Genomic DNA, 55560 nt, shown 5'->3' with positions numbered 1-55560 from the left:
ATTTTATTAATAATATTTTGATTTCTTTAACTTTATTATTTTTCAATAAAGTCATATCCATTTCGAAAGCTATATATTATAATTGTTTTTTATCAAAAAAATGAGGATCTATGAGCTATTTTTTCGCCCACCTTGCTAGAATGAAACTCATCCATCGTTGGCCATTAATGCGTAATGTTCGGACAGAAAATGTTTCAGAACATAGTTTACAAGTCGCGATGGTTGCTCACGCTTTAGCTATTATTAAAAATCGTAAATTTAATGGTAATGTAAATGCTGAACGCATAGCTATGCTAGCAATGTATCATGATGCCAGTGAAGTTATTACGGGTGACCTCCCTACACCAATCAAATATCATAATCAGCAAATTGCTCATGAATATAAAAAAATAGAAAAATTTGCTCAGCAAAAACTACTTGATATGCTACCAGAAGAGCTGCAAGAAGATTTTAAGGCGCTGCTTATTGAAGATTTACAAACAGATGAAGAGCACTTTATTGTTAAGCAGGCGGATTCATTATGTGCTTATCTTAAATGTTTAGAAGAGTTATCTGCGGGTAATAGTGAATTTAAACTAGCTAAAAAACGGCTAGAAAAAATGCTCGATGATAGAAATAGTCCTGAAATGGAATATTTCATCGAGACATTTGTGCCAGGTTTTAAACTCTCGTTAGATGAAATTAGTCATTAAAATGTGGAGTGAGGGTTCTGATTCCTCGTTTATGTTCTAACAAGTGAAGTAGAACAACTTCCTGATCCAGGAAAGGCAATATAAAGTGTTTTTGCATCACCATTAACGCCTATAATGGCCTTTCCATGGTCACGTTCAGGAATAGAACAGAAAAAATCATCTTCAGTACCAATGATATACCACTCTTTGTGGTAATTCTAGCAGACCAATTATCATGTGAGTCAGGTATTCTTAATTCATATAAAAATGAAAAAACATTTTCTATTTTAATTTTATCTCAGGATATTATAAAAAAATATTTTAACGCCTTACCCCAAAAGAAAATTCAATATTTACCTCTACAAAATAAGAATTACGTATAAATTCTTCCGTTTTCTTTAATATCTACTTTCAATAAATAGTAGACGTTAAATCTAACAATATAGTAGTCAAATTTAAAACTGATTAATTATTAATAGCTAATGTTTATTTAAAATATAAGGTAGAGAAATAAAGCTCTAAATAATTAGAGCTTTATTTTTACTATTTAGAAAGGAAACAATATAGGTACGACTAATACACTAATAACCATCACAATAATCGTAAATGGCACACCCATTTTTAAGAAGTCAGAAAACTTATAACCACCAGGGCCTAAAACCAAAGTATTAACCGGTGAAGAAATTGGAGTCATAAAGGCTGCCGATGCAGCAATACCAACCACCATAGCAAAAGGTAATGGCGAAACTTCCATCTGGCGCGCGGCAGCAATCGCAATGGGTGCCATTAGCACCGCAGTTGCCGTATTTGAGATAAATAGTCCTGTGACCGCACAAAGGACAAATAGACACAACAACATCACATGAGGTCCCATATTGCCTGCAACATTCATAAGCAAATCAACGGCAAGCGTAATCCCGCCCGTTTGTTGCAAAGCCAGTGCAAATGGCATCATCCCAACGATTAAAATAATACTTGGCCAGTGAATTGACTTATAAGCGCTTTCCATATCAATGCAGCGAAATTTACCCATTAACAAGCATGCAATAAGTGCTGCAATAAAATTAGGAACTTCATCTGTTACCATCATGGCAACCATCAATGCTAAACAAAATAGTGCATGAGGAGCCTGTGAAGAGGCAGGTGCAACCGCTTCAACTTCAGCGGCTAAATTAAGGACGATAAAATTACGTGGCTTGGTGGATAAAATACGAATAAGTTTCCAATCCCCAATCACTAACAGTACATCCCCGACTCGCAACGCTTCATCAACTAATTTACCATCAAGCGCTTTTCCATCTCGTCTTATACCAACGACATTAAGTCCATAACGCGTACGAAACTTGATATCACGAAGACTTTTACCCAGCAGTTCAGAATCCGGATTCATTGAAACTTCCGCCATCCCAACATCACGAGATTGGTCTGAAAAATAATCGCCACGTAAAATCATCGGCTCAAGCTGTTGATCAAAACAAAATTGGCGCAAATCATCATCACTAACTGAAATATCAATTAATAAAACATCTCGCTCACGCAATTCCGTTCCGCCCGTCGCACTCACCATTACTCGACGAAATTTACGCCAACGTTCAATACCAACAACGTTAGCTTCATAGCGTGAGCGCAAATGTAATTCTTCTAAGGTATGGCCAATCAATGGTGAGCCGGAACGAATCGCTAATCGGCGAGCTCGCCCCGCCAGCCTATAATCACGAATTAAATCACGAAAAGTACGTCGATAACGCTCAGGAAGTTTGTCTGGTTCATCACTGCCTAACCAGCGGCGAGTCAGCCACATATAAGCTATACCCGCTAGTAAAATGATAATCCCAATAGGTGTTATTGAGAAAAATTGAAAACCTTTGATTCCTTCTCTGACAAGCTCACTATTGACGACCATATTTGGCGGAGTCGCCACTAACGTCATCATTCCACTGATTAACCCAGCAAAACCAAGCGGCATCATCAAACGGCTTGGTGATGTTTTCATCCGAGCCGCAACGCTCAAAACAACGGGGATGAAGATAGCAACAACGCCAGTTGAACTCATAAAGGCACCGAGTCCAGCAACAGTCAACATCAGGAAAACTAACATTTTGCTTTCGCTGCTACCCGCAACACGAACAAGCCAATCCCCCATTTGATAGGCAATGCCGGTACGAACTAAGCCATCACCTATCACAAATAAAGCCGCAATAAGCAATACGTTAGGATCAGAAAACCCCGCCGTAGCCTGCGCTAACGTCAACGTATCACTTAGTACAAATGCCACTATTACCAATAATGCCACAACATCCATGCGAATTTTATTAGTGGTAAATAGGACTATTGCAATCAATAACAGGGTTAACACCCACAACAATTCTCCGTTCAAAATATCCCCTTTCGACGAAAAAGCAGTGTTAAATATTTCCCTTAGTTAATCATGTTTTGGGTACAATTTCTTTGATTAGATCACTATTAAACATTTTTTGCTACTAAAAGGGTGAAATCACCATTATTGTCAGGACCTATAACCGAAATTTGCGCCAATGAACTGACAATTATATCGATTTCATTTCTTCGTGGCATATCATCAGGTGCATGGACCGCAACCACTTGGCTACCGGCATCAAGTGCAGAATAGATGCCTGCAGGCGCATCTTCAAACGAAATACACTCATTTGTATTAAGTGAGAGTGCCTTTGCGCCTAGCATAAATGGCTCAGGATCAGGCTTACCTTTTGTAACTTTTTCAAAAGTTACCCAATGCTTAGGTTCAGGTAATCCGGCCGCTTTTTGGCGACCATGTGCAATAGGCACCGTACCCGAAGTCACAATAGCCCAGGGCGCACCTAATTCATTCAAACGCAACAACAGTGCTATCGCACCAGGCAATGCAATAACACCATCAGTATCTTCGCTTTCCATTTTTTCTAGCCAGCGAAAATAAGTCATAATTTCTTCTTCGCTCGCCGTCGGTAAAAAATGACGTAAACTTGTCAATGCAGGCTTCCCATGGATAAAACTAACAATTTCCTCTGGCGTTTTACCAATTTTTTCACCAAATTTACACCAAGCACGCTCAACCACGGCTAATGAATCTGCTAATGTGCCATCAAGGTCAAATAGAAAACCTTTTGCTTTTAATTTCACGTCTACCCCTTTAATTTTTTATCCACGACAAAATTTGAATTGATTCTAGACCTGTGCATTAGTTAACGCTAAATACGGGCACATACGCAACCTAGATATCAAAAATAATTAAGAATTAAGCAAAAAGCTTAGATTTGAATGCGCTGAAGAGTTAAACAACAAGAAGAAAAGTAGAATGGAGTTTACGGTTTTTATATTTTATTAATTCTATTTGCTCTAAGGAGTTTGTGCTGTAGCTAGGCGGCAAGCGCGCTAAGCCCTAGGAGCATACATAAGTATGTGACTAGGGTTAGTGAGTGAAGCCAACGCCGCTACAGCGCGAAATATGAAGAGTAAAAAATCAAGCGTTAATGATTTGGCTAATCTCCACCGCCGAAAGATGATACTGACGCGGACAAGCGTGCCAAATAGCTAGCATTCTGACATACTTATCCCACATTGGTGTTTGCGAGTTAAAGCCATGAGTGCCACTATCAAAATGCGTATAACGCCCTTCAGTGTTCACCATAAAGCGAACGTAACTTAAGTAGCGGGATTCTGTTGGAGCATCAAAACCTAGGAATTGAACACGGCGGCCATCGATATCTTGTTGATTATCCATGTTGCCGAATGAGACCTGTAGTGCATGATACATTTCCATAATATCAATCACTGTCCGGCAGGTGTCTTCACTTAAATGGCCAAAATCTCTATCTAACTCACGCATTTGCAAGCCAAAACCACGCTCGATAATAGTTTGTGAACGGCGATAGCGCTCTGCATTCGCAGGGTCTAGCATGGTCATCATTTTATATTGATTAGATAAAATTAGGCGTTGGGCATTGGTCATTTCCATCATGGCTCTCCTTGGGAAAATTATTGATTCAATCTTCGCATTCAACAATCATGATAGACAGTAAAAACATAACTTTTATTGATCTAAACGGGTTTTTTATATTACTTGTTGTTAAGTCACACTTTTATTAGTCTAAAGCGCGATTATTTGGCCCAATAATCCCAGTTACTCAAAATAATTCAAATCATAACTAACTCTATATCCATAATAGATATACCTAGAGCTAGTTATTTTTTATCGATTTTATCTTACAAAATCAACGTGTTTGTTTTAGATATCTTCAAGAAATGACCGATCCAACTGCTTAAAAGCGCGTTTCAGCAAATCAGCAAGTGCCATATAGTCAGGTTGATGCTCGATGGGACCCATCGCAATACCGGCCTCGACAAATTTCTCACGGATCTCATAGAACCAGCTTAGTAACGTTGCAGGCAAAGGCGTTGCGGCCTTTTTACCTAACCACCATAAACCTTGCATTGGTAAACTACAGGCAAATAATGCGGTTGCAATGGCAGGACCGAGTTGACCGCCGAGGGCTATTTGCCATGCTAAGGTGAAAATAGCCAATGGTGGCATGAAGCGAATACCGAAACGAACCGCTTTATTAATCCGGATCTCAGGAAAAATGGGAGCGAGTTTCTTTTCCATAGGAAAGGTCTTCAGATAACGATTTCCTAATCTGAATTTTTTAAAAAAACCCGGCGGTGTATTTTGTAATGTGCTCATGTATCGCTTCCTATGGACATCTTAAAAATCAAAGAATGTTACTTACTAGCTTACGCCAATCCGAGCGAGAACGCACACTCAGGTGACAGAAAAAAATATTTTGCTTTATTTACCCTAAATCAAACTACTTTAGACAAAATCAGCTATTCTCTTACTTCTACCGCATTCGTATATCTGCATTTGCTATAATTACAGTGATAGAGTGCTTATGATTTTAATCAATCAAACTGCCTGTATTTAAAAAAAACATATAAAATATAAAATAATTTTAGTAGAATTGACTCTATTTAGAATTGCTGTTGGATTTTGTTACTTTATAGCGCCGATAAATTAATAAGCTACAGTTATATATTGGGGTTTTGAACGTTATTTCAACACCAGACGTTAAATATTTCCTTATGGAAAATTTAATCAGAAAAATTAGCGCTTTATCCAAAATAATTTGAAATATAAACAGCACTAGGTCATTCCTACTGTAATTCAAAAAATGATGGGTAATTGCTTGAACCATGATATCAATCATGACGCTTTGAGCAATAAATGCGCTAGGCTCTAGCAGCTAATATTATTTTCTAAGTCTTTGTAAGCGAGTTAGGCTTTTTTAAAGACTTCACAACAACAATTAACGATAGGTATTTCCATGTCAAAGCTGGTACTGGTTCTAAACTGCGGTAGCTCCTCACTGAAATTCGCCATCATCGACCCAACTAATGGTGATGAATTTTTATCAGGTTTAGCTGAGTGTTTTAATCTGCCTGAAGCCCGTATTAAGTGGAAAATGGATGGCGCTAAACATGAAGCATCTCTAGGTGCTGGCGCTGCACATAGCGAAGCGTTGGACTTCATTGTTAACACTATTCTTGCTGAAAAACCTGAGCTATCTGCACAGATCACCTCTATTGGCCACCGCATTGTTCATGGTGGTGAGAAATTCACATCATCTGTGCTGATTAACGACGATGTTATCGCGGGTATTAAAGCCGCTATCCCATTCGCACCGCTGCACAACCCTGCTCACCTTATTGGTATTGAAGAAGCAATCAAATCATTCCCACATCTGATAACTAAAAATGTTGCGGTATTTGATACTGCATTCCATCAGACAATGCCTGAAGAATCTTACCTATATGCTCTGCCATATGAATTATATTCTGAGCATAGCATTCGCCGTTATGGTGCTCACGGTACTAGCCATTTCTATGTTTCTCGTGAAGCTGCGAAAAGACTTAATAAGCCGGTTGATGAACTCAACGTTATCACTTGCCATTTAGGCAACGGTGGTTCTGTTGCTGCAATTGTTAACGGTAAATGTGTTGATACTTCAATGGGTCTAACTCCATTAGAAGGTTTAGTCATGGGAACTCGTAGTGGTGATATCGACCCTGCTATTATTTTCCATCTGCATGATTCATTAGGTATGAGTGTTGATCAAATCAACAAAATGCTGACTAAAGAATCAGGTTTACTTGGTTTAACAGGTGTCACCAGCGACTGCCGTTATGTTGAAGATAACTACGGTACTAAAGCAGATGCAACTCGTGCCATGGACGTTTTCTGCCATCGCTTAGCGAAATACGTTGGTGCTTACAGTGCACTGATGGAAGGCCGTCTTGATGCCATCATTTTCACCGGCGGTATTGGTGAAAACTCTGCACAAGTTCGCGAAATTACGTTGAAAAAATTAGCGATTCTGGGCTTTGAATATGACCACGAACGCAACTTAGCGGCACGCTTCGGTAAAGAAGGCGTGATCACTACTGATAACAGCCGTCCTGCATTGGTTATTCCAACCAACGAAGAATTGGTTATAGCACAAGATGCTGCGCGTCTAACCGCGTAACAAACTTAAGCCGCCAGCAATTAGCTGGCGGTTTTATTTTGCACAGAAAAAAGAGGTTCCCGTGTCCCGTACAATTATGTTAATTCCTACAGGCACCAGCGTTGGTTTAACCAGCGTCAGCTTGGGTGTCGTTCGCTCAATGGAACAAAAAGGCGTTCAACTAAGCGTCTTTAAGCCAATCGCCCAGCCACGTATTTCAGGCAATAAAGATCAAACCACTGAAGTATTACGCTCCCATTCAAGCATCACAACGATTGTCGAACCGCTGACAATGGAATATGTAGAATCGCTGCTGACTTCATCAAAAAAAGATATTTTGATGGAAGAGATTGTTGCGCGCTATCATGACCATACAAAAGATGCTGAAGTCATTCTTATTGAAGGTTTAGTTCCAACTCGTAAGCACTCTTTTGCACAATCATTAAACTATGAAATTGCTAAAACATTGGGCGCGGAAATTGTTTTCGTTACCGCTCCGGGTAATAGCAGCATCACACAAATGCAAGAGCGTCTTGAACTAGTCCGTAACGAGTTTGGCGGTCAACGCAATAAGAACATTATTGGTGTCATGATCAATAAAGTGAATGCACCTGTTGATGAACAAGGTCGCACTCGCCCTGACTTGTCAGAAATTTTTGATGATTCAACCAAAGCAACTATTGCTAACATTGATACTAAATCACTGACCTCATTGAATTTGCCCGTCCTTGCGTCTATTCCATGGAACTTTGATTTAATTGCTACTCGTGCAATTGATATGGCAAAACACTTGAATGCTAAAGTGGTTAATGAAGGTGAAATCAAAACTCGCCGCGTTAAATCAGTTACATTCTGTGCTCGCAGTATTCCACACATGCTTGAGCATTTCCGTCCGGGTTCATTATTAGTCACCTCAGCGGATCGTCCTGATGTATTAGTTTCTGCTTCATTGGCTGCAATGAATGGCGTTGAAATCGGTGCGATACTGCTTACAGGCGGCTATGATATCGATGCACCTATTCGCAAATTATGTGAACAAGCATTTGAAACTGGTCTGCCAGTTTTCATGGTTGATAGTAATACATGGCAAACTTCACTGAATCTGCAAAGTTTCAGTTTAGAAGTCCCAGCAGATGACCATGAACGTATCGAAAAAATTCAAAACTATGTTGCACGCCATATTAGTAGTGATTGGATTGAATCACTGGTTGCTGACTCAGAGCGCCCTAATCGTCTATCACCACCAGCGTTCCGTTATCAATTAACTGAACTTGCACGTAAAGCCGGAAAACGCATTGTACTGCCAGAAGGTGACGAACCTCGTACAGTCAAAGCTGCTTCAATTTGTGCAGAACGTGGTATCGCAACTTGCGTGTTATTAGGTAATCCTGATGATATTCGCCGTGTTGCTGCGGCTCAAGGTATTGAGCTTGGCACTGGTATTGAAATTGTTGACCCAATCAAAGCGCGTGAAGAATATGTCGCTCGTTTAGTCGAATTGCGTAAAAGCAAAGGAATGACAGAAGTTGTTGCACGTGAACAACTTGAAGACAACGTCGTTCTGGGTACATTGATGCTAGAAAAAGGTGAAGTTGATGGCCTCGTTTCTGGTGCAGTTCACACCACAGCTAACACCATTCGCCCACCACTTCAGTTGATTAAAACGGCGCCAGGTAGCTCATTGGTTTCATCTGTGTTCTTTATGCTGCTGCCTGAACAAGTATTTGTTTACGGTGACTGTGCAATCAATCCAGATCCAACAGCTGAACAATTGTCTGAAATCGCTATCCAATCTGCCGACTCAGCAAAAGCCTTTGGTATCGACCCTCGCGTTGCAATGATTTCCTATTCAACAGGTAATTCAGGTGCAGGTAGTGATGTTGAGAAAGTTCGTGAAGCGACTCGCTTAGCACAAGAAAAACGTCCTGATTTAATCATTGATGGTCCATTACAGTACGATGCGGCAGTAATGGCGGATGTGGCTAAGTCTAAAGCGCCAAATTCACCTGTTGCAGGTAAAGCGACTGTCTTTATCTTCCCTGACTTGAATACCGGTAATACTACCTACAAAGCAGTACAACGTTCAGCTGACCTCGTGTCAATTGGACCGATGCTACAAGGTATGCGTAAACCGGTTAATGACTTGTCTCGTGGCGCACTGGTAGACGATATTGTTTACACTGTGGCACTGACAGCAATTCAAGCTGCGCAGAATGAAGGTGCATAATTCATTATCTTAATGAAGCTATGAATTAAGTCACAAATAAAATGCTAGCCAATGAACTTGGTTAGCATTTTTTATTGGACGTCGTTCAACAGTTCTCTGCCCTCATCTAATGAAAACGTCATTGCTATGTACTGATTGGATTTAAAATATTAATGACAGATTGTCTTAACCAATTTAATGCATTATCACCATCACTTCGTTCATGCCAAATCATTTGAAACTCTAACGTAGGCATATCTAATGGTGGCTCAAATACGACGAGACTATTGCTCAATTGTTGAGGTAAGGCTTTTTTAGCCACAGTCAGTATCAAATCGCTATTTTCTAATAATTGAGAAGCAATCTGCCAATAAGGTACTGTAATCGCAATACGTCGTTGTTGATTAAGTAATTTAAGGGCGTAATCAACTTCATTAGCATCATAGGGTTTCATACTCACTGAAATATGAGGGTAAGAGAGCCACTGAGTTAAATCCATTTGCTCATTAGGACATATTGTTTTATCTGCTACACTAACCATAGTATCGCTAAAAATTGATTGCCCACGTAACGTATAATCAAGTGCATTAAACACCCCAAAAGCTAAATCTAAACTCCCTTCATGTAATTTATTTTGCATTTCTTCTCGACTACAATGCCAAATTTTCAAATCGACATCTGGCGCATTTAAACGCAAGTAGTGAGCGAGTTTGGTTGCGATGATCGCAGCGCCATAATCTGACATCGCAATATTAAATCTGCGATGACAATGGGATGGCTTAAAATTTTGTTGTGCAATTAAATCATCAAGTTGTCCTAACGCCTGAGTCAACGGCAAATAAAGTGATTCGGCTTTACTGGTTAATTGATACTGGCCTTGTTGACGAATTAGCAGCGGATCTTGAAATAACTCCCTAAGCTGATTCAACGTGTGACTCACCGCAGGCTGACTTTTATGTAACGCTTCCGCAGCACGACTCACATGACGCTCACTCAATAGAGCTTGCAAAGTCACTAATTGATTTAAATCTAGTCTTCTTAAGTTATTCATGTGGCGAATAGTACCTTATAAAATTGTTCATTTCCCAATAGGCACCCAACTCATTACCCTTATAGTAAATCAAATTTGGTTAACTGTTAACCGTGAGGTAATGATGTCTACACTTTCTATTTCAGGGATTTTATTGATTTCTATGGCGCTTTTTGCCGGTGCCGTCGTACCTATTCAAGCCGCCAGTAATGCTATTCTAGCCCGTCATTTAGGTCATCCATTATGGGCCAGTGCAATTTCACTATTAGTCAGTATCATTGTATTAATTCCACTGCTATTTATTTTTAAAGTTCCTAAACCAAACTTTACGCTTGAGCTATTAAGTCAACCTATCTGGATTTGGTTTGGCGGTATTGCGGGGATGCTTTATCTCACCTCAGCCTTAATATTGGTACCTAAAATTGGTAGTACGACATTTTTTGTGATGGTGATTGCGGGGCAGTTAATGATTTCGGCTTTAATTGAACAATTCGGCTGGTTTGGTATGCCTCAAAACCCCATTCCTGTTGGCAAAATTTTGGGCATTGCCTTTGTCATCGTAGGTGTTTTATTTGTCCAATTTTCACGCAAATAATTATTCACAAAATATAAAATGCATCACTTAACAATGATGCATTTTATAAACTAAGATCTATTATTGAATCTGGCGAAGAGATAGGCTGTAAATATATTTATAATATTCAGATTGGTCAGGATAAACCAACTGAATTTGCAGTGGAAGATCAACTCCAGGGTCAATAGTATGTCCAGTAGTATTGCTTAATATAACATTTCCGTCGACCTCGACCTTTGTTAACCAATTTTTCTGACTTTCATACCAATTTTCAGAAACAACTGCACCTGAAGGTAGCTGAAAACTAAGCTCCCACTTATTGACTCTGGTATTCTGTGATTTTAAAGTCAACATATAGCTATATAAGTAACCACCTTCCCCTGCCCAACTTGCTTGGAACTCCTGTAATACTTCTAATTCTCTTTCCGCTGTTACAGTAACCGTTGAAGTAATATTATTATCACCTTCATTTTCATAACCGGCTGGTGGAGTCAAACTGCATACCAGATTTGTAGTACCCGTTGCTGATGAATTTGCATTCAAAGGTATATCAATAACGACTGAGTCATTCTGATATATATCAACCGGCGAATTAAATTCACCCACAGTCATAATTGCATCATTGCCTGATGTTGCACCAACAATTAAACCATTAATGGTGACACTACTTTGATTTGCTATTTTCAGCGGAACTGATTTTGTTTCTCCGGTTAATAAAACAATTTGTTTATCCAGCGTCAATTTTAATGTAATGACACCTTTAACTTCAGCATTCACATCATAGGTATTACTTCCCTGATTAATAAAACCAATTGGTGTATAAATTCGAACACTCAGAGTTGTTTCACCTGTTTTATTTCCTTTGAGAGATACAGGTATTGTTGTTATTTCGCTTCCTGGAAGATCAATAATTTCAGGATAGGAAACGACGGTAATCAGATCATTATTTTTTACGGTAACTTCTAATGTAACACCAGGAATGGTGACGCTGCTTTTATTTTCTATATTAAGCTCAATATTATTTTCCTGACCTAATATAACATTCAGTGGGCTTTCTGAAGATATTTCTAACGTGACTAATGCAACAGGCGCAGAAACAACAGAGCGAGTTAAATCATTCCATCCCTGAGGAACCAGCGACGGAATAGATGACATTGCAGGCACATTTAATATATCACCATCAAGATTAAGGCCAGCAACCAATGAGGCTGCTTGATTCATATTATTGACTACGCAGGAAACACCATCATGTTGTCCAACATCAAATCCATATGATTCAAGTTCTTCTTGATCAAGTTGAATATCTGGTGATATTAATAAAATATCCCCAATCTCCGAATTGTTATAATCAACATTTGTATAAAGAGCCAATTTATCTGGCGGACATTTATCTATTCCTTTCTGATTCTTTAGTAATTCAACGGATTCATTTTCTAACATATTAAGCCCCATTAATTTGATGTAACAATTCAAACTCTAAATTAATTTAAATAATTTAGTTCTGATGATTAATATTTTTAAAGCCATAACAATAGAATGTTATAACCAACACAAATCATAATAGGGATTAACAGATACTTTACAAGATAACGACTCTAACAATCTTTAAGCATTACATCTATTTTTTATTCGTTAATTTTTTAAAAAAAATAAAAAATGAATAACAAGCAACTATAGAAAAAAAATAAAAATGCCAAGTAACTTCACTACTTGGCATTTAATTTAACTCATCATTAATTTACACTTACTATTTCTTTTGTGTAAATAATGAAACTACTGTTGCAATCACAATATTTAAAATAAAGGCAGCAATACCGATATTCATAAAGTTCAGTCCATTACCCAACCATGGGAACAGCTGTGATAATGAAATGTGTTCTATATAGGTTACCGCAAGGAAAATCACGCCCGCGAGAATACCTGTAATTGCACCCATTGGAGTCATTGGATTACGTTGTTTGAAGCTCATCAATAATGCAGGAAAGAATTGAGCCACAATATTCACACCAAGCAACATAATAGCGACTAACGTATCATTACTGTGGAAAACAAAATACAAGCTAACCAGTGCAACAAAAGGCACCATATAACGTGCATAAATTCCTGACTGGCGCTTTTCTTCACTGACATTCAATGCCTTTTGCACCACACCTGCAAGCATATTGGACGTAGTTAATAGCAACATTGAACCAGGTACGAGTGCAGTCAACATACCTGCTGCACCAATAAATCCAACTATGAGTGGCGAAAAGGTGGATTTCGAGATTTCAAATAATGATAAATCGACCATCGAGCCTTCAAGATGTGGGATCTGCAATATCGCTGCATAGCCAACAAAGAAAGCAAATAACATAATTAAACTATATGCTGGAATTAAAATACTATTACGTTTTAATGATTTTTCATCTTTGGCGGTAAATACTGCGGCCATATAATGAGGCCAACAAAAATAAGCAATAACAGATAGGAATATTGTGGATATATACCAAGGTATGTTTAAACCCGTTTCAGCAAAGGTCAAATAATTCGGCATTGCCGTATCTATCGCTTTAAACATATCACCAAAGCTTCCGTAATAATGCAGTGGGATATAAATACCGATAAAAATAACCACAATCAAAATCATTAAATCTTTTAACGCGGATGTCCATGCAGAACCATGAATACCCGAAATCATTACAAATAAGGTCACAGCAATAATACCAATCCAGATTGCCATATCCGCAGGTATTGCCCCATAGGACGCTTGGGAAACGATAATTCCTAACCCTTTTAACTGTAAAACAAACAAAGGTACCATTGCTGCAATTGATATTAAACTAATGAGCAGCCCTAATCCCTGGCTTTTGTATTTAGCGGCAAACAAATCAGAAATCGTTCTAACATCATGATCTTTTGCAAAGCGCCAAATTCGAGGATGAACCCAATAAAGAAATATCCCCATAAACGCATTAACAGCCAAGGTATATAAAATTGCAGGCCCTTTACCATATGCCCAACCACTACCACCTAAAAAAGTAAATGTAGTATAAATTTCCCCTGCACTTAGCAAAAAAACTAATAAGGCGCCATAGCTACGGCTCCCCACAGACCACCCTTCGTGGTCCATCGTTTTGCCTTTTTTTGCTCGAATGGCTAAATAAATACTAAAAACGAAAAACGCAATAATGACAATAAGCGCAGAACTCATGGCGTTTCCTTAGTTGTTTTGTTATCTAATATATTGATTAGCAACATGATAAATACAGTGATAACAACCCATGTTACAATCCAAAACATAAGGAACGGAAGCCCCATAACAAAAGGTTCAACCCGATTGGCGTAATAAATACCTAGCGTTAATGCCAAGATCGGGAAAATAACTAAATAGTGATACCATTTCATAGAAAAATTCCTTCTTCAACTCACCCGAGAGAGACTAATTCGCGAGGTAAATGACTTAACATTTCCACACCATTTTCAGTAATAAGTAGCATGTCTTCAATCATTATGCCGCCTACACCAATACCGTAATAAGGTGTTTCAAGGCTCATCACCATGCCAGCGCGAAACACTTCTGTTGTCGCAGCGCTGACAAATGGCGCTTCTTCTAAACCAACAAAAACACCATCACCATGCCCCAAATGCCCTCGATTATAATGAGGAAGCCCTGAGCAGCGAATTAATGCCATCGTTTCATTGAATACGTCGCTTAATAGCACACCAGGCGCGATACGATTTAGCATATATTGATGACCTTTCAATATAGTTTGATATATTTGACTGACTTTTTCATTCGGCTTCCCAACAACAAAAGTACGCGCAATATCAGCACCATAGCCGGCAACATCAACACCACAATCAAATTTAACTAAATCACCTTCTTTTGCAGGCACATCATCAGGTAATAATTTTGGTGAAAAATCGCTTCCGACCGAAATTAAGTGAAAACGACTATAATTTGTATCTGGGTATTCCATCACTTTAGCTTTAAATGCAGCCGTTAGTTGTGCGGAAGTACAACCCACTTTAATTAATTTACTCGCCGCTTCAATGCCTGCCTCAGTAATTTGTGCACTTTTTCTGAGGTGATTAATTTCCCACTCACTTTTAATCATACGTAATTCATTAAATAGCGGAGATGAATCAACAAGGTTTAAACTCGGTATTATCTTATCTAACCAAATCTTACCTGTATGTGTGATTTGCCCTAGCTCAATCGCAACAGGCTTCCCATATACGCCAGCGTCAGTTAACGCATCTTTTAGTAACGTAAAAACCGTTTCGATAGGACTGTTAATCGGTCTTGCTTTCACAACCTTGCCATTATCTGGATTAAAAGGATCATCAACATCGACCCAAATTGGAAACGTTTTAATATGTGCATTTGGCATTTGAAGCTGCAAGCTTGATGCTTCAAATTCATTCATAATCACAAGCGATTTAATCTCTGGATCACGAAAAATAACCGCAATAGCCGAGCCAGTTTGTCTAAAAGTATACATAAAGAAACTTGCGAAACCGGTTAAGTGATAAAAATTATCCCCCACGGTAGCGATCAAAGCTTCTATTCCATCGCGGTTCATTATTTCACGCGCTTTATAAGTGACACTTTCGAGGTGTTGTTGTTTTAACAAAAGATCTGCTTTATGAATTATCATTTTTATTCTCTTAGCCAGTAGTTTTATTCATACATCAAGCAATTACAAAACGTGACGCACAGGCGGATTATATCCTGAGTTGAAATAAATACATTGAATAACCTGCAAGCTAGATATAACCAATAGTTATATATTAGTCAAAGAACTGACATCTTAGAGAGTTGAAATTACGCTAAAAAAGCAAAAGGGCTAAATATATTAGCCCTTGAGAGATTTAATACTATTTGATTATGAGTTTTCAGCACAACTAATGGCTTTCTCAAACTCATTATTTCGTGTTAACCATAATGAAAGCGCTTTTAACGAGTCGGGGGTAAACTCATCACAACGTGCGCTGATCTCTTGTGGTGTTAACCAACTAACTTCAGCAACTTCAGTTTCTTGAAGCGCAAATGGGCCATGACTAACACAACTAAATAGCCCGCCCCAAACACGACAATTTTCATCTTCAAAATAAAAATGTCCATGCTCTGCAAAAGGAACGGCAGCAATACCGAGCTCTTCCTCTGCTTCACGTTTCGCAGAATCGAGTATGTTCTCACCTTGAGTCACCACTCCCCCTGCTGTTGCATCTAATAGGCCAGGGTGAAAATCTTTGATATCAGTTCGTTTTTGAATCAAAATTTTACCCGCACCATCATGAACCACGATATAAGTGGCACGATGACGCAAATTTTCGGCTCGCATCTGGCTGCGTGTCGCTTGAGCGATAACCATATTGTCATCATCGACAATATCAACCCACTCAACTAACTCGGTCTGTTGTTCCATCCTGAAAACCTTTTTTTAAGCCTGTAATACAGCTTTATGCCATAAATAGATTGCCCTAATAATTTAGGCAAATAATTTGATACAAGTTATGCTTTTCATCAGTCTGATGCAAGTGATCCTAACCAAATTTGTGTTTTGTTTCTATCACAATAAGGAGACTTTATTGTCTTAGAATAGTCGTCCAGATAACTTTTTGAAAGACTTTATCTTAAAGTCCACAAATCAATATCGCAGGTGCTATAGTTAGCAAATGGAAGTGACATAAATTCTCACAAATTTAAATTTAGACTATTGCGCTGCGGCTAGTAGTATGACAGGTATAAAGGAGCCAAAAAATGAAAATATTAATTACTGGTGGCACAGGCCTAATTGGCACTCAACTTGTCCAAGAGCTCGTTTCTCGCTCACATCAAATAACCGTCTTGAGCCGCTCTCCGCAGAAAGTTTATAGTCTTTTTTGTAAAGCAGTTGAATGCTGGACCTCCCTTAGTGATAAAAAAAACTTAAATGATTTTGATGCTATCATCAATCTAGCGGGGGAACCCATCGCTGAAAAACGTTGGACTGATGAACAAAAAAAAATACTCTGCGATAGCCGTTGGAAAATTACGCAGCAGCTAACCGAACTTATCAATGCAAGTGAAACACCTCCAGCAGTATTCCTATCAGGTTCTGCCGTGGGTTACTATGGTGATCAAGGCCAATCTGTTATTACTGAGTTTGACCAACCCCATGACGAGTTTACCCATCAACTTGCTCAGCATTGGGAAGCGCTTGCACAAAATGCACAATCCTCTGCAACGAGAGTCTGCTTAATGCGCACTGGACTTGTTTTATCGCCAAAAGGTGGCGTATTAGAAAAAGTGCTACCTATCTTTAAAATGGCTGCGGGTGGTCCTATCGGTCACGGAAAACAATTCATGCCATGGATACATATCGACGATATGGTCAGAGCAATTTGTTTTTTACTCGATACCCCTGAACTTTCTGGGCCATTTAATATGACAGCGCCTTACCCTGTGCATAATGACCAGTTTGCCGCTATTTTAGGAGATATCATCAACAGACCTGCGTTTGTCCGCACCCCTGCTTTTGTTATTAAAACCATGTTAGGGGAATCTGCCGCTTTAGTATTAGGCGGACAGCAAGCTATTCCAAAACGATTAGAGGACGCTGGGTTTGAATTCAAATTTGTCGAATTAAAAGAAGCGCTAACTGACTTGTTAGTGAAAGATGATACTTAGCCAAACGAATATGAGCCTATTTATCCCCTGTCCAACGGGTAAATAGGTCGTTTTCTAGCTCGATATCAAACTGATCAAGCACTCTATTGATAGTTTGATCCACGATATCTTGAATCGTTGCAGGTTGATGATAAAAAGCAGGCATGGGTGGCATAATAACAGCGCCCATTTCTGCCGCTTGCACCAATAAACGCAAATGGCCTAAATGTAGTGGTGTTTCTCTTATGCCTAATACTAATTTCTTACCTTCTTTTAGCACTACATCTGCCGCTCTGGTCACCAACGTATCAGTATAACTATGCACAATGCCAGAAAGCGTTTTCATGGTGCATGGCATTATTACCATGCCAGCGGTACGAAATGAACCTGAGGAGATAGCGGCTGCAATATCACGACTATCATAGACATGGTCAGCTAGCTGATGTACATCTTTAACGCTATACTGAGTTTCTAAGGCTAATGTCTGGCGAGCCGCCGCACTTATCACCAAATGAGTTTCTACATTTTGTACAGGTTTTAATACTTCCAGCAATCTAATGCCATAAATCGCACCACTTGCCCCAGTTAACCCAATGATAAGTTTCTTCATACAGCTTTTCCGTTTAATCAAAGTCATCGGTAATAATAGTAGCAATTATTACAAAGAAAAGCCCTTAAATATATAAATCATGATCCTAACGATTCGTTAGCCTGCAAAGAGACATTAATCATAATTAATAACATCAATAGATACAAAAGTACCCGCAATTAAGGCGGGCACTTAAATTAAATAATAAGGAAATTTATAAAACTTAGCCTTCGTTATAGATTTCTAAATCTTCAACTTCATTCTTATCTTTAAGCTTTAACTCATCATCTCTACGTAGATTTTCAAGGTAATCTAAATAGCTTTGATCAATATCTTTAGTGACATAAATACCATCAAAAACAGAACACTCAAATTCATTAATTTCAGGATTTTCTTCGCGAACCGCATCAACTAAATCGGTTAAATCTTGGAAAATAAGTGCATCTGCACCAATCAATTTGCGAATTTCGTCTACTTCCCGACCATGAGCAATCAATTCATTGGCATTTGGCATATCGATACCATAGACGTTTGGAAAACGCACTTCTGGCGCTGCTGACGCAAAATAAACATTTTTTGCCCCAGCCTCACGAGCGAGTTCAACAATTTGCTCAGACGTGGTACCACGAACAATAGAGTCATCGATTAACAACACGTTTTTATCGCGAAATTCGGCACGGTTTGCATTGAGTTTACGGCGGACAGATTTACGACGCTCCTGCTGACCAGGCATAATAAAAGTACGTCCAACATACCGATTTTTCACAAAACCTTGTCGATATGGCTTATCCAAGATATGTGCAATTTCTAATGCAATATCGCAGGATGTTTCTGGAATAGGGATCACCACATCAATATGTAAATCATCCCATTCACGCGCGATTTTAGCGCCCAGTTTTTGTCCCATACGCAATCTTGCGTTATATACCGATATTTTATCGATAAATGAATCTTGGCGCGCAAAGTATACGTACTCAAAGATACACGGCGTCAATTGAGGGTTATCAGAACATTGGCGTGTAAATAACTGACCTTTTTCTGTTACATACACCGCCTCACCTGGTGCCACATCACGCAAAAATTCAAATCCTAGCGTATCAAGCGCAACACTTTCAGAAGCAACCATGTATTCATGCGCACCGTTTTCAAGAATACGGCGACCTAATACAAGAGGGCGAATCCCATGAGGGTCACGGAATGCCAACATGCCATGGCCAATAATCAATGCAACGCAGGCGTAAGCACCACGTAATTTTTTATGCATCGCAGAAACGGCACTAAAAACATTATCTGGTTCAAGAGGAAAATGATCGAAACGGTCTAATTCATACGCCAACACATTCAATAAAATCTCAGAATCTGAAGTCGTATTCACATGGCGGCGTGCTGTCTCAAATAAACTCCGCATGAGTTCGTGAGCGTTTGTCAGATTACCATTATGAGCAAGTGTGATTCCAAAAGGAGAGTTTACGTAGAAAGGTTGAGCTTCAGATGCGCTAGAGCTGCCAGCCGTTGGATAACGAACATGTCCCAGCCCCATACAACCTTGCAATCTGAGCATATGGCGAGTTTCAAAAACATCTTTAACTAAACCATTCGCTTTACGTAAACGAATATTGTTATTGCCATCGATAGTAGCAATACCTGCTGCATCTTGCCCACGGTGCTGTAGCACCGTCAATGCATCATAAATTGATTGGTTTACCGGTGTAACACCGGCGATCCCGACAATACCGCACATTAGTCTTTCCTCATCAGCCAGACGGAGAAATATTCTCCGGTAGGAAACTTGACGCATTTTGCAGGTAGTCAAAAAACCACCTGATTATATGACTGAACTGCGGAATAAGTTCTGAACGTTGCCAGTCCTCGCTTTGAGGAAGAGGCGTAAATGTATCGAGAAAGAATAGTAATGCCGATACAATTAACACACCACGCAACGCACCGAAACAGATCCCCAGAACACGATCTGTACCCGATAATCCCGTTTTTTGTACTAATGAGCTAATCACATAGTTAACGACTGCGCCCACAATTAATGTGGCAATAAACAAGGCAGCAATGGCGATACCATTTCGAACTAACACATCCTCAAAGCGGGTAAAATAATCCGCCAAGTAAGGATAAAAGGTGCTAGCAACAAAAAAAGCACAGCCCCAAGTGATTAATGATAATGCCTCACGTACAAAACCGCGGATCAGGCTTACTAGTGCCGAGAAGCCAATAATGGCGATAATTGTGTAATCAATCCAGACCATATTTCATTCCATAATTCGCACTCACGACAGCAGCGGAATGCATTCTAACAGAAAACGAAAACGTTTGCGTAACCATTTTACATTCAATTAAAAAAAATTAGCGGCGAAAAGAAAAATCATAATCGCCGCAGTAAGTTACTAAATCCCTTCATATTTTAAGGATGTTTATTTTAATATTAAGGTTTAAATGTTTGAATTATCCCTTTTGTCCCTGTAATTGCGTTTAGCTCTGAAAGCGAAGCTTCTAATTTCTGTCTTGACGCTTCTGGCCCAACATAAATACGCGTTAATTTATTGTTCACCGGTTTCGCTGGGACGGTATAAACCTGATATCCAGACAATCTAAGCTTCGCAACTATCTCTTCAACCTTGGCAGCATTATTCAATGCGATTACTTGAACCACAAATGCTTTACCTTGAGGCTCATTTTTTGGTTCTGGCTTAGGCTCTGGCTCTACTTTTGGTTTAGGCTCAGGCTTTGGTTCTGGTTTAGGCTCAGGCTTCTTCGGTTTCTCTGCTTCAATCGCCGCAGGAACGTTAGCTATGCCTTGAGAAACTTGATTCGCAGCTGCGGTCTGTACACTTTGCTTTTGCTCAGTGAGCGCCTCTGAAAGCATCGCCTCCGATGCCCCTTCTGAAGAAGCAGTTGACGCGCTATGCGTAATTGGCGCAATCGCTTCAATATCTTCTTCATCACCCGGTTTAGGAATGATAGGTATGGCTGCAAATTCATTTTCATTATATTTCTTATCGCCATCAAGCAGAGCAGGAAGCACAATTACCCCCACTGCGACTAATACAACGGCACCAGCCAGACGATTTTGAAATTTACTAGCCACCAGCGCTATCCTTTTGATTTTTCTAATAACATTATAACATGGGCTACTGTATGAAATGAGCCACAAACAATAATGACATCTTGTTCTTTTGCATCGAGGTTTGCTTTTTGCCAAGCTTGTTCAATGCAGCTAAATTCATTGGCACTATCGAGGTATTGGCTTAATTGCGCTACATCCGCCCCTCTGAATTCCGTCAGTGAAGCAACATACCAATCAGTAACCTGTTGTGATAAACAATTCAATGTACCTTGAATGTCCTTATCACCTAGCATTCCAACAACAGCACGTATACGTCGCCCTTCAACCGCAGGTAATTGCGCAAGCTTAGTCACTAAATAACCGGCAGCATGAGGATTATGTGCCACATCAAGTATGGTCAATGGCTTTTTACTGATAATTTGAAAACGTCCCGGTAATTGAGCTGTTCTCAAGCCTTGATGTATCGCTTTTTCTGTGATTTTCTGCGCTAAATGATGATCAATTTGCATCAAGCAACTGATAACACCTAGCGCCGTTGCTGCATTTGCTAAAGGCACATTAGGTAAAGGAAGTTTTTGCCATTGTTGCTGCGAGCTATGCCAAGACCAATTGTCGCCCTGCTCTACATAATGCCAGTCTTTGTCTCGACGAAATAGCAAAGTACCAATCTCATCCGCAAATGCACCTATTGAGTCAGGCATGTCAGGTTCACCAACCACACCATAATGGCCTTTTCTGAAAATTCCCGCTTTCTCGTAACCGATATGTTCACGAGAGGAACCCAGCCAATCAGTGTGATCTAGTGCAATACTGGTAATCGCAGCAATATCAGCATCAACAACATTCGTTGCATCTAGGCGACCACCTAATCCAACTTCAAGGATCACAATATCTAAATTAGCTTGTTTGAACAATTGCAAAGCCGCTAACGTACCGTATTCAAAGTAAGTCAGGGAAATATTGTCTCGCTGAGACTCTATTGTTGCAAAGGCTTGACAAAAATCGGCTTCTGAAAGCTCTAACCCTTGAATACGTACACGTTCGGTATAGCGGACTAAGTGCGGGGAACTGTAAACACCCACTTTCAACCCTGCTGCCATTAAAATAGACTCAAGAGTATGACAAGTTGTGCCTTTCCCATTCGTTCCAGTAACGGTAATAACACGGGGCGCAGGTTGCGTTAAATTCATCTGACGAGCAACTTGCCCGACTCGCTCCAACCCCATATCAATATTTTGGCTATGTAAGTCGGTAAGATAAGAAAGCCAAGCCTCCAAAGGAGACTTGGCATTAGGAATGATTAAATTACGCATCATTTTTTTTAAGCTTTGCAGGATCCTTTTCTCGTTCATTGATATCGATACCTTCAATATTTTCAGTAATATCGATTTCGATTTCAGGATCTTCAATAACAATAACCGGTGGCGCACTGAAACCCGGTTTGTTGGTTAATATCGCAAGAATTTCGGCGAGTTTATCTCGCATTTCAGGACGGCGAACAATCATATCAATTGCGCCTTTTTCCAATAAAAATTCACTGCGTTGGAAGCCATGAGGTAATTTTTCACGCACAGTCTGCTCAATAACTCGCGGACCTGCGAAACCAATCAAAGCCTTAGGTTCAGCAACGTTGATATCACCTAACATAGCAAGACTGGCAGAAACACCACCCATAGTAGGGTCAGTCAAAACAGAAATGTACGGTAAACCACGTTCTTGCATTTTCGCTAATGCTGCGCTGGTTTTTGCCATCTGCATCAATGACAGTAGTGCTTCTTGCATACGCGCACCACCACTTGATGAGAAACACACTAATGGACAGTTATCTTCCAAAGCTTGTTCCACTGCACGAACAAAGCGTGCCCCGACAACCGACGCCATTGAACCGCCCATAAAAGCAAATTCAAATGCAGCGGCCACGATTGGCATCTCTTTTAGAGTCCCTTTCATGACAATGATAGCGTCTTTTTCACCTGTAGCTTTTTGCGCAGCTGAAATTCTATCTTTGTATTTTTTTGAATCACGGAACTTGAGAATATCTTTTGGCTCAAGTTCGCTACCTAATTCTGTTGTTGAGTTTTCATCAAGAAAGGCTTCAAGACGTTGACGTGCATGAATTCGCATGTGATGGTCACATTTTGGACACACCGACAAATTACGCTCAAGCTCAGCACCGTAGAGCACTTGCCCGCAGCTGTCACATTTAGTCCAAACGCCCTCAGGGATATTCGCTTTATGCGATTGGGTTACGTTACCTTTCTTTAAAATCTTTTCAATCCAGCTCATTAATGGACCTTTTTGTCTGCTTGATCTCTGGCTAACACCAGTATGTAATTTTTTGCCATTAAACCACAATGATATCTCACTGTAGATAAAAACTTTTTAAACCTGCTAACGGTTATTCATTTTTTGTGCAGCTGCACGCTTTTCTTTTGCAGCAATACGGCGATGTCGAATTATTTCAATCACGCCCGGTAAAATTGAAATAAAGATAATCGCAACTATCAGTAATTTCAAATTTTGTTGCACTATCGGTAAATCACCAAATAAGTAACCCGCATAGGTAAACAGTAACACCCATATTAACGCACCGGTCACATTATAAAAGGCAAAATGACGATAAGACATTTTTCCCATTCCTGCAACGAATGGCGCAAAAGTTCTTACAATTGGAACAAATCGTGCAAGGATAATCGCTTTTCCACCATGCTTTTCATAAAACGCGTGGGTTTTATCTAAATAAACACGACGGAAAATTTTCGAATCTGGATTTTTAAACAGCTTTTCACCGAAAATACGGCCTATAGTATAGTTTACTGCATCTCCAACAATCGCAGCGACTATCATTAAACCAACCATTAAATGAACATTTAAATCATTACTATCTAATGCAGCAATCGCACCCGCCACAAATAATAACGAGTCTCCCGGCAAGAATGGCGTAACAACAAGTCCTGTTTCACAAAATAGAATAAGGAATAAAATGCCGTAAACCCAATTACCATAGGTTGCGACTAATTCTGCAAGATGAACATCGATGTGCAAAATAAAATCGATAATAAAACTGATAAACTCCATAAAAATCCTCATTATGAATAGCATCCATGCTATTTCTCATCGTCGTTTGAACCTTAGTAGTAAGCCTTATCGCTGACTATCACCTCATGTTACAAACAACTTTAAGGTTAAATTAAATAAGATTTACATCAGCTCATCGGCAAGAAAAAGAGGCCCCATCACACTCGTAGGTAACTCATATTTTTCGAGATAATCAACTTTCACCAAGTATAACCCTTCGGCTTTAGCTGTTGCAGCTGCTTTAGATCTATCTTGTAACTCAAGAAGATGGCTTATCCAGTTAATATCCTGATTTCCACAACCTATCTCAAGTAAACTCCCAACAATATTCCTAACCATATGATGTAAAAACGCATTTGCTTTAATATCAACCACAACATAATGACCATGGCGGCTCACATTCACGTGCATCACATTCCGCCAAGGTGTTTTTGACTGGCACTGTAACGCTCTGAACGAGGTAAAATCATGTTCACCCAAAAGTGCCTGTGCAGCTTCATGCATTCTTTTTTCATCAAGTGGATAATGAAAGTGCGTTATACCATTTGATAATATTCCTGCCCGATAGCGATGATTAAAAATCACATAACGATATCGGCGAGCTGTAGCGCTAAAACGTGCATGAAACTCATCATCGACAGGTTGAGACCAGCGCACAGCAATATCACTGGGTAAATGGGTATTAGTCCCAATGGTCCATGCTGACTCTTTACGCAATGCAGAGGTGACAAAATGAACCACCTGCCCTGTTGCATGCACGCCTGCATCCGTACGTCCTGCACATTGCACTCGAATAGGCTCAGCTGCAATCTTAGATAAAGCCTCTTCGAGACAACCTTGTACACTTACGACTTCTTTTTGACTCTGCCAACCGTAATAATTACTACCGTTATATTCAATACCTAATGCGATACGATATAACTTTTTTGATTCTGACATCAGTAAAATAGCTCCTGAGCCAGTTTTTCCGCAGTTTCGATTGCCATTAGCGCGCCACCAAAACGGACATTATCCGCAACTGACCAAAACTGTAAGATTTCAGGAATTCCATAATCATTACGTAGACAACCAATACTGAGTTGGTCATTACCCGAAGCATCTGTAACTTGAGTTGGATAATCACCCTCTTCTGAGACCTGAATATCAGCAAAACGTTCAAGTTCATCACGCGCTTCTTCCGCACCCATCGGCCTCAATGACTCTAAATAAACCACTTGGGCATTACCATAAAATACCGGAGACTGCACAAAGCTGACTGCAACTGGTAAGCCGTCATCTTGTAAAATTTTACGCACCTGCTCAACAAGGCGGCGCTCTTGCACGACAGTACCTTCCATATCACCTAATAATGGCAACATATTAAATGCTAATTGCTTACTAAAACGCCCTTCTTCAGGCGGAATACCATTTAGTAAACGCGCGCTTTGCCCTGCAAGTTCATCAACCGCCGCTTTACCATGTGCAGAAACCGATAACATATTCGTTAAAGTAATACGGCCGATCCCTGCGGCATCAATCAACGGCTTTATCGCGGTTAATAACTGGCTAACGTAGCTATCTGCTAACGAAATAATATTTCGATTTCGATAATCAGCTAAAACATGCGCATTAACACTTGGCACAACTAAAGGAACGTCAGGATCTTGAGCAAAAACGCCACTGCTATCAATAACAATACAACCCTCTTGTGCCGCCTGCTCTGCATATTGCAAACTTGCGGTTTCTCCCGCCGCAAAAAAAGCAATTTGAGCTTGAGACCAATCAAAATTGGCAGCATCTTCGACTGGATAGCTTTTACCGTTAAAACGAATAACTTCACCTGCACTTCGTTCACTTGCTAATAAATACAGCTCGCCAACAGGAAACTCTCTTTCTTGCAGCAGAGTAATAATGGCTTCACCGACTGCGCCAGTTGCCCCTAATAACGCAATATTCCAACCTTCAGTCATGGTCGTTCCTCTAAAAATAAAAACCAAATGCTATTATTCAACTAATTGTGCAGTAAATCCTAATGCATTCAGTTGAATGGCAGTTTGTGCATCATCACACAAAATTTCAAGAGATGACCATTCGCGGCGCTCTTGATAATGTTTGCGTAACTTGTCAAATTCACCGGCTATCGCTGCGACATCTCTCAGTGCAGCATCATCACGGCGCACATCATACACTAGATGCACTAATCTTTTGAGTTGACCTTGCGTTAATTTACCATTAAATGTAATTGAACTGATATCGGGTTTTGGCAACAGTGAAAATAGCGACACTTCACAGGGTTTACCCAAGAATTTACAATAGGCTTCATAGACTTGAGTTGTTCCCCGAGCCTTACCTTCCAAGGTATAACCCGCAATATGAGGTGTACCAATATCAACCCAATCTAATAATTCAGTGTCTAAATTTGGTTCCGGCTCCCAAACATCTAAAATGACACTGAGTTGTTGTCCCAGTTTAAGCTGTTGTAATAACGCTTGATTGTCCACCACTTCGCCGCGACTCGCATTAATTAAAATCGTACCAGCACGCAAATTAGATAACCGCGGTTCATCCATTAAATGGAAAGTTTTATATTCACCAGAAATATTTAGTGGCGTATGAAAAGTGAGAACATCCGCTTGCTCAAGCAAAACATCTAATGACACAAAGTTTTCATCGTCACCATTAGCGGCTCGAGGAGGATCGCATAATAGCGTTTTAACCCCCCAAGCGGATAGACGATGATGCAAACGCCCACCGACATTGCCGACACCAACAATACCAACAGTTTTATCTCGTAAATCAAAATTATCGCGCTCGGCAAGCAACAATAAAGAAGAGAAAACATATTCGACTACTGCGATAGCGTTACAACCTGGGGCAGAAGAAAATGCAATATTGGCCTCAGATAGCCATTCAGTATCAACATGATCAAAACCTGCGGTTGCCGTCCCTACAAATTTAACAGGCGTGTTATTCAACAGTGAGCTATTAACCTTGGTAATAGATCGCACCATTAAGGCATCCGCATCAACAAGTTCTTTCTCTGGAACTGGACGCCCTGGCACTGCTTTCACTTCCCCTAGCTCACTAAATAGCTGTTGAGCATATGGCATGTTTTCATCAACTAGAATTTTCACTTAATTTGTCCCAATAGATTGACGTATCTGTTGCTCGAGATATAACAAGGGCCTATATTTTGCCACGTTCCCATAAAAGCCACTACCCTAGATTACCTTGCACGATAAACTCTTTTAAACGAAAACGGTCAGGCGTCACACCTGATATCTGCTGGAACATAGCAATAAAAGCAGATGCAGAGCTGTAGCCGACATCAAGAGCGACTTCATAGACACTTTTTCCTTGTTCAAGTGCAGCTACTGCATGTAAATAACGTAAACGTTGCCGCCACTCACTAAAAGACATCCCCAATTCTTGCTGGCAACGCCTTGATAGCGTTCTTTCTGAGGTATAATAGCGCTTCGCCCATTCCGCCAATGTTGTATTATCGGCAGGTTCTTTTTGTAATTCTTGTAATATCGGTGCTAGAAAACGGTCTTTAGTGGTCGGTAAATAGGTATCTTGGCAAGGCAAAACAGCGAATTGGTCAATTAATACCTCAGCCAATCTCGTATCTTGTTCTGTCTCGGGTAGTGAAACACCGCGTAGAAACATATCGGTCATAATGGAATGGAAAATTGCACTTAACTTTACCACGCAAGCACGCTGCGCAAATTTATCATTGTATTTTTGTGAAAAATCAATAATCCGAAATTTAACACTTTGCTTGCTAAAACTAGCATGTTGAGTATTGGCCGGTATCCAAATACAAAATTCAGGCGGCGCTAGATAATGTTTTCCTTCAACCTCCATTTCCATAATACCGCAGACAACATAAAGCAACTGCCCAAATGCATGTGCATGGGATTTGTACTCTGTCTGGGTATTAATTTGCTCATGACGTAATGCAATAAATGTGGGTTCAATAATATTGCATTCATTCACTAACCAAGTGTCAGATTTTGAATTTCGCATCTTATCCTGTCTGAAAAACGTTATCGAATGTCTGGTAATCAGTATATATAAAAAATCAGACAGATGTATACTAGTCCCACTCATTTGGGAGAATGCTTTTAATGAAAAATTTTCTTTTTCCGCTCATTGCGGTTTTTTTATGGTCACTAAATGCCATCGTCAGCAAAGCAGCAGCGACGGCGATAGATCCGGCTGCAATATCATTTTATCGTTGGGCTTTAGCGCTTGTGGTGATGACACCTTTTGTTTTTCGATCAGTGCTTAAAAATAAACAAATTGTGATGAAACATTGGTGGCAGCTCGCCATTTTAGGTGCTTTGGGCATGATGATTTATCAAAGTCTTGCCTATTATGCCGCTCACTCTGTCAGTGCCACATTTATGGGGATAATGAATTCATTAATTCCATTATTAACAGTTATTATTAGTATTTTTGTGCTACGCATTATTCCAACCGTCGGTATTGTTGTTGGTGCAGCCCTCTCGTTATCAGGCTTAGTGTGGCTAGTCAGCCAAGGCAATCCAAGTAGTCTGTTAACACACGGTTTAGGTACGGGTGAGTTACTAATGATCATAGCTTCCGCCGCTTATGCCTTATATGGTGTTTTAACTAAGCGCTGGGGGATTAAACTCTCAAGCTGGGATTCTCTGTATATACAAATCTTTTTTGGCGTGATTTTATTAATACCAAGCTTTGTATTAGCAGATGACGTCTCATTAAATAGTCACAATATTGGATTAGTTTTATTTGCTGGTATTGCCGCATCCATTATTGCGCCAGCAATGTGGATCCAAGGAGTCATGCGCTTAGGTGCCAATACCACGTCAATATTTATGAACCTTGCTCCGGTATTTACAGCCATTATTGCCATCTTTGCACTCGGTGAAGAATTAAAAAGCTATCACTTAATAGGCGGAGGTGTGGTTTTATTAGGTGTAATGCTAGCGCAACAGCTCCGCACGCCGCTAACTCAAGTCTTTAGCCGTAGGAAAAAAACAACGCAGGAAGATAGCTGCCAATAATAACGATACGATTACAGTCTATCTATTCTATAGCGTGATACAAGTTTGAATGCAATGTCGTAACCAATATGCCCCACTTCCGTGGGGCTATTTTTATGTAGATACTTTATGACGCTAATTTAGATAAATATCTTTTCATTCCCCTATTAATATTTATTGCGACTATGCTTTTTCGTGTGCAATGGGAATGGGATCTCAATGTTATATATTTTATTAATCATCCTACTAAATTTGCTTTTTATATATTTCGAAAATGCTTCCTTTAAAATTCTCAAGTCTTGCTTCAATATTGGAAAATGAAACCTCGTTACATTCATATCGATCCTTTTCATTTAAGCGATGAGATATATTTTACGATTTCAACCATAGATAAGTTCTCATACTTACAGCACCAATAATTTAACAAAATGATTTTCCATCAAGACTAATCACTTTTTTTCAAAAAAAAAACGAGAACCTAAGTTCTCGCTTTTTCTATTCGCACAATAATGACGCGATATAATATAAATTACGCTTTATATTTGCTCATCACTAATGTTGCGTTTGTACCGCCGAAACCAAAGCTATTTGACATAACAGTATTCAGTGCTTGCTCAGTAGGTTTAGTCACAATATTCAGACCTGCTGCTTTTTCGTCAAGATTTTCAACGTTAATACTTGGTGCAATAAAACCATGCTCTAACATCAATAAGCTATAAATTGCTTCTTGAGCACCCGCAGCACCCAATGAGTGACCTGTCATTGCTTTAGTTGCAGAAATTGCAGGTGAATCATGACCAAACACTTCTTGGATAGCTTCTAGTTCTTTCGTATCACCTACAGGCGTTGAAGTACCATGAGTATTAATATAGTCAATTTTGCCTTCAATACCGTGCATTGCCATTTGCATACAACGTACCGCACCTTCACCTGAAGGAGAAACCATATCGGCACCATCAGAAGTTGCACCATAACCCACAACTTCAGCATAGATGTGCGCGCCACGTGCTAATGCATGTTCTAACTCTTCAACAACAACAATCGCGCCGCCACCTGCAATAACAAAACCGTCACGGTCTTGGTCATAGGTTCTAGATGCTTTATCTGGCGTTTCATTGTATTTCGTTGACAATGCGCCCATTGCATCAAATTCACAAGTCATTTCCCAGCTCAGCTCTTCACCACCGCCAGCAAAAACAACATCTTGCTTACCTAATTGAATAAGCTCAACGGCGTGGCCGATACAGTGTGCAGAAGTAGAACAGGCTGAACTAATTGAATAGTTTACGCCTTTAATTTTAAACGGAGTTGCCAAGCAAGCTGAAATACCTGATGCCATTGCACGCGTTACCATATAGGGACCGACGCCGCGTAAACCTTTAGCACGCATACCATCAGAACCCGCCACTTGGTTACGAGGTGAACCACCACCTGAACCAACAACGATACCAGTACGTAAATTTGAAACTTGGTCTTCTGCTAGATTTGAATCTTTAATTGCCTGCTCCATTGACAGGTAAGCATAAACTGAGCAATCGCTCATAAAGCGGCGGATCTTACGGTCAATCAAACCGTCAGTATCCATTTTAACATTACCCCAGACATGACTACGCAGCCCTGCCTCTTTAAATTCTTCTGAGAAAGTGATCCCGGAACGACCTTCCTTCAGAGAAGCCAGTACTTCTTCCTGGTTATTACCAATGCTGGAAACAATACCTAGGCCAGTGATGACTGCACGCTTCATTCGTTACCTCATAACTATAATTATTTGATTGCGGGATTACATGCAGTCACTTTAGCTTACACTTGTACGCTGAACAAGTCCGATCAGGGTAAATATTTGTATTTTTTTATTTATGACACTCATAAGACTTTTATGTGAAGGTAGCCTTACGCCGTCATCAGCGCTAAAATTCAACCATTATTTAAGTAAAAATGGATTGTAACGTGAAAAAGATAGCCATAGAGACTGCAAACCTTAGCTGGAATGAGGAAGGTACGCCAATGTCTGAACAATTTGAGGATATTTATTTTTCAAATCAAAGTGGCTTAGAAGAAGCGCGCCATGTGTTTTTACACGGAAATCATTTCCCTGAACGTTTCTCAACTCATCCATTTAAAACCTGTGTTATTGCAGAGACCGGATTCGGTACTGGATTGAATTTTCTCGTGTTATGGCAAGCTTTTGTTCAATTCAAATTAGCTAACCCACAAGCTACAACACAACGTTTACATTTCATTAGCTTTGAAAAATACCCTTTAACAAAACAAGATTTAATTACAGCGCACAGCTGTTGGCCTGAACTTGCCCCGCTATCAAAACGATTATGTGAATATTGGCCACAGCCCCTAGCTGGAAACCATAGAATACTCTTAGAAAATGGCGCGATAACCTTAGATTTATGGTTTGGTGACGTTAATGAACAGATATCTCAACTTAATTTCAGCTTAAACAATCAGATAGACGCTTGGTTTTTGGATGGATTTGCTCCATCAAAAAATCCACTTATGTGGAGCGAACAGCTGTTCACTACAATGGCAAAATTTTCCAAAAATAATGCCACATTTTCCACTTTTACCGTAGCGGGTTTTGTCAAAAGAGGATTACAACAAGCAGGTTTTACAATTAGCAAGGCCAAAGGTTTTGGTCAAAAGCGTGAAATGCTAATTGGTAGCTTAATTAAAAAAAGCACTGATCTACCAACACCATGGTTTGCACGATTACCTGCCAGTAAAACTGATGATATTGCCATTATTGGTGGCGGATTAGCCAGTTTAACCGCCGCTTATACCTTGATGAAACGCGGCGCTAAAGTCACACTTTATTGCAAAGACAAGCGAGTAGCCCAAAATGCATCAGGAAATCGACAAGGGGCAATTTACCCGCTACTCACTGGCAATAACGATCCCCTAGAACGTTTTTTTGTCAGTGCATTTCCATTTGCCTCGCGCTTTTACCATTATCTCGCCACCATAGGATTAGAATTTGATGGGCAGTGGTGTGGCGTGAGCCAACTCGCCTATAATGATAAAATTGCTCAAAAAATTGAAACCATGTTACAAACGCAGTGGCCAGAAAATTTTGCAGTTGGCAAAAGCAAACAACAACTGAGTGAAATTTGCGGGGTGGATGTAAATCATTCAGGTATTCACTATGCTACTGGTGGCTGGCTTTGCCCTGCTCAACTTTGTGACAGTTTAACTCAATATCTTCAAGCGCAAGGTGTTGAGTTTTGTTTTGAACATGAGGTTAACCAACTCGAGCACAACGACGATAATTGGCAATTAGATATTGATGTTGCTGGCACAACAAAACAATTCATTCATCAAACTGTCGTTATCGCTAATGGCTATAAACTCAGACAATTTACACAAACCGAATACATTCCAATCACGCCTATTCGTGGACAAGTCAGCCATATTCCAACCAATCCAACACTCCAAAAGCTAAAAAACGTCCTCTGTTTTGAAGGATATTTGACCCCAGCAGACTCATCAAATGAACAACATTGTTTAGGGGCGAGTTATCAGCGTGAGCATCTTAATTTTGATTATAGTGAAGAAGAACAGCAAGGTAACAAGCAAAAGCTCATTGATAACCTGCCGGATCTAGCATGGCCACACGAAATCGATGTATCACAACAACGTTCACGTCAAGGCATTCGCTGTGTCATCCGCGACCATATGCCATTAGTTGGCAATGTCCCTGATTATGATAAGCTCATGTTGATATACAAAGACTTACCCCAACAAATGGCGCGCAAGCAACCTATCGCCAATGCCCCCGTTCACCCCAATTTATTTATTTTAGGCGCTTTAGGTTCTCGCGGTCTTTCAACGGCACCGTTATGTGCGGAAATTTTAGCATCGCAAATTTTTGGACAACCATTGCCTTTAGATGATGAAACCTTAGCAGAATTGCATCCTAATCGGTTTTGGGTAAGAAAATTGTTACTTGGCAGGAAAGTGAAAAAGCCTTACTAATGAATTGTATTGGTCTGTTATTTATATCTAGCAGACCAACTATTTAAATTAAAATAATTTCCATCGCACATCTATCTTGGAGTTCAAAACCAATATCTAACTCATGCTGCACAATTTGTTGTAATGCAGATGTTAGATTTTCTTTTTCAATAATTGAGAAACCTAAACGTTGATAGTAAGGTGCATTCCATGGAATTTCACAAAAAGTCGTTAGTGTAATTCGCGCTATCCCTAAATTAACTGCCGTATTAAAAACCTGCTTAATTAGCTGCTTGCCAATACCTTTTCCTTGCCATTGCTGACAAACAGATAATTCGCAAATGTGCAGGCTATTTTCGTGTTTTTCGAAATTAATAAAACCAATAGGCTCATCACTATTATTAACTGCAATCCATTCCATTTGTAATTGAATAAATTTCAGATGATCTTGCTCAGTCTGCACATTACCTTGCGCTATCCAACCAAATTTATCATGTCCCAAAAAAGTTTGAGCCGCCGATTTTTCAACCGCAGGAAGATATTTAGCATCATATTGATTTGCAAGGCGAATGGAATACATAATGACTCGATAAGTTTAACTAATTGAAGTAATTTAATTAAAAGCGGTTTAAATCAATATAAAAAAATCATATAAACATTACTCAAAATAGTTCGAGTTGTGGCTAGGCGGCAAGTGAAGCTAATCCCTAGGAGCATACATAAGTATGTGACTAGGGTTAGCAAGCGCAGCCAACAACGCCACAGCTTGAAATATGAAGAGCCGGCAAGTGCAGCCAACACCACCACAGCTTGAAATATGAAGAGTAATTAACGCACCTCGTTCAACAGCTGCCCCCACATCCCTAACACCAAGATCTGATCAGGTGGTGTCAGCTCGCCAGCTTTAATCGCAGTTTGAATACTTTGCTCAACACGTTGATATAACGCATCTGCGCTTGTTTGGTTTTCTTCTTCTAGTTCTGCCACAGCAAGGGTTAAGTGACCACGCAAGTATCCACCCGCAAATAATTCGTCATCGCTAGCGTGTTCGACCATATCATCAATTTTTGTCAGTATGCGTGTTTCAAAATCCGCAAGCATGCTTAATCCTTACTGTAATGAGTGTGTTTAAACTAATATTTATTAAGCGAAGATATCTTCCGGATAAGGGAATGCTTCTGCGCAAAGTGGAGGCGTATTGTAAAACGATTGTAACGCATTCACAAAGCGTAATGGCCGTTCAGGGATACCATTTTCTAAATATAGCATCACTTGTGTATGAACTTTGCGCATAAATGCAATACGGTCAGGTTCAAAATCACCCTCAAGGTTGTCACAACTGACATTAAATGGAATACCTACTGCGGCACAAAATAACCAATCAAACGCTTGAGGCTTAATTTCCACCACTTCAAAATCACATTGAGTCTTTGCATCACGCCCATCTGGGCAGTACCAATAGCCATAATCGACCTGCTGACGCCTTGCTTCTCCCGCAATGCACCAGTGTGAAATTTCATGCAGCGCACTCGTAAAAAATCCATGTGCAAAAACAATGCGATGATAAGAAATAGTTTCATCCGCAGGTAAATAAATAGGCTCATCATCCCCTTTTACCAACTTGGTGTTATATTCCACACCAAAACATTCGTCGAAAATATTAATTAATTGCTGATAATTATGTTTAGTCATGAATAATTCAAATCATCTTAAAATAATGAGAGAAACCAAGCTTTGATCACGTCGCCATGGCTGTCATGAAGCAATTTAATGCTCATTAGCAATGAAATAATCACAATCATTGGTCGGATAAGTTTTTGTCCTTTAGTCAATACTAAGCGCGCACCTAACCTAGCACCGATCATTTGGCCGATTAGCATAACAAAGCCAAGTACCCAAAGAACATGACCTCCGATAATAAAAAACACTAAGGAGCCAAAATTAGAGGCAAAATTGAGTAATTTTGCATGGGCAGTCGCTTTTGCTAAGTTATAACCGAGCAACAACACATAACCTAATGCTAAAAATGAGCCAGTTCCCGGGCCAAATGCGCCATCGTAAAAACCTAAGCTCATGCCAATTGCCACCCCAAATACAGGCATGCTAACGCGTTGCTGTCGGTCTTGCGCACCAATAGATGGCGTCAATAAGAAATAGAGCCCCACACAGATAACCATAATCGGCAATAACTGCTTGAGAAATGCGGTATCAATCATCTGGATAACAATTGCACCAATCATCGCGCCTATCATTGTCATAATGAAAGGAAAGATTTGTTCACGCAGATTAATCGCTTTTCGCCGAACAAAATAGAGAGTTGACGAAAATGAGCCGCCTACCGCTTGCAATTTATTGGTCGCCAAGGCTTCAACAGGGGTAATACCCACAGATAGCAGTGCCGGTATAGTCAGTAAACCACCGCCACCAGCAATAGAGTCAATAAAACCAGCAAAGAGAGCAACGAAAAAAAGCAGTAAATAAACTTCAGGAGCAACGGCGGTCAACCATTCCATTTTACAATCCAGACAAAGAAAACAATAACGCTAACACGTAATATATCTTAATTTATCAATGGCTATAGATACGCCAAATAAAACCAAATATCACTGCCCAGATGAAATATTTTTAAAAAGGCATCACCTAAACCTTTATTTACGGCTTTTATATATCAGTAAGTAGATAATTTAACTCTACCTACCGATATATCATAAATCAGATAAAATATAATAAGTTATACAAAAGGCTTCATTGTTGGGATTACATCAGCACACTGCCCACGATGACGTAAGTAATGATCCATCAATACAATCGCCATCATAGCTTCTGCAATAGGTACTGCACGTATACCTACACATGGGTCATGACGACCTTTGGTGATCATTTCCACTTCTTCACCATCACGATTAAGTGTTTTACCTGAAACAGTAATGCTTGATGTCGGTTTCATCGCAATATGCGCCACGATAGGCTGGCTGCTACTGATACCACCTAAAATCCCCCCAGCATGATTTGAAGTAAAACCATGTTGAGTAATTTCATCGCGATTTTCACTGCCTTTCAAGCTAATAACACCGAAGCCATCACCAATTTCAACGCCTTTCACCGCATTAATACTCATTAAGGCATGAGCAAGATCGGCATCTAAGCGATCAAATACGGGTTCACCTAGTCCTGCGGGAACATTTTCAGCGATAACAGTGACTTTAGCGCCAATAGAATCACCTTCTTTTTTCAATCCACGCAGCAATTCATCAAGGGCATCAAGCTTAGTCGGATCTGGGCAGAAAAATGGATTTTCTTCGACAATTGACCAATCTTTGATTTCGCATTCAATGGAACCCATTTGAGTCAAACAACCACGAATTTGAATGCCTAACTTTTCTTGTAGATATTTTTTAGCAACTGCACCAGCAGCAACTCGCATCGCCGTTTCACGGGCAGATGAACGTCCACCACCACGGTAATCGCGCTGACCATATTTTTGCTCATAGGTATAATCGGCGTGCCCAGGTCTGAAAACATCTTTAATTGAACCATAATCTTGCGAACGTTGATCGGTATTTTCAATCAATAAACCAATGCTAGTTCCTGTCGTGATGCCATTAAAAACTCCTGACAATATTTTTACTTGGTCAGGTTCTCGGCGCGCTGTGGTGTAACGTGATGTACCAGGGCGACGACGGTCTAAATCGACTTGTAAATCTGCCTCAGTCAGCGATAACCCCGGCGGTACCCCATCGATAATACAACCTAATGCCAATCCATGAGATTCACCAAATGTTGTAACACGAAAAAGTTGCCCTATTGAATTTCCAGCCATCCCGAGTTTCCTATTTTAAGTCTATGCTTATATTATTAATATACGATGTTGTATTTGATTACATTATTCTATGAAACAGTGCAACTATTCTCTCAATAACTCAAGCAACAGCAAGGTATACATAATATGTAGTTCGCACAAATGTGCACGATAAACAAAGCTGAAACTTGAATATAATGAGTTTACTAATTAGTCAATATACAAGTCAAAAAGCCCGTGATGTTCAACAAGTTGCTCACGCGTCAACATGAATACACCTTCTCCACCGTATTCAAAATCAAGCCAAATGAAGGGAACTTCTGGGTACTGTTCAACTAAATGCACCATGCTGTTTCCGACTTCGCAGATCAAAACCCCCTCTTCCGTCAGAAAACGTGGCGCATTAGCTAAAATACGACGAGTCAATTTTAAACCATCACTGCCTGCTGCAAGTGCGAATTCAGGCTCAACACGGAATTCTTCAGGTAGATCGGCCATATCTTCCGCATCAACATAAGGCGGATTAGTGACAATCAAATCATATTTGATATCAGGCATATCTCTGAATAAATCAGAGCGCATTGGTATAACGCGGTGCTCTAAGCCGTGATTAGCAATATTTTGCTCAGCAACGGCTAGTACATCCGCAGAAATATCAACCGCATCCACTTCTGCATCAGGAAATTCATAAGCACAAGCAATCGCAATACACGCACTCCCCGTACATAAGTCTAAAATATTTTGCGGCTCATCCGATAATAAACCCACAAAATGGTTGTTAATTAACTCAGCAATAGGTGAACGAGGAATTAATACACGCTCATCCACATAAAATTCATGACCACAGAACCACGAGCGATTCGTTAAATAGGCCACGGGTATGCGATCATTAATACGACGTAATACACGCTCAATAATACGATGACGTTCTGTTGGCGTTAGACGCGATGTGAGGAGCTCATCGGGTAAGTCGAGCGGTAAGTAAAGAGTAGGTAGCACCAGTTGTAGCGCTTCATCCCATGCGTTATCAGTACCGTGACCATAATAAACATTGGCAGCATTAAAGCGGCTCATTGTCCAACGTAAAATGTCCTGAATAGTGTGAAGTTCTGCTACAGCTTCATCAACGAAAATCTTTTCCAAAAAGGGATTCTCCAGTCGGTCTATTGAAAGGTAATATTTGAATGGTTAAAGTTTGCCACGAAGTGAGAGACAAATCAGCAGATTAATACAATAAAATAAAGATGAACATGCTCAAGAAGGGCTATTTGAATGATATTTTGTCTTAGTAATGCCCTCGGTCTTCACCGAAGGCATTATTTCATGATTAATTATATTGTGTTTTTAACTTTCATTTTGTACAAGCACTTCCGTTTGTTTAACGGTTTTTTTTACCCATAAGGTATAAGCGATACTCAAAAGTACCAGCCATATAATTCCAACATACAATGCTATACGCGTATCTTCAAAATAACCCAGCACACCAAAAATAAATAACATGAATACAATCGCAATAATCGGTGCGACAGGCCACATAGGCACAGGGAATTTTATCTGTTTAACTTCTTCTGGCGTCATTTTTTTGCGCATCGCAAACTGAGAGAGCAAAATCATCAACCAAACCCAAATAGTGGCAAAGGTTGCAATAGATGCAATCACTAAGAAAACACTTTCAGGGATTAAGTAATTTAAAACAACACCAATTAATAAGACTGCAACCATGACTAACACAGTCATCCAAGGCACACCATTCTTAGTTAACTTAGTAAATACTTTAGGTGCCTGTCCTTCATGAGCCATGCCATACATCATGCGTCCTGCACCAAAAATATCACTATTAATCGCAGATATTGCGGCGGTTATTACCACGACATTTAAAATATTAGCCGCAGATTGAATACCTAAACTATCAAAAATTTGAACAAACGGGCTACCTTGCTGACCAATTTGGTTCCAAGGATAAATACACATCAGGACAAATAAGGTCAACACATAGAATAATAAGATACGAATAGGAACAGCATTGATAGCTCTAGGGATAGTCACATCAGGATTTTTTGCTTCGCTGGCCGTGATCCCAATCACTTCTATTCCACCGAACGCAAACATCACCACGGCAAAGGAGGCTATCACCCCACCTATTCCATTTGGCATAAATCCATCGTGAATAAATAGGTTCGAAACACCCACAGCATGGTCTGCTGAGACACCAAAACCAAACATCATAATTGCCGCACCGCCAACTATCATCGCGATGATAGCGACAATTTTAATCAGCGATAACCAAAACTCCATTTCACCAAACGTTTTCACATGGCAAAGGTTAATTGCACCAATAAAGCAGATAATACTTAAAACCCATATCCACTGTGCAACATCAGGGAACCATAGCTTCATATAGAAACCAAATGCGGTCACATCTGCCAGACAAACAATCAGCATTTCAAAAACGTAAGTCCAGCCCGTGAAAAAACCGGCTCTAGGCCCTAAGTAATGGCTTGCATATTGTGAGAAAGAGCCTGCAAGTGGGCTATGAACCGCCATTTCACCTAAAGCACGCATCACCATAAAAACAGCCGCGCCACCAATTATATAGGCAAGCAGTACCGCCGGACCTGCTGTTTGTATTGCTTTTGCTGAACCATAAAATAGCCCCGTACCGATTGCAGCACCTAAAGCCATAAATCGTATATGACGCGCAGAAAGCCCGCGTGCAAGTTGTGATGTGCTTTGCATGATTTATCCTTCATATTATTTTATTAGTCTTGCAGATATACACAAAATAATTCAGGCTACATGTAGGCGACAGATGAAGCTATCTGGATAAGCATGCTCTAGAATGCAATTCAGGCAGCTAAAAGAAGTCCACAAGCATGCAACTTGAAGTATAACGGGTATAAATACTTCGGGCAGCCGATACGTCGCCGGCTGCCTTTTCTTTGCTTGATATGCTATTTAGGGAAGATTGTCCCTGTAGAAAACAATGTTGATAATTTATGTTGATTAATCAATTCAATCGCAGCTTCAATGTCGGGTGCAAAGTAGCGATCTTTATCGTAATACGCGACCTGATTACGCAGTGTTGATCGCGCTTTTTCTAGGACTTCACTCGATTTTAGCCCTTCACGAAAATCCATTCCTTGGCAAGCAGATAGCCATTCGATGGCTAAAATACCGGTTACATTTTTGGCCATTTCCCACAAGCGACGGCCTGCGGCAGGCGCCATAGAAACATGGTCTTCCTGATTCGCTGACGTCGGTAAGCTATCAACACTTGAAGGATGCGCTAGGGCTTTATTTTCACTCGCAAGCGCTGCTGCTGTCACTTGTGCAATCATAAAGCCTGAGTTTACGCCGCCGTTATTCACTAAAAATGGTGGTAACTGAGACATATGCGTATCCATCAATAACGCAATACGTCTTTCCGATAGCGCGCCAATTTCAGCAAATGCAAGGGCAAGATTATCCGATGCCATCGCCACAGGCTCCGCATGGAAGTTTCCACCTGAAATAATGTCGCCATTGTCAGTAAATACCAATGGATTATCTGACACTGCATTTGACTCAATAAGAATAACTTCTGCAGCTTGGCGAATTTGAGTTAAACAAGCACCCATGACCTGTGGCTGACAACGCAAAGAGTAAGGGTCTTGCACCTTAATACAATTTTCATGGGAATGAGATAGTTCGCTATTTGACGTCAAGACTTCACGGAACAATGCCGCGACATCAATTTGCCCTTTTTGACCGCGAACCTCTTGAACTCGTGCATCGAAAGGTTTACGAGAACCCAAAGTTGCTTCAACACTCAATGCACCACAAACAATGCCAGAAAGGAGTAGATTTTCAGCCTCAAATAATCCTTTAAGTGCAAATGCCGTTGACACCTGAGTACCATTTAGCAGCGCGAGTCCTTCTTTCGCCTCTAGTTTTAATGGTGACAATCCAGCTTTTTCTAATGCTTTTTTCGCTGAGATCCATTTTCCTTGGAAACGAGCTTTACCTTCACCTAATAAAATCAAACTCATATGAGCAAGCGGAGCTAAATCACCTGATGCCCCTACAGAACCCTTGGCTGGTATGAATGGATAAACTTCCGCATTTACCATCGCAATTAAAGCATTAATCACCTCAAGGCGAATACCTGAAAAACCACGAGCAAGACTGTTTACTTTAAGTACCATTATCAATCGAACTATTTCATCTTCTAATGGCTCGCCCACACCTGCGGCATGGGACATCACGATTGACCGTTGTAATGATTGCAAATCTTTGGTGGCAATACGGGTATTCGCCAGTAACCCAAATCCAGTATTGATGCCATAGGCCGTTTTATCTTCAGCAATAATCTGATTTACGGTAGCAACACTTTTTTCAATCGCAGTATGAGAACGTTTATCTAGCGAGATAGTGACTGAATGCTCAAAAACATTGCGCAAATCGTCGAGTGTCATTTTTCCTGGGTGAATAGTTAATTTAGTCATCGGTGGCACCCCTTAACGTGTTTTTAGCATAGGTAAATTAAGATTTTTTTCTTGTGCGCATTTAATGGCAATGTCATATCCTGCATCCGCATGGCGCATCACCCCAGTCGCCGGGTCATTATGCAAAACGCGAGCAATACGTGCAGCAGCTTCATCAGTACCATCACAAACAATAACGACGCCCGAATGTTGAGAGAAGCCCATACCAACACCGCCACCATGATGCAGAGAAACCCATGTCGCCCCACTTGCGGTATTTAACAATGCATTGAGTAGTGGCCAATCTGAAACCGCATCAGAGCCATCTTTCATTGATTCTGTTTCACGGTTTGGACTTGCAACAGAGCCTGAATCTAAATGATCGCGCCCAATAACGATTGGTGCAGAAACTTCACCACTTCTGACCATTTCATTAAACGCTAAACCGAGTTTTGCTCTATCGCCTAAACCAACCCAACAAATGCGCGCTGGCAGCCCTTGAAAACTAATACGCTCACGCGCCATATCCAACCAGCGATGTAAGTGCTTATCATCAGAAAGTAATTCTTTCACTTTTGCATCAGTTTTGTAGATATCTTCAGGATCGCCTGAAAGCGCAACCCAACGAAAAGGTCCAACACCACGACAAAATAGTGGACGAATGTAGGCAGGTACGAATCCAGGGAAATCAAACGCATTTTCTACGCCCATTTCAAGTGCCATTTGACGAATATTATTACCATAGTCAAACGTTGGAATACCCTGTTGCTTAAAGGCCAACATAGCTTTTACATGCTCAGCCATCGATTTTTTGGCGGCAAGTGCAGTTCCTTTCGGATCTTTCACGCTTTGCTCACGATACTCATCCCAACTCATGCCTATAGGTAGATAGCCATTAAGCGGGTCATGAGCGCTGGTTTGGTCTGTGACCATGTCAGGTTTAACGCCACGTCTTACTAATTCAGGTAAAACCTCTGCCGCATTGGCACACAAAGCAATAGAAACCGCTTTACCTTCTGAGGTGTATTTTTGGATACGGGCTAAGGCATCATCAAGGCTAGTCGCTTGCTCATCCACATATTTCGTTCTTAAACGAAAATCGATGCTGTTTTGCTGGCATTCAATATTGAGCGAACAAGCGCCGGCTAAAGTTGCGGCTAGTGGTTGAGCACCACCCATCCCACCAAGGCCAGCGGTTAGCACCCAGCGTCCGGTTAAATCACCATTAAAATGTTGGCGACCTGCCTCAACAAAAGTTTCGTAAGTTCCTTGGACAATCCCTTGGCTACCAATGTAAATCCAGCTACCTGCTGTCATTTGGCCATACATTGCCAACCCTTTAGCATCGAGCTCATTAAAATGTTCCCAAGTAGCCCAATGTGGCACGAGATTTGAGTTAGCAATGAGTACGCGAGGTGCATTTTCATGGGTTTTAAAAACACCAACAGGCTTTCCTGATTGAACCAACAAAGTTTCATCACTTTCCAATTTTTTAAGCGATTCAACAATTTGGTCATAGCATTGCCAGTTACGTGCAGCACGGCCAATTCCGCCATAAACCACTAATTCATGTGGATTTTCTGCAACATCAGGATCAAGGTTATTCATCAACATGCGTAAAGGCGCTTCTGTCAGCCAGCTTTTTGCATTAAGTGTATTTCCTCGTGGAGATCTAATTTCGACATTTCTATATTTATTATTGAGTTCTGTCACTTTTATATCCTTTTGCTATTACGTCGCTGGTACTGACAGCGTCATTTATTCTGATTCGGTCTCCATATAGATATAGTTGTATATACATGTACTATCAATTAGTTTTTTAACAACTAAATTAGGTGAAATAATAATAAATATAATTATTTCCAATAAATATCATGCAGATAAAATATTTTTATACACTTGCAGGGCAATTTATTTCTTCTGAATTTGCCTGCCAAGTCACATTTCATTCACAGTCAATTCACATTCAATGCAATTTAACTTAAGGAGAAAACAATTAGTTTTAGTGATTCAATCAAAATATGACGGGAAGTTTTAGCGGATAAAAGTGGAAAATAATGGGCATAATTCATTAACCACTTTGCTGTATAAAAAGATATTTAAAGGGGTATTTAGGAAGAAAAACGACCTTTTAATTTATAACGATGACCGGGAAACAATAATTTTGTACTCGTAACCGTGAAAGCTTGTGACCATGTTCGACGTGTAATCAGCAAACATGAAGACCCTGCATCAATATGTAATAACCTAGCAGAGCGCTCATCCGCTTCCACCGCTTCGACAATATGTTCACCCTGGGTTAAAGGTGCTACTTGGGAAAGATAATCGTGAGGGGTGATGGATAAAAAATTTTGTTCTAAATAGTCAGGTGCGGCTAATGCATTAACATACCGATCTTCTATTTGTACTGGAACATCATTTTCAAGATGCACAATAACAGAATGAAAAACAATGTTGCCTGACAATATATTCAATTCTTGCGCCAATGCAGCAGAGGCCGTAACTTGCTCTAACTTAATAATCTTACAGCTATACCGATGCTTTCTCGCAACAATTTCAGATTCAATACTGTGAATTTCAAATAATGCAGACTGCCCTTTTGGTTCAGCAACAAAAGTTCCCACGCCTTGTAATCGGATAAGCAGACCTTGTGCTGTTAATTCACGTAAAGCACGATTTGCGGTCATTCGACTACATTGAAATTGAATAACTAATTCAGATTCAGAGGGAACTCGGTCATTTACCTGCCATTCACCCGTCACTATTTTCTCAGTAATCAAATGCTTTACCTGCAAATATAATGGGATTGGTGTGGCTGATTTCTCTTTTTTATCGGCTGTCACAGTTATTTCCAGTTTAGTCAACAAGATGGCCAAACCTGCCTCTAAGATATTCAAACCTTAAACACAGGCTACTTCACTACTTTCGGTTCCTAATCATCCTGACAGTCGTTAATAAAAAAATGCTACTCAATGGTATTAAATAAAACTAAGCCCCATTGAGTATTTATTTATAGAAAAGTGTTACTGCATATATTGAACATGATCCTAACCCGCAGCAATAAGAACTTTATTAATTATCACGATAATTCGTGCCATTAGTCTCTTTTTTAATGTTATTTATTATGATGCGTAATCGTCCCTTGATGCACTCGCATATACAGAGGGTTACTGCCTTGTTCATAAATCATTTCAACAGGTTCGTGAGCATTCCACACCACAAAGTCTGCTTGAAAACCTGCTTTTAGCTGTCCATGACTATGTTCACGTCCAAGCGCTTTTGCAGCATGACAAGTTACCCCAGACCAAATTTCTTCTGGTGTTAATCTAAATAGCACCGCCGCCATATTCATTATCATTCGTAAAGATGCAAACGGACTGGTTCCTGGGTTAAAATCAGTAGAAACCGCCATGGGTATTTGATGTTCGCGCAATAGCTCAATGGGTGGCAATTTAGTTTCGCGTAAAAAATAGAATGCCCCCGGTAATAAAACGGCAACTGTACCGCTCTCTTTTAATGCTTTAATACCATCCAAATCAAGATACTCGATATGATCGACAGATAGTCCTTTAAAGCTCGCCACTAATTCGCTACCGCCCAGATTCGATAATTGTTCCATATGACCTTTAACTGGGATCCCTAATTTTTGCGCCGCTAAAAATAATTTCTTACTTTGATCAAGTGAAAAACCAACGCTCTCGCAAAATACATCGACAGATTCAAAAAGCCCTTTTTCCCATAATTGAGGCATTATGGTATGGCAAATAAAATCAATATATTCATCTGGCTTGCCTTTGTACTCAGGTGGAACGGTATGGGCAGATAATAACGTCGAGCTCACTGTAATAGGATAAACCGCAGATAATCTTTTCGCGACTAACAGTTGTTTTTCTTCACTGTCAAAATCAAGGCCATAACCTGATTTCATTTCGATAGTCGTCACACCTTCTCGGATTAACGCCTCTAGCCTTGGCTGTGATGCACGAAATAATGCATCTTCATCTAATTGCCTTGTTGATCGCACTGTAGAATTAATACCGCCACCTTGCGCACTAATTGTTTCATACGAAACGCCATTCATTCGCTGCTCCCACTCAGCAGCTCTATCACCACCAAACACTAAATGCGTATGGCAATCAATCAATCCCGGTGTGACCAACCGTCCCTCAATATCAATAACCTGACATCCATTTGTGTCAACGGTATCACTAGGCAGTATTGCCATAATTTTATTATCACGAACAATCAAGTCATGACCTTCGACTAACCCATAAGCAGTTGTTAAATCAGTATTCATTGTAGCAATGCGGCCATTGCGCCATACAACATCTTGAAATTGAGCTATAAATGACATTGAATTTCCTATTACTATTAAGGCGATATTTGTCAGCTTCACAAATAAAAGTATATATATGTATATACAATTAGACTAAGAAACCATCTCTTGTCAATATATAACAAGTCAAATAGTTATAAATTTGTTACACAACATGGATATTATTCAATTGTGACCGTTTAAACGGAAAATAGGTTACACTACAGAAAGTCATATCAATCTAAAAATAACTAATTAAAACACGATGAAAAACAAATTTGGACTGAAAGATGAAGATATTCATCTATTCAAAGAAGCAATTACTGGTGCAAAAAAGATCCGCCAAGATCAGATTTTACATGCACCTATTCGCGCTAAAGTCACGAAGCCATCCAGCAAAAAAGTGATGCAAGAACAAGTTGATGCTTCTTTTTATTTTTCAGATGAGTTTCAGCCACAACTTGAAGATGAAGGTCCAACTCGTTATTTAAAGCCTGATTCAAACCCCTATGAACTCAAAAAATTACGCAGAGGCGATTACACCCCTGAGCTTTTTCTTGATTTGCATGGGCTAACGCAGATGGAAGCAAAAAAAGAAATCGGCGCACTCATTGCAGCCTGTAAAAGAGAAAATGTATATTGTGCCTGCATTATGCATGGACATGGGAAGCATATATTGAAGCAGCAGACGCCACTATGGCTTGCGCAGCATCCAGATATCATTGCTTTTCATCAAGCACCCAAAGAATGGGGGGGTAATGCAGCACTTTTATTGTTAATTGAAACCATCGAGAGCGCTCGTCGTTAAGCACTCTTTATCGATAAGTTTGCATCATAACTTAAGTATATGAGTTATTTTGCAAACATCACTTGTGAAGGACTTAGCATCCATTCAACATTACTTTTCAACTGTTCCATGTTGAGATTAATGCAAGCGATAGTTGATGTCGTAAACATCGGAGGTTCTTTATGTGGACACAACTCCGAAACCAAATATCCCACCAAGGGTAAATGAGAAACCACCAAAACTGCATTAGCGCCCAACGTTGCTAAATCACGAATATGATCGGCGACAAATTCTGCATGCCCTCCAGGTGTTAACTCCTCCATCACCTGCATTTGCGTTGGTAATTCAAGGTTATCCCTGATGACTTGTAAGGTTTGTTCTGCTCGTAAATAAGGACTAACTAACACTTTATCGATATCAATCTGTGGCTCATGATGATTTAACCACTGTGCCATTAATGCAGACTCATCTCTTCCCTTTTGGGTTAATGGTCTTGCAGAATCACTGGGAGCCTGTATCGCCGCATCACCATGACGCATAATATAAACTTGCATAATCCACCATCTGGGTAGCCAATCCTAAATGAATGGCTATTCTTTTTGTTAAGATAATTGTTGTAAAAGTCACCATCAGTTGGGGTGAAACCTGATTCTGCAATAAACCACAGATAAATAAAATGACTTGCATTGTTTTTTGCTGAAATTTTTTATTAATATCTTTCGTCAGTATTTTACACTTACGGCTAAACTAGACTTTTACTCGAAAAAACATCACAAAAAAAACCTGATAACCCAAGTGAATGTAACAAATGAATGCACTAGGGTATCAGGTTTTCCACTGAAACTAAAATAGCAAGCTTATTGGCTATAACCCGACTTATTCACGCTGAGTGGGATAAAAGGTTTGGTTATCTTTAGCCATTTGACACAATAAATCACAAGGTGAAAATTTTTCACCGTGGCTTTTAGCTAAGGCTTGCATTGTCTCCACTGTTTTAGCAATACCTAAACTATCCATATACCTAAAAGGACCACCAAAAAATGGCGGAAAACCAATACCAAAGACCGCACCGATGTCGCCATCTCTTGCACTGCGAATAATTTTTTCATCTAAACAACGTGCCGCTTCATTTAACATCAACATGACACAGCGCTGTGCAATATCTGTTTTACTCAATTTATTATCAGGTTGAACACCAATTAATGCGTAAATTCGTTTATCCACCTGCCGTTTTGGTGCCTTTTTCCAAAATAACAGTTTTGAACTTGTATGGCCGTACTCATAAAAACCTCGGCCATTCTTTTTTCCTTTCCTGTCGTCATTAATCACTTTGTCTAAAGCTTCTGGTGCCTTAAATCTATCGCCAAAACGCGCAACAAGAATAGGTAATATTTTGGTGCCTACATCAATCCCGACTTCATCGAGTAAATTAAAGGGACCAACAGGAAAACCGAAACTGACCAATGCACTATCGATATGTTCAATCGACTCACCCTGTACAAGGCATTGAGTTGCCTCACATAAATAAGGCGCTAATATTCGGTTCACATAAAATCCAGCATCATCACCAACCACAATCGCCGTTTTACCTTGACGCTTAGCAAAAGCAACTACAGTGGCAATTGTCGTGTCATCTGTATGTTTATGAGGAATAACTTCCACCAACGGCATTTTATCTACAGGACTAAAATAATGCAGACCAATAATTTTTTCAGGGTATTTAGCTTGTGCAGCAATTTGATGAATAGGTAATGACGATGTATTTGAGGCAAAAATAGTCTTCCCATCGGATATTTGTTCTATTTCAGCGACCATTTTTTGCTTCAATGCTAAATCTTCAAAAACTGCCTCAACAACAATATCTGCTTTTTCAAAACCTTGGTAATTCACAGTTCCCGATATTTTCGACATTATTGCCGCTCTTTCACGAGCAAGTAATCGCCTTTTTGATACTCGTTGAGTGAGCAGATCCCAGCTATAACGTAATGCCTGAGCCACGCCTTTATCCGAAATATCTTTAATACGAACAGGCAATTTTCCTTGGGAAGCACTGATATACGCAATTCCACCGCCCATCAAGCCACCGCCAAGAACACCAACTTGCTGAATATTTATCGGTTTTGCTTTAGAACCTGTTTCATTTTTAAGAGAAGTCACGGCAAAAAATAAACTGCGTAATGCGGCAGATTCAGGAGTCATTACTAACTCGCCAAACGCTTTAGCTTCTTGGGCATAGCCCGCTTTCGCCCCGTTATTCATACCAGTTTTAACAACTTGAATAATTTTATCCGGTGCCGGATAGTGGCCTTTCGTTTTACTAAGTGCTTTTTGTTTTGCACTATTAAACACCTGATTACGCAATAGCTTGCTACTCAATAAGCGCTGTTGCCAATGAATAACAGGTCTCTTTACACCACCTTTTTTAGCCAACTGCACAGCCACATCTAATAAAATGGATTCAGGTACAACATCATCAACTAAACCTATTTTTAGTGCCTGTTTTGCTCTTAATTGCCGACCCGTTAGCATTAAATCAAGTGCATGAGGAATACCGATTAAGCGAGGTAGACGCTGCGTACCACCTGACCCCGGTAATAAACCTAATTGTACTTCAGGCAAACCTAATCGAGTTTTTTCGTCGTTTGAACAAATTCTTGCATGGCAAGCCAGCGCCAGTTCTAATCCACCACCAAGGCAAGCACCATGAATTGCGGCAATAATAGGGAGTGGATAATTATCTATTTTATCAAACAGTAAATGCCCTTCTTTTGAAAGTTCACTTGCTTGCTCTTTATTTTCACAGTTAGCAATCATGCTGATATCAGCACCGGCGATAAAATTATCTTTTTTACCCGATGTAATAACCAAGCCTTTAAGACCCGAGGTTGATTGTGCCTGCTGTAAAATAGCCAAAAATTGCTCTGCAAACTCCGCTTTCAGCGTGTTCACTTTTTCATTTGGCACGTCAATGAAAATCACTCCGACATTTTCGTTGTAAATTTCTAATCTAAACGCGGGTTGACTAGCTTTTGTATCCATTTCACTAGCAGTTTCAACCTCTATAGCAGAATGTTGTTTCATTATTCCACCTCCAAGATCATCGCTGCACCTAAACCACCCGCAGCGCAAGCCGTTGTTAACCCAAAACCACCACCACGCCGGCGCAGCTCATTTAATGTTTGCGTTACCATGCGGGCTCCCGTAGCAGCAAATGGATGCCCATAAGCGATTGAACCACCTAATACATTAAATTTATCCATATCGATGTCACCAATCGCTTGTGTTAACCCAAGTTTCTCTTGAGCAAACTTGTGGCTTGAAAACATTTGAACGTTTGCCAATGTTTGAGCTGCAAATGCTTCATGCATATCAATCAAAGTTAAATCTTGCAGTGTCAGCCCTGCGCGTTTTAATGCAATTGGCGTCGCGTAGGAAGGGCCTAGCAGCATATCTTCCCACACATCAATGGCAGAAAAGGCATAGCTTCGGATGTAACCTAGCGGTGTATAGCCAAGTGCTTTTGCTCTCGATTCTGTCATCATCAATACCGCAGCAGCACCATCAGTAAGCGGTGTACTATTTGCTGCGGTCACACTTCCATGTTTACGGTCAAAAGCCGGTTTTAATTTCGCATAGGAAGATAAAACTGAATTGCCTCTTATTGTATTATCTTGAGAAAAAGCTTGCTTAAATGGTGGCATATAAGCCGTCATGACTTCTGACTCCAACACCCCGCTATCCCAAGCTTTGGCCGCAAGTATGTGTGAGCGATGCGCTAATTCATCTTGCTCTTCTCGACTAATATGATAACTTTTTGCCATCTGCTCGGCAGTATCGCCCATTCGCAATCCAGTAGAATATTCAGCCACACCTGGCGCAACAGGCAATAAATCTTTTAAGCCTAATTTTGAAATTAAAGATAACTTTTGCCCAAGACTTCTCGCTTTACTTAACGATAATAATGTCGCGGCTAATTTCTTTGAAACACCAATAGGCAGTACCGAGGATGAATCTGCTCCGCCAGCAATACCGATTGAAATATCACCAACCATCATACTTTGAGCCACATTAACAATGGCTTGGAAACTGGTTGCACAGGCTCTAGAGACACTATAAGCATCGGTTGATACGCTCATACCCGTGCCCAACACAATTTCTCTGGCGATATTTGGCGCTTCTGGCATCTGCACAACTTGCCCAAACACTAATTGTTCAATCAAAGATTTATCTAAATCACTACGACATAACAGCTCAGCGACAACTGCCTTACCTAAATCAACGGCAGCAATCCCTTGATAAGCAGTCGCTTGTTTTGCGAAAGGCAAACGTAATCCGCTAACAATAGCGATTCGTTCCTTTGCTGTATAAGTGCTTTCGCCATGTTGGGAAAGTTGATTCATGGGCGCTCCCGCTAAAAGAAAAAATGAAAATTAAAATTGTTTTCTTCAATACTGACCCGCAGAGGTCTGACCTGTACTGATTGTTAACATAATCTTCACAATTATCAAATAGCGTTAATGAAAAATGGGAGCTCGCACGCAACTTAAAGTGAAATAAAAATAGAGGTAAGAAATTATTAAGAAAGGGGATATAAAAAACCCTTTTATCTGGGGATCTGAATTGATAAAAGGGTTATTAGCGGCAATTCAATCGTTTGATTAACGAAGTCCTAACTGAAAAATCAGACTTTCTGCTTCACAAGCAAAATTAAAATCAGCAGTGAGTTCAACACCACCTTCAACAGCCTTGAAGGAATGGGTAATTACACAAGGTTCTGACTCAACAGATTTCGCTTTATCTGTGAGTGTTTTCAACATGGAATCTGCCTCACCTTGTGTTGCGAAAACATGCTGATACGATGCTGTGCAGTCTTTATTATCTAAGACTGTACCTACATCAACACAACAGCAAGCAGCTGTTTCTTCCGCACTACAACGGTTAATCGCATCAGTCATCGTACTCTCCAAATAAACAAACTGTTAAGTGGCTATCATAACGCTGAAAAAGTAGTAAAAACCAGTGTGCATCAATATTTATTGCAAACAATCCAACATAAGTTTGATCTGACCCCGTACATGGTCTTTTATTGTACTTTAATCTTGGTTTTATGTTGTAATTTTGTTAAATACATCGCATTTTTGAAAACAAGGTCACAATAAACACAAAACATACTTGCAACATATTAGGTGGTCAGACCTATACTCTAGTAACTGGTCTGATTTGTCATAACGACATCCGACCCTACAATTCTGCGCTTCTTGCGATAAGAAGTCGCTTTATTTAAATAAAACATACAAGAGGGTTTTGGTCATGAGCCAGAAAAACCTGTTTAATCGATCAGCTTTAGCAATAGCAGTGGCAATTATCTCCTCCAACGCAAGTGCAGCTGGTTTTTTGCTTAATGAATATTCCACTTCTGCATTAGGACGTGCATTTTCGGGAGCAGGCGCAGTTGGCGATAACGCAAGTGAAGGGAGCCGTAACCCTGCGGCAATGATGTTATTCGACCGCCCAGCACTTTCAGTCGGCGCAGTTTATATTGACCCAACGGTTGATATTAAAGGCCGCGACAATGACATGTTTACAGCCAATAACATCGCACCGAATGCCCTTGTTCCAAATGCGCATTTTATCTTCCCAATCAATGATAAATGGGCTGTGGGTACATCGATGACCACTAACTTTGGTCTCGCTACTGATTTTAGTAAAGATTATGCAGGCGGCCTTGCTGGTGGTAAAACTGACCTAAAAACAGTTAACTTGAACTTAAGTGGTGCTTATCGTCTTAATGATAATTTTAGTTTTGGACTAGGCGCTAATGCAGTCTATGCTGATGCTGAAATTACTCGTCACCTCGGTGCTGCCTCTCCTTCAAGACCAAGTACAACAGCGGCTAAACTTAAAGGTGATGATTGGGGTTATGGCTGGAATGCTGGCATTTTGTATGAAATTAACCAAGATAACCGTTTAAGTTTCACTTACCGCTCAAAGGTAAAAGTCAAATTTGAAGAGGGTAAATTCTCAAGTGATCTACCACCATTATCTGGTAGTACCGTTAAAGGAAAATTAGACCTTAACTTACCTGATGTCTGGGAATTTTCTGGCTATCATAAAGTCGCGCCACAGTGGGCTGTACATTATACTGCGGCCTATACTGGATGGAGTACGTTTAAAGAGTTAACGGCTTATCAAAAAAGCAATGGAAAGGAATTATTCCACAAACCTGAGCACTTTAAAGATGCTTGGCGCTTAGCGCTAGGTACTACCTATTTCTATGATGATAATTGGACCTTCCGTACGGGTATTGCCTACGACGAAAGCCCAGTTCCAGCTAAATATCGTTCAATCTCAATTCCTGATCAAGACCGTTACTGGTTAAGTGCGGGTTCAACTTACGCCTTTAATGAAAATGCGTCTGTCGATGTCGGCATTGCTTATATGTATGGTAAAAAAGTTAATATTAATGAAAGACTTAAAGAAGATAGCCCAGCTACAATGACACACTTTAAATCTGAAGGTTCTGCGTGGCTATATGGCGTGAACTTTAACTATACATTCTAAGATATTAGCCACTACAGTAGGCTTTATTCATTGCTATATCAGGGGAAATTATCCCCTGATATCATTCACTGCACATTACATGATGTTTGAATACAACAGAGTAATACAGTCTCACTCTATTATATTATTAATCTATAGAATCTAAATCCCCTTGAATCGCCGCTGCATTCGGATTTTCAACCGCTTCTAATACTCCGCCATTAGCGAGGAAATCATTACGTTGGAAATAAGCCTCACGCAACATTAAATATGGGTCAGATGAATTTCTGAGTAAACCATCGGAGTCTAACAGTCTAGAACGCGTTTCTATTCCTTCAAGTGCCCATTTACCGGCTGACATCCAAAAAGTTAAATAGCTCAGCATCGGATAGAGTCCATCAACAAGGTCGCCCCCTTGTTCACGCACTGTAGCACTTCCATAGCCGGGTAAGACAACGTAAGGACCATAACCAACGTCATAGTAACCAAGTGTATTACCAAAGCGCTTAGGCTCTTCTTTCGCTAGTTGTGGGTTTGCCATTGAAGCGACATCAATCAACCCACCCATACCAAATACGGTATTGAGGAAAAAGCGATTAAAATGTTTAAACCCTTGGGTCACTTCACCACGAGCAAAACTGTTAAGCATACTCGCAGGCTCTTCAAGGTTAACAAAGAAGTTAGTTAATCCATTTCGAGCTGGCATTGGGACATAGTCTTTCCAAGCAACAGCTACAGGCCTCAAGACATAAGGGTCTAAGACGTTGTAGTTAAAGTTGAACATGGCTCGGTTAAAACCTTCCAGCGGGTCTGAACGTTCTTGCGTTACAGGATCAATAGAACTAGCACAGCCAGCTATTAGCACCCCAGCAAGAAAAACGCTAGTCATTCGAAACTTCATCATCCTCTCCATTCCCTGTACCACCAGCCTCGGTACTTTCCACAGTTTTAACTTATGTGTTTTATAATAAAGCCAAATAGAATTATTTGTTAATCGTTTTGAGTGATCCAACAATCCATATCTACTAATTATAACCTATTTAATTATATATTTATTATAAGAATAATGACTAATAAGTACAAAAATAGCACAACATATTAATATGTATCATAATATTAATTATGATTATTTATCAATAAGTTACTAAACAGAGGTATCCATGGCGATGAAAAAAGCGATATTATTCTCATTATCTGACATTACTAATCATCCAGCAAATATCTAAAGAAAATCAATAAATTAACCAATTGATTTCATCAAAAACCAGTCTATTAATTCACTTTATTACCGAATAGAACAATGTGTCTTTTTATGCGCTATTTTCATAATAGATAACGTATCACGGTTTAAAAAAACTTAACTATCAACAAACAATAAGAATAATCACTCACTAATTATTCATATAGTGTCATTGATATAATGATTTAGTCACTCACGATTCAAAAAATTAATAATTAACTGTTTTTTATATGTTTTTCAGCTAACCATTACATGACATAATCAACCGTTCAGTCCCATTTTTGAATAAAAAACAACCTAAAAAATACTTTTTTTAGTATAAACAGAAGAATTTTAGCGTAACAACTTGATTCAATTAGATGTGACCAGTAAAATGCCCCACTCTGCTTGCCATTTCGCATTTATGTCCCCTTAGTTAAATGGATATAGTTAATAAAACAATCAACAGATTGAATTTATTGAGTTTTAATTAACTCAAGCACTAGGCAAAGTACACTATTATGTACACAACCTAAAAAGCAACCCCAAAATCTCTCTCATTTTTGTGTCACAATTTTGGCACAGCTTGCCACAACCCATCTCAATCGTAATTACTACTTTTACGACCAATCCTGATATACCCCCTCATCACGTTCAAATAAAATATGACCTCAACTCAGAGGTCACATGAACACAACTCAATTGCTTTTACTTGCACTAAATTGCATCAATGAAAATAAAGAACCAACTCATTTAGAGCAATCGTACATATACGTTTTTTACTGTACTCAAATTGTAGATATGAAGCTGACTATTAATGATTTCATTACTCAATTACAGATAAACGATTTAGTACGTGATACTAAAAAGGAAACTGCAATACTGAATTTTTTGAGTGATAATCTAGTCAAAGCTGAGAAGAAATTTAATGATAGGATTATCGCATTAACTTAATTCAGAGATTGCCGCCTGTTACAGCGGCTTTTGCCATTTAAAGCAATATCTCACCCTCACCAAGACCATATTGTTTGCGCTCTGCCGCTTCCTGCTCTGCCCTTTCAACTTCCTCAGCAATACGCTCAGCCTCTT

47 protein-coding genes are annotated in these 55560 nt (G+C 39.9%); 9 read left to right on the top strand and 38 right to left on the bottom strand.

The features are described 5' to 3' along the window. Positions 1-110: 110 nt before the first annotated feature. Positions 111-692, top strand: coding sequence for a 5'-deoxynucleotidase (gene yfbR / locus ACTH6U_RS17920; protein ID WP_294108002.1), 582 nt, complete (start codon positions 111-113; stop codon positions 690-692). 526 nt (positions 693-1218) lie between these two features. Here yfbR and ACTH6U_RS17915 read toward each other — a convergent pair. The 4 genes from ACTH6U_RS17915 to yfbV all read right to left on the bottom strand — a co-directional run bounded on the left by ACTH6U_RS17915 (position 1219) and on the right by yfbV (position 5370). Then, a complete protein-coding gene (locus ACTH6U_RS17915) occupies positions 1219-3048 on the bottom strand; it encodes an SLC13 family permease (protein WP_441832818.1) in 1830 nt (609 codons plus the stop codon). An 86-nt stretch (positions 3049-3134) separates the two neighbouring features. Then, positions 3135-3809, bottom strand: coding sequence for a sugar phosphatase (locus ACTH6U_RS17910; RefSeq protein ID WP_441832817.1), 675 nt, complete (start codon positions 3807-3809; stop codon positions 3135-3137). Between the two features lie 340 nt (positions 3810-4149). Then, entirely contained in the window at positions 4150-4644 is a 495-nt protein-coding gene (locus tag ACTH6U_RS17905) for a YfbU family protein (RefSeq protein WP_336430872.1), read from the bottom strand. 270 nt (positions 4645-4914) lie between these two features. Beyond that, a complete protein-coding gene (yfbV, locus tag ACTH6U_RS17900) occupies positions 4915-5370 on the bottom strand; it encodes a terminus macrodomain insulation protein YfbV (protein ID WP_294107996.1) in 456 nt (151 codons plus the stop codon). A gap of 640 nt (positions 5371-6010) precedes the next feature. Between yfbV and ackA the strand changes: the two genes are divergently transcribed. Next, complete coding sequence (ackA, locus tag ACTH6U_RS17895) at positions 6011-7210, top strand: acetate kinase (protein WP_294107994.1); 1200 nt, start codon at positions 6011-6013, stop codon at positions 7208-7210. 61 nt (positions 7211-7271) lie between these two features. Continuing rightward, a complete protein-coding gene (gene pta / locus ACTH6U_RS17890) occupies positions 7272-9416 on the top strand; it encodes a phosphate acetyltransferase (protein ID WP_294107992.1) in 2145 nt (714 codons plus the stop codon). Positions 9417-9540: 124 nt separating this feature from the next. On the opposite strand, the gene ACTH6U_RS17885 is transcribed toward pta, so the two are convergent. After that, on the bottom strand, positions 9541-10446 hold the full coding sequence (locus tag ACTH6U_RS17885) for a LysR family transcriptional regulator (RefSeq protein ID WP_441832816.1): 906 nt from the start codon (positions 10444-10446) through the stop codon (positions 9541-9543). A gap of 103 nt (positions 10447-10549) precedes the next feature. On the opposite strand from ACTH6U_RS17885, the gene ACTH6U_RS17880 reads away from it, so the two are divergent. Further along, positions 10550-11020, top strand: coding sequence for a DMT family transporter (locus tag ACTH6U_RS17880; protein WP_441832815.1), 471 nt, complete (start codon positions 10550-10552; stop codon positions 11018-11020). A 60-nt stretch (positions 11021-11080) separates the two neighbouring features. Here ACTH6U_RS17880 and ACTH6U_RS17875 read toward each other — a convergent pair whose 3' ends face one another. The 5 genes from ACTH6U_RS17875 to yfcD all read right to left on the bottom strand — a co-directional run bounded on the left by ACTH6U_RS17875 (position 11081) and on the right by yfcD (position 16410). After that, on the bottom strand, positions 11081-12439 hold the full coding sequence (locus ACTH6U_RS17875) for a hypothetical protein (RefSeq protein WP_434719173.1): 1359 nt from the start codon (positions 12437-12439) through the stop codon (positions 11081-11083). A gap of 307 nt (positions 12440-12746) precedes the next feature. Continuing rightward, positions 12747-14189, bottom strand: a complete 1443-nt coding sequence (locus ACTH6U_RS17870; RefSeq protein WP_441832814.1) for a sodium:solute symporter family protein — start codon at positions 14187-14189, stop codon at positions 12747-12749. Continuing rightward, complete coding sequence (locus ACTH6U_RS17865) at positions 14186-14383, bottom strand: DUF3311 domain-containing protein (protein ID WP_336430862.1); 198 nt, start codon at positions 14381-14383, stop codon at positions 14186-14188. Before ACTH6U_RS17865 ends, ACTH6U_RS17870 begins: the two co-directional genes overlap by 4 nt. Before the next feature lie 20 nt (positions 14384-14403). After that, the gene (locus tag ACTH6U_RS17860; RefSeq protein WP_441832813.1) at positions 14404-15639 is read right to left on the bottom strand and encodes a M24 family metallopeptidase; all 1236 of its coding nucleotides are present in this window, start codon (positions 15637-15639) and stop codon (positions 14404-14406) included. A 228-nt stretch (positions 15640-15867) separates the two neighbouring features. Further along, positions 15868-16410 carry an NUDIX hydrolase YfcD gene (gene yfcD / locus ACTH6U_RS17855; RefSeq protein ID WP_294107981.1) on the bottom strand — a complete coding sequence of 181 codons (543 nt, stop codon included), beginning with the start codon at positions 16408-16410 and terminating at the stop codon, positions 15868-15870. Positions 16411-16745: 335 nt separating this feature from the next. On the opposite strand from yfcD, the gene ACTH6U_RS17850 reads away from it, so the two are divergent. Continuing rightward, complete coding sequence (locus ACTH6U_RS17850; protein ID WP_441832812.1) at positions 16746-17654, top strand: TIGR01777 family oxidoreductase; 909 nt, start codon at positions 16746-16748, stop codon at positions 17652-17654. A 16-nt stretch (positions 17655-17670) separates the two neighbouring features. Here ACTH6U_RS17850 and ACTH6U_RS17845 read toward each other — a convergent pair whose 3' ends face one another. The 11 genes from ACTH6U_RS17845 to ACTH6U_RS17795 all read right to left on the bottom strand — a co-directional run bounded on the left by ACTH6U_RS17845 (position 17671) and on the right by ACTH6U_RS17795 (position 28384). Further along, positions 17671-18243 (bottom strand): UbiX family flavin prenyltransferase, encoded by a 573-nt coding sequence (locus ACTH6U_RS17845; protein ID WP_294107976.1) that lies wholly within the window; start codon positions 18241-18243, stop codon positions 17671-17673. Positions 18244-18445: 202 nt separating this feature from the next. After that, positions 18446-19963, bottom strand: a complete 1518-nt coding sequence (gene purF, locus ACTH6U_RS17840) for an amidophosphoribosyltransferase (protein ID WP_294107974.1) — start codon at positions 19961-19963, stop codon at positions 18446-18448. A gap of 13 nt (positions 19964-19976) precedes the next feature. Then, positions 19977-20480, bottom strand: coding sequence for a colicin V production protein (gene cvpA, locus ACTH6U_RS17835; RefSeq protein ID WP_336430861.1), 504 nt, complete (start codon positions 20478-20480; stop codon positions 19977-19979). Between the two features lie 176 nt (positions 20481-20656). Next, positions 20657-21319, bottom strand: coding sequence for a cell division protein DedD (gene dedD, locus ACTH6U_RS17830; protein WP_294107972.1), 663 nt, complete (start codon positions 21317-21319; stop codon positions 20657-20659). 5 nt (positions 21320-21324) lie between these two features. Next, on the bottom strand, positions 21325-22614 hold the full coding sequence (gene folC / locus ACTH6U_RS17825; RefSeq protein ID WP_441832820.1) for a bifunctional tetrahydrofolate synthase/dihydrofolate synthase: 1290 nt from the start codon (positions 22612-22614) through the stop codon (positions 21325-21327). Then, positions 22604-23584 (bottom strand): acetyl-CoA carboxylase, carboxyltransferase subunit beta, encoded by a 981-nt coding sequence (gene accD / locus ACTH6U_RS17820; protein WP_441832811.1) that lies wholly within the window; start codon positions 23582-23584, stop codon positions 22604-22606. Before accD ends, folC begins: the two co-directional genes overlap by 11 nt. A gap of 105 nt (positions 23585-23689) precedes the next feature. After that, a complete protein-coding gene (locus tag ACTH6U_RS17815; RefSeq protein ID WP_294107968.1) occupies positions 23690-24376 on the bottom strand; it encodes a DedA family protein in 687 nt (228 codons plus the stop codon). A gap of 123 nt (positions 24377-24499) precedes the next feature. Further along, entirely contained in the window at positions 24500-25315 is an 816-nt protein-coding gene (truA, locus tag ACTH6U_RS17810; protein ID WP_441832810.1) for a tRNA pseudouridine(38-40) synthase TruA, read from the bottom strand. Further along, on the bottom strand, positions 25315-26325 hold the full coding sequence (locus ACTH6U_RS17805) for an aspartate-semialdehyde dehydrogenase (protein ID WP_336430860.1): 1011 nt from the start codon (positions 26323-26325) through the stop codon (positions 25315-25317). The genes truA and ACTH6U_RS17805 overlap by 1 nt, the downstream gene beginning before the upstream one ends. Positions 26326-26358: 33 nt before the next feature. Continuing rightward, positions 26359-27489 carry a 4-phosphoerythronate dehydrogenase PdxB gene (gene pdxB, locus ACTH6U_RS17800; protein ID WP_441832809.1) on the bottom strand — a complete coding sequence of 377 codons (1131 nt, stop codon included), beginning with the start codon at positions 27487-27489 and terminating at the stop codon, positions 26359-26361. 82 nt (positions 27490-27571) lie between these two features. Further along, positions 27572-28384 carry an AraC family transcriptional regulator gene (locus ACTH6U_RS17795; protein WP_294107960.1) on the bottom strand — a complete coding sequence of 271 codons (813 nt, stop codon included), beginning with the start codon at positions 28382-28384 and terminating at the stop codon, positions 27572-27574. A 101-nt stretch (positions 28385-28485) separates the two neighbouring features. On the opposite strand from ACTH6U_RS17795, the gene ACTH6U_RS17790 reads away from it, so the two are divergent. After that, positions 28486-29406 (top strand): DMT family transporter, encoded by a 921-nt coding sequence (locus ACTH6U_RS17790; protein ID WP_434719182.1) that lies wholly within the window; start codon positions 28486-28488, stop codon positions 29404-29406. Between the two features lie 508 nt (positions 29407-29914). On the opposite strand, the gene fabB is transcribed toward ACTH6U_RS17790, so the two are convergent. Then, positions 29915-31129 (bottom strand): beta-ketoacyl-ACP synthase I, encoded by a 1215-nt coding sequence (gene fabB / locus ACTH6U_RS17785; RefSeq protein WP_294107955.1) that lies wholly within the window; start codon positions 31127-31129, stop codon positions 29915-29917. Positions 31130-31332: 203 nt separating this feature from the next. Between fabB and mnmC the strand changes: the two genes are divergently transcribed. After that, the gene (gene mnmC / locus ACTH6U_RS17780) at positions 31333-33369 is read left to right on the top strand and encodes a bifunctional tRNA (5-methylaminomethyl-2-thiouridine)(34)-methyltransferase MnmD/FAD-dependent 5-carboxymethylaminomethyl-2-thiouridine(34) oxidoreductase MnmC (RefSeq protein ID WP_441832808.1); all 2037 of its coding nucleotides are present in this window, start codon (positions 31333-31335) and stop codon (positions 33367-33369) included. Positions 33370-33412: 43 nt separating this feature from the next. Here mnmC and ACTH6U_RS17775 read toward each other — a convergent pair whose 3' ends face one another. From ACTH6U_RS17775 to hutI, 11 genes are all read right to left on the bottom strand, one after another. After that, on the bottom strand, positions 33413-33928 hold the full coding sequence (locus ACTH6U_RS17775) for a GNAT family N-acetyltransferase (protein ID WP_441832807.1): 516 nt from the start codon (positions 33926-33928) through the stop codon (positions 33413-33415). Between the two features lie 248 nt (positions 33929-34176). After that, the gene (locus tag ACTH6U_RS17770) at positions 34177-34449 is read right to left on the bottom strand and encodes a YfcL family protein (protein WP_294107949.1); all 273 of its coding nucleotides are present in this window, start codon (positions 34447-34449) and stop codon (positions 34177-34179) included. Between the two features lie 42 nt (positions 34450-34491). Then, positions 34492-35040 (bottom strand): elongation factor P hydroxylase, encoded by a 549-nt coding sequence (locus ACTH6U_RS17765; RefSeq protein ID WP_441832806.1) that lies wholly within the window; start codon positions 35038-35040, stop codon positions 34492-34494. A gap of 17 nt (positions 35041-35057) precedes the next feature. Then, positions 35058-35861 (bottom strand): TSUP family transporter, encoded by an 804-nt coding sequence (locus ACTH6U_RS17760; RefSeq protein ID WP_441832805.1) that lies wholly within the window; start codon positions 35859-35861, stop codon positions 35058-35060. 218 nt (positions 35862-36079) lie between these two features. After that, positions 36080-37168 (bottom strand): chorismate synthase, encoded by a 1089-nt coding sequence (gene aroC / locus ACTH6U_RS17755; RefSeq protein WP_441832804.1) that lies wholly within the window; start codon positions 37166-37168, stop codon positions 36080-36082. A 189-nt stretch (positions 37169-37357) separates the two neighbouring features. Beyond that, complete coding sequence (prmB, locus tag ACTH6U_RS17750) at positions 37358-38290, bottom strand: 50S ribosomal protein L3 N(5)-glutamine methyltransferase (RefSeq protein WP_441832803.1); 933 nt, start codon at positions 38288-38290, stop codon at positions 37358-37360. Positions 38291-38491: 201 nt separating this feature from the next. After that, the gene (locus tag ACTH6U_RS17745) at positions 38492-39883 is read right to left on the bottom strand and encodes an amino acid permease (protein ID WP_294107937.1); all 1392 of its coding nucleotides are present in this window, start codon (positions 39881-39883) and stop codon (positions 38492-38494) included. A gap of 215 nt (positions 39884-40098) precedes the next feature. Then, positions 40099-41631, bottom strand: a complete 1533-nt coding sequence (gene hutH, locus ACTH6U_RS17740) for a histidine ammonia-lyase (protein ID WP_294350270.1) — start codon at positions 41629-41631, stop codon at positions 40099-40101. Positions 41632-41643: 12 nt separating this feature from the next. Continuing rightward, positions 41644-43323 (bottom strand): urocanate hydratase, encoded by a 1680-nt coding sequence (gene hutU, locus ACTH6U_RS17735; RefSeq protein WP_294107933.1) that lies wholly within the window; start codon positions 43321-43323, stop codon positions 41644-41646. Between the two features lie 398 nt (positions 43324-43721). Further along, a complete protein-coding gene (gene hutC, locus ACTH6U_RS17730) occupies positions 43722-44453 on the bottom strand; it encodes a histidine utilization repressor (RefSeq protein WP_441832802.1) in 732 nt (243 codons plus the stop codon). A 272-nt stretch (positions 44454-44725) separates the two neighbouring features. Then, positions 44726-45964: an imidazolonepropionase gene (gene hutI / locus ACTH6U_RS17725; protein WP_441832801.1), complete on the bottom strand. Its 1239-nt coding sequence runs from the start codon at positions 45962-45964 to the stop codon at positions 44726-44728. Positions 45965-46190: 226 nt separating this feature from the next. On the opposite strand from hutI, the gene smrB reads away from it, so the two are divergent. Beyond that, positions 46191-46733, top strand: a complete 543-nt coding sequence (smrB, locus tag ACTH6U_RS17720; protein ID WP_434719189.1) for an endonuclease SmrB — start codon at positions 46191-46193, stop codon at positions 46731-46733. Positions 46734-46777: 44 nt separating this feature from the next. Here smrB and sixA read toward each other — a convergent pair whose 3' ends face one another. From sixA to ACTH6U_RS17700, 4 genes are all read right to left on the bottom strand, one after another. Continuing rightward, positions 46778-47266, bottom strand: a complete 489-nt coding sequence (gene sixA / locus ACTH6U_RS17715; protein ID WP_441830007.1) for a phosphohistidine phosphatase SixA — start codon at positions 47264-47266, stop codon at positions 46778-46780. A 322-nt stretch (positions 47267-47588) separates the two neighbouring features. After that, positions 47589-49751 carry a fatty acid oxidation complex subunit alpha FadJ gene (gene fadJ, locus ACTH6U_RS17710; protein WP_441832819.1) on the bottom strand — a complete coding sequence of 721 codons (2163 nt, stop codon included), beginning with the start codon at positions 49749-49751 and terminating at the stop codon, positions 47589-47591. A 41-nt stretch (positions 49752-49792) separates the two neighbouring features. Further along, positions 49793-51112 (bottom strand): acetyl-CoA C-acyltransferase FadI, encoded by a 1320-nt coding sequence (gene fadI, locus ACTH6U_RS17705; protein WP_434719190.1) that lies wholly within the window; start codon positions 51110-51112, stop codon positions 49793-49795. A 258-nt stretch (positions 51113-51370) separates the two neighbouring features. Further along, a complete protein-coding gene (locus tag ACTH6U_RS17700; RefSeq protein ID WP_441832800.1) occupies positions 51371-51667 on the bottom strand; it encodes a YfcZ/YiiS family protein in 297 nt (98 codons plus the stop codon). Between the two features lie 355 nt (positions 51668-52022). Between ACTH6U_RS17700 and fadL the strand changes: the two genes are divergently transcribed. Continuing rightward, positions 52023-53273: a long-chain fatty acid transporter FadL gene (fadL, locus tag ACTH6U_RS17695; protein ID WP_441832799.1), complete on the top strand. Its 1251-nt coding sequence runs from the start codon at positions 52023-52025 to the stop codon at positions 53271-53273. A 127-nt stretch (positions 53274-53400) separates the two neighbouring features. On the opposite strand, the gene mlaA is transcribed toward fadL, so the two are convergent. Continuing rightward, entirely contained in the window at positions 53401-54153 is a 753-nt protein-coding gene (gene mlaA, locus ACTH6U_RS17690; RefSeq protein WP_294108084.1) for a phospholipid-binding lipoprotein MlaA, read from the bottom strand. Between the last annotated feature and the right edge of the window lie 1407 nt (positions 54154-55560).

Source organism: Providencia sp., from assembly GCF_052096715.1.
In the GTDB taxonomy this organism is placed as follows: domain Bacteria; phylum Pseudomonadota; class Gammaproteobacteria; order Enterobacterales; family Enterobacteriaceae; genus Providencia.
Note: the sequence above shows the minus strand (reverse complement) of the source record. Positions and strands in the feature narration are given on the sequence as shown.

Excerpts from the sequence above, each read along its gene's own strand:
- hutI (WP_441832801.1), bottom strand. The coding sequence starts at position 45,964 with ATGTCATTTATAGCTCAATTTCAAGATGTTGTATGGCGCAATGGCCGC.
- ACTH6U_RS17795 (WP_294107960.1), bottom strand. The coding sequence starts at position 28,384 with ATGCGAAATTCAAAATCTGACACTTGGTTAGTGAATGAATGCAATATT.
- fadL (WP_441832799.1), top strand. The coding sequence starts at position 52,023 with ATGAGCCAGAAAAACCTGTTTAATCGATCAGCTTTAGCAATAGCAGTG.
- fadJ (WP_441832819.1), bottom strand. The coding sequence starts at position 49,751 with ATGGATACAAAAGCTAGTCAACCCGCGTTTAGATTAGAAATTTACAAC.
- aroC (WP_441832804.1), bottom strand. The coding sequence starts at position 37,168 with ATGGCTGGAAATTCAATAGGGCAACTTTTTCGTGTTACAACATTTGGT.
- ackA (WP_294107994.1), top strand. The coding sequence starts at position 6,011 with ATGTCAAAGCTGGTACTGGTTCTAAACTGCGGTAGCTCCTCACTGAAA.
- ACTH6U_RS17700 (WP_441832800.1), bottom strand. The coding sequence starts at position 51,667 with ATGACTGATGCGATTAACCGTTGTAGTGCGGAAGAAACAGCTGCTTGC.
- fadI (WP_434719190.1), bottom strand. The coding sequence starts at position 51,112 with ATGAATCAACTTTCCCAACATGGCGAAAGCACTTATACAGCAAAGGAA.
- ACTH6U_RS17850 (WP_441832812.1), top strand. The coding sequence starts at position 16,746 with ATGAAAATATTAATTACTGGTGGCACAGGCCTAATTGGCACTCAACTT.
- yfbV (WP_294107996.1), bottom strand. The coding sequence starts at position 5,370 with ATGAGCACATTACAAAATACACCGCCGGGTTTTTTTAAAAAATTCAGA.
- cvpA (WP_336430861.1), bottom strand. The coding sequence starts at position 20,480 with ATGGTCTGGATTGATTACACAATTATCGCCATTATTGGCTTCTCGGCA.
- ACTH6U_RS17880 (WP_441832815.1), top strand. The coding sequence starts at position 10,550 with ATGTCTACACTTTCTATTTCAGGGATTTTATTGATTTCTATGGCGCTT.
- ACTH6U_RS17860 (WP_441832813.1), bottom strand. The coding sequence starts at position 15,639 with ATGATAATTCATAAAGCAGATCTTTTGTTAAAACAACAACACCTCGAA.
- yfbR (WP_294108002.1), top strand. The coding sequence starts at position 111 with ATGAGCTATTTTTTCGCCCACCTTGCTAGAATGAAACTCATCCATCGT.
- truA (WP_441832810.1), bottom strand. The coding sequence starts at position 25,315 with ATGTCAGAATCAAAAAAGTTATATCGTATCGCATTAGGTATTGAATAT.
- ACTH6U_RS17745 (WP_294107937.1), bottom strand. The coding sequence starts at position 39,883 with ATGCAAAGCACATCACAACTTGCACGCGGGCTTTCTGCGCGTCATATA.
- ACTH6U_RS17805 (WP_336430860.1), bottom strand. The coding sequence starts at position 26,325 with ATGACTGAAGGTTGGAATATTGCGTTATTAGGGGCAACTGGCGCAGTC.
- ACTH6U_RS17875 (WP_434719173.1), bottom strand. The coding sequence starts at position 12,439 with ATGTTAGAAAATGAATCCGTTGAATTACTAAAGAATCAGAAAGGAATA.
- ACTH6U_RS17845 (WP_294107976.1), bottom strand. The coding sequence starts at position 18,243 with ATGAAGAAACTTATCATTGGGTTAACTGGGGCAAGTGGTGCGATTTAT.
- folC (WP_441832820.1), bottom strand. The coding sequence starts at position 22,614 with ATGATGCGTAATTTAATCATTCCTAATGCCAAGTCTCCTTTGGAGGCT.
- ACTH6U_RS17815 (WP_294107968.1), bottom strand. The coding sequence starts at position 24,376 with ATGGAGTTTATCAGTTTTATTATCGATTTTATTTTGCACATCGATGTT.
- ACTH6U_RS17760 (WP_441832805.1), bottom strand. The coding sequence starts at position 35,861 with ATGGAATGGTTGACCGCCGTTGCTCCTGAAGTTTATTTACTGCTTTTT.
- sixA (WP_441830007.1), bottom strand. The coding sequence starts at position 47,266 with ATGCAAGTTTATATTATGCGTCATGGTGATGCGGCGATACAGGCTCCC.
- ACTH6U_RS17905 (WP_336430872.1), bottom strand. The coding sequence starts at position 4,644 with ATGGAAATGACCAATGCCCAACGCCTAATTTTATCTAATCAATATAAA.
- ACTH6U_RS17790 (WP_434719182.1), top strand. The coding sequence starts at position 28,486 with ATGAAAAATTTTCTTTTTCCGCTCATTGCGGTTTTTTTATGGTCACTA.
- purF (WP_294107974.1), bottom strand. The coding sequence starts at position 19,963 with ATGTGCGGTATTGTCGGGATCGCCGGTGTTACACCGGTAAACCAATCA.
- hutH (WP_294350270.1), bottom strand. The coding sequence starts at position 41,631 with ATGACTAAATTAACTATTCACCCAGGAAAAATGACACTCGACGATTTG.
- smrB (WP_434719189.1), top strand. The coding sequence starts at position 46,191 with ATGAAAAACAAATTTGGACTGAAAGATGAAGATATTCATCTATTCAAA.
- ACTH6U_RS17765 (WP_441832806.1), bottom strand. The coding sequence starts at position 35,040 with ATGACTAAACATAATTATCAGCAATTAATTAATATTTTCGACGAATGT.
- ACTH6U_RS17865 (WP_336430862.1), bottom strand. The coding sequence starts at position 14,383 with ATGAAATGGTATCACTATTTAGTTATTTTCCCGATCTTGGCATTAACG.
- ACTH6U_RS17885 (WP_441832816.1), bottom strand. The coding sequence starts at position 10,446 with ATGAATAACTTAAGAAGACTAGATTTAAATCAATTAGTGACTTTGCAA.
- yfcD (WP_294107981.1), bottom strand. The coding sequence starts at position 16,410 with ATGGAACAACAGACCGAGTTAGTTGAGTGGGTTGATATTGTCGATGAT.
- ACTH6U_RS17775 (WP_441832807.1), bottom strand. The coding sequence starts at position 33,928 with ATGTATTCCATTCGCCTTGCAAATCAATATGATGCTAAATATCTTCCT.
- ACTH6U_RS17870 (WP_441832814.1), bottom strand. The coding sequence starts at position 14,189 with ATGAGTTCTGCGCTTATTGTCATTATTGCGTTTTTCGTTTTTAGTATT.
- mlaA (WP_294108084.1), bottom strand. The coding sequence starts at position 54,153 with ATGAAGTTTCGAATGACTAGCGTTTTTCTTGCTGGGGTGCTAATAGCT.
- fabB (WP_294107955.1), bottom strand. The coding sequence starts at position 31,129 with ATGAAGCGTGCAGTCATCACTGGCCTAGGTATTGTTTCCAGCATTGGT.
- ACTH6U_RS17770 (WP_294107949.1), bottom strand. The coding sequence starts at position 34,449 with ATGCTTGCGGATTTTGAAACACGCATACTGACAAAAATTGATGATATG.
- accD (WP_441832811.1), bottom strand. The coding sequence starts at position 23,584 with ATGAGCTGGATTGAAAAGATTTTAAAGAAAGGTAACGTAACCCAATCG.